50 protein-coding genes and 1 tRNA gene (1 of these 51 running past the window's edge) are annotated in these 55529 nt (G+C 71.2%); 28 read left to right on the forward strand and 23 right to left on the reverse strand.

The window, feature by feature from the left end:
* Positions 1 to 145: 145 nt before the first annotated feature.
* The 6 genes from pknB to ACZ5XZ_RS09965 all read right to left on the reverse strand — a co-directional run bounded on the left by pknB (position 146) and on the right by ACZ5XZ_RS09965 (position 8194).
* The gene (gene pknB, locus ACZ5XZ_RS09940) at positions 146 to 2134 is read right to left on the reverse strand and encodes a Stk1 family PASTA domain-containing Ser/Thr kinase (RefSeq protein WP_468976001.1); all 1989 of its coding nucleotides are present in this window, start codon (positions 2132 to 2134) and stop codon (positions 146 to 148) included.
* Positions 2135 to 2279: 145 nt separating this feature from the next.
* The gene (locus tag ACZ5XZ_RS09945) at positions 2280 to 3749 is read right to left on the reverse strand and encodes a peptidoglycan D,D-transpeptidase FtsI family protein (protein WP_468976003.1); all 1470 of its coding nucleotides are present in this window, start codon (positions 3747 to 3749) and stop codon (positions 2280 to 2282) included.
* Positions 3746 to 5128, reverse strand: a complete 1383-nt coding sequence (locus tag ACZ5XZ_RS09950; RefSeq protein ID WP_468976006.1) for an FtsW/RodA/SpoVE family cell cycle protein — start codon at positions 5126 to 5128, stop codon at positions 3746 to 3748. Before ACZ5XZ_RS09950 ends, ACZ5XZ_RS09945 begins: the two co-directional genes overlap by 4 nt.
* 23 nt (positions 5129 to 5151) lie before the next feature.
* Entirely contained in the window at positions 5152 to 6705 is a 1554-nt protein-coding gene (locus ACZ5XZ_RS09955; protein ID WP_468976008.1) for a PP2C family protein-serine/threonine phosphatase, read from the reverse strand.
* 132 nt (positions 6706 to 6837) lie between these two features.
* Complete coding sequence (locus ACZ5XZ_RS09960; protein WP_468976011.1) at positions 6838 to 7365, reverse strand: FHA domain-containing protein FhaB/FipA; 528 nt, start codon at positions 7363 to 7365, stop codon at positions 6838 to 6840.
* Positions 7366 to 7375: 10 nt separating this feature from the next.
* A complete protein-coding gene (locus ACZ5XZ_RS09965) occupies positions 7376 to 8194 on the reverse strand; it encodes an FhaA domain-containing protein (RefSeq protein ID WP_468976013.1) in 819 nt (272 codons plus the stop codon).
* Positions 8195 to 8719: 525 nt separating this feature from the next.
* Here ACZ5XZ_RS09965 and ACZ5XZ_RS09970 point away from each other — a divergent pair.
* Positions 8720 to 8803 (forward strand) — tRNA-Leu (locus ACZ5XZ_RS09970).
* Positions 8804 to 9177: 374 nt separating this feature from the next.
* On the opposite strand, the gene ACZ5XZ_RS09975 is transcribed toward ACZ5XZ_RS09970, so the two are convergent.
* A complete protein-coding gene (locus ACZ5XZ_RS09975) occupies positions 9178 to 10143 on the reverse strand; it encodes a LysR family transcriptional regulator (protein ID WP_468976016.1) in 966 nt (321 codons plus the stop codon).
* A 153-nt stretch (positions 10144 to 10296) separates the two neighbouring features.
* Between ACZ5XZ_RS09975 and ACZ5XZ_RS09980 the strand changes: the two genes are divergently transcribed.
* A complete protein-coding gene (locus ACZ5XZ_RS09980) occupies positions 10297 to 11523 on the forward strand; it encodes an MFS transporter (protein WP_468976018.1) in 1227 nt (408 codons plus the stop codon).
* Positions 11524 to 11676: 153 nt separating this feature from the next.
* Here ACZ5XZ_RS09980 and ACZ5XZ_RS09985 read toward each other — a convergent pair whose 3' ends face one another.
* The gene (locus ACZ5XZ_RS09985; RefSeq protein WP_468976021.1) at positions 11677 to 12327 is read right to left on the reverse strand and encodes an FMN-dependent NADH-azoreductase; all 651 of its coding nucleotides are present in this window, start codon (positions 12325 to 12327) and stop codon (positions 11677 to 11679) included.
* Between the two features lie 126 nt (positions 12328 to 12453).
* On the opposite strand from ACZ5XZ_RS09985, the gene ACZ5XZ_RS09990 reads away from it, so the two are divergent.
* A complete protein-coding gene (locus tag ACZ5XZ_RS09990; protein WP_468976024.1) occupies positions 12454 to 12816 on the forward strand; it encodes a winged helix-turn-helix transcriptional regulator in 363 nt (120 codons plus the stop codon).
* 65 nt (positions 12817 to 12881) lie between these two features.
* On the opposite strand, the gene ACZ5XZ_RS09995 is transcribed toward ACZ5XZ_RS09990, so the two are convergent.
* On the reverse strand, positions 12882 to 13316 hold the full coding sequence (locus ACZ5XZ_RS09995; RefSeq protein WP_468976027.1) for a MarR family winged helix-turn-helix transcriptional regulator: 435 nt from the start codon (positions 13314 to 13316) through the stop codon (positions 12882 to 12884).
* Between the two features lie 156 nt (positions 13317 to 13472).
* Here ACZ5XZ_RS09995 and ACZ5XZ_RS10000 point away from each other — a divergent pair, with 156 nt between their 5' ends.
* The 4 genes from ACZ5XZ_RS10000 to ACZ5XZ_RS10015 all read left to right on the forward strand — a co-directional run bounded on the left by ACZ5XZ_RS10000 (position 13473) and on the right by ACZ5XZ_RS10015 (position 18582).
* A complete protein-coding gene (locus ACZ5XZ_RS10000; protein ID WP_468976030.1) occupies positions 13473 to 14786 on the forward strand; it encodes an ABC transporter permease in 1314 nt (437 codons plus the stop codon).
* A 305-nt stretch (positions 14787 to 15091) separates the two neighbouring features.
* Entirely contained in the window at positions 15092 to 16561 is a 1470-nt protein-coding gene (locus tag ACZ5XZ_RS10005) for a DUF2252 domain-containing protein (RefSeq protein WP_468976032.1), read from the forward strand.
* 565 nt (positions 16562 to 17126) lie between these two features.
* Positions 17127 to 18227: a J domain-containing protein gene (locus ACZ5XZ_RS10010; protein WP_468976034.1), complete on the forward strand. Its 1101-nt coding sequence runs from the start codon at positions 17127 to 17129 to the stop codon at positions 18225 to 18227.
* Between the two features lie 10 nt (positions 18228 to 18237).
* A complete protein-coding gene (locus tag ACZ5XZ_RS10015) occupies positions 18238 to 18582 on the forward strand; it encodes a rhodanese-like domain-containing protein (protein ID WP_468976036.1) in 345 nt (114 codons plus the stop codon).
* A gap of 163 nt (positions 18583 to 18745) precedes the next feature.
* Here ACZ5XZ_RS10015 and ACZ5XZ_RS10020 read toward each other — a convergent pair whose 3' ends face one another.
* From ACZ5XZ_RS10020 to paaA, 6 genes are all read right to left on the reverse strand, one after another.
* Positions 18746 to 19879 carry an acyl-CoA dehydrogenase family protein gene (locus ACZ5XZ_RS10020; RefSeq protein ID WP_468976039.1) on the reverse strand — a complete coding sequence of 378 codons (1134 nt, stop codon included), beginning with the start codon at positions 19877 to 19879 and terminating at the stop codon, positions 18746 to 18748.
* A gap of 146 nt (positions 19880 to 20025) precedes the next feature.
* Complete coding sequence (locus ACZ5XZ_RS10025) at positions 20026 to 21069, reverse strand: 2Fe-2S iron-sulfur cluster-binding protein (protein WP_468976041.1); 1044 nt, start codon at positions 21067 to 21069, stop codon at positions 20026 to 20028.
* Positions 21069 to 21566: a 1,2-phenylacetyl-CoA epoxidase subunit PaaD gene (gene paaD, locus ACZ5XZ_RS10030; protein WP_468976043.1), complete on the reverse strand. Its 498-nt coding sequence runs from the start codon at positions 21564 to 21566 to the stop codon at positions 21069 to 21071. The genes ACZ5XZ_RS10025 and paaD overlap by 1 nt, the downstream gene beginning before the upstream one ends.
* Complete coding sequence (gene paaC / locus ACZ5XZ_RS10035; RefSeq protein WP_468976045.1) at positions 21560 to 22276, reverse strand: 1,2-phenylacetyl-CoA epoxidase subunit PaaC; 717 nt, start codon at positions 22274 to 22276, stop codon at positions 21560 to 21562. The genes paaD and paaC overlap by 7 nt, the downstream gene beginning before the upstream one ends.
* On the reverse strand, positions 22276 to 22566 hold the full coding sequence (paaB, locus tag ACZ5XZ_RS10040) for a 1,2-phenylacetyl-CoA epoxidase subunit PaaB (protein WP_468976601.1): 291 nt from the start codon (positions 22564 to 22566) through the stop codon (positions 22276 to 22278). The genes paaC and paaB overlap by 1 nt, the downstream gene beginning before the upstream one ends.
* A gap of 44 nt (positions 22567 to 22610) precedes the next feature.
* Entirely contained in the window at positions 22611 to 23561 is a 951-nt protein-coding gene (paaA, locus tag ACZ5XZ_RS10045; protein WP_468976047.1) for a 1,2-phenylacetyl-CoA epoxidase subunit PaaA, read from the reverse strand.
* Positions 23562 to 23728: 167 nt separating this feature from the next.
* On the opposite strand from paaA, the gene ACZ5XZ_RS10050 reads away from it, so the two are divergent.
* Genes ACZ5XZ_RS10050 through ACZ5XZ_RS10060 form a run of 3 tightly spaced genes read left to right on the forward strand, consistent with a single transcriptional unit; the run spans position 23729 to position 26483 of the window.
* The gene (locus tag ACZ5XZ_RS10050) at positions 23729 to 24400 is read left to right on the forward strand and encodes a DUF5819 family protein (protein WP_468976050.1); all 672 of its coding nucleotides are present in this window, start codon (positions 23729 to 23731) and stop codon (positions 24398 to 24400) included.
* A complete protein-coding gene (locus ACZ5XZ_RS10055) occupies positions 24397 to 25812 on the forward strand; it encodes an HTTM domain-containing protein (RefSeq protein WP_468976052.1) in 1416 nt (471 codons plus the stop codon). The genes ACZ5XZ_RS10050 and ACZ5XZ_RS10055 overlap by 4 nt, the downstream gene beginning before the upstream one ends.
* Entirely contained in the window at positions 25809 to 26483 is a 675-nt protein-coding gene (locus ACZ5XZ_RS10060) for a TrmH family RNA methyltransferase (RefSeq protein ID WP_399145894.1), read from the forward strand. Before ACZ5XZ_RS10055 ends, ACZ5XZ_RS10060 begins: the two co-directional genes overlap by 4 nt.
* Positions 26484 to 26537: 54 nt before the next feature.
* Here ACZ5XZ_RS10060 and paaN read toward each other — a convergent pair whose 3' ends face one another.
* Entirely contained in the window at positions 26538 to 28220 is a 1683-nt protein-coding gene (paaN, locus tag ACZ5XZ_RS10065; protein WP_468976054.1) for a phenylacetic acid degradation protein PaaN, read from the reverse strand.
* 147 nt (positions 28221 to 28367) lie between these two features.
* On the opposite strand from paaN, the gene ACZ5XZ_RS10070 reads away from it, so the two are divergent.
* Entirely contained in the window at positions 28368 to 29879 is a 1512-nt protein-coding gene (locus ACZ5XZ_RS10070; RefSeq protein WP_468976056.1) for a 3-hydroxyacyl-CoA dehydrogenase, read from the forward strand.
* An 11-nt stretch (positions 29880 to 29890) separates the two neighbouring features.
* Positions 29891 to 30481, forward strand: coding sequence for a TetR/AcrR family transcriptional regulator (locus tag ACZ5XZ_RS10075; RefSeq protein WP_468976058.1), 591 nt, complete (start codon positions 29891 to 29893; stop codon positions 30479 to 30481).
* A 15-nt stretch (positions 30482 to 30496) separates the two neighbouring features.
* Here ACZ5XZ_RS10075 and ACZ5XZ_RS10080 read toward each other — a convergent pair whose 3' ends face one another.
* Complete coding sequence (locus ACZ5XZ_RS10080) at positions 30497 to 31015, reverse strand: Lrp/AsnC family transcriptional regulator (RefSeq protein ID WP_468976060.1); 519 nt, start codon at positions 31013 to 31015, stop codon at positions 30497 to 30499.
* Between the two features lie 224 nt (positions 31016 to 31239).
* Here ACZ5XZ_RS10080 and pdhA (ACZ5XZ_RS10085) point away from each other — a divergent pair, with 224 nt between their 5' ends.
* From pdhA (ACZ5XZ_RS10085) to ACZ5XZ_RS10125, 9 genes are all read left to right on the forward strand, one after another.
* The gene (gene pdhA / locus ACZ5XZ_RS10085; RefSeq protein ID WP_468976061.1) at positions 31240 to 32433 is read left to right on the forward strand and encodes a pyruvate dehydrogenase (acetyl-transferring) E1 component subunit alpha; all 1194 of its coding nucleotides are present in this window, start codon (positions 31240 to 31242) and stop codon (positions 32431 to 32433) included.
* On the forward strand, positions 32430 to 33464 hold the full coding sequence (locus ACZ5XZ_RS10090; RefSeq protein ID WP_468976063.1) for an alpha-ketoacid dehydrogenase subunit beta: 1035 nt from the start codon (positions 32430 to 32432) through the stop codon (positions 33462 to 33464). Before pdhA (ACZ5XZ_RS10085) ends, ACZ5XZ_RS10090 begins: the two co-directional genes overlap by 4 nt.
* A complete protein-coding gene (locus ACZ5XZ_RS10095) occupies positions 33464 to 34921 on the forward strand; it encodes a dihydrolipoamide acetyltransferase family protein (RefSeq protein WP_468976066.1) in 1458 nt (485 codons plus the stop codon). The genes ACZ5XZ_RS10090 and ACZ5XZ_RS10095 overlap by 1 nt, the downstream gene beginning before the upstream one ends.
* 118 nt (positions 34922 to 35039) lie before the next feature.
* Positions 35040 to 35969, forward strand: a complete 930-nt coding sequence (locus ACZ5XZ_RS10100; RefSeq protein WP_468976068.1) for a DUF6457 domain-containing protein — start codon at positions 35040 to 35042, stop codon at positions 35967 to 35969.
* A complete protein-coding gene (locus ACZ5XZ_RS10105; RefSeq protein ID WP_468976071.1) occupies positions 35966 to 37528 on the forward strand; it encodes a molybdopterin molybdotransferase MoeA in 1563 nt (520 codons plus the stop codon). Before ACZ5XZ_RS10100 ends, ACZ5XZ_RS10105 begins: the two co-directional genes overlap by 4 nt.
* On the forward strand, positions 37525 to 38664 hold the full coding sequence (locus ACZ5XZ_RS10110; protein ID WP_468976072.1) for a potassium channel family protein: 1140 nt from the start codon (positions 37525 to 37527) through the stop codon (positions 38662 to 38664). The genes ACZ5XZ_RS10105 and ACZ5XZ_RS10110 overlap by 4 nt, the downstream gene beginning before the upstream one ends.
* A 94-nt stretch (positions 38665 to 38758) precedes the next feature.
* Positions 38759 to 39736 (forward strand): NAD(P)H-quinone oxidoreductase, encoded by a 978-nt coding sequence (locus ACZ5XZ_RS10115; RefSeq protein WP_384484635.1) that lies wholly within the window; start codon positions 38759 to 38761, stop codon positions 39734 to 39736.
* Between the two features lie 137 nt (positions 39737 to 39873).
* Positions 39874 to 40773 carry a hypothetical protein gene (locus ACZ5XZ_RS10120; protein WP_468976074.1) on the forward strand — a complete coding sequence of 300 codons (900 nt, stop codon included), beginning with the start codon at positions 39874 to 39876 and terminating at the stop codon, positions 40771 to 40773.
* A 171-nt stretch (positions 40774 to 40944) separates the two neighbouring features.
* The gene (locus ACZ5XZ_RS10125; RefSeq protein WP_468976076.1) at positions 40945 to 41496 is read left to right on the forward strand and encodes a bacterial proteasome activator family protein; all 552 of its coding nucleotides are present in this window, start codon (positions 40945 to 40947) and stop codon (positions 41494 to 41496) included.
* 81 nt (positions 41497 to 41577) lie between these two features.
* Here the strand turns inward: ACZ5XZ_RS10125 and ACZ5XZ_RS10130 are convergent, their stop codons facing one another.
* Complete coding sequence (locus ACZ5XZ_RS10130; protein ID WP_468976078.1) at positions 41578 to 43242, reverse strand: protein kinase domain-containing protein; 1665 nt, start codon at positions 43240 to 43242, stop codon at positions 41578 to 41580.
* A gap of 320 nt (positions 43243 to 43562) precedes the next feature.
* On the opposite strand from ACZ5XZ_RS10130, the gene ACZ5XZ_RS10135 reads away from it, so the two are divergent.
* Complete coding sequence (locus ACZ5XZ_RS10135) at positions 43563 to 45179, forward strand: protein kinase domain-containing protein (RefSeq protein ID WP_468976080.1); 1617 nt, start codon at positions 43563 to 43565, stop codon at positions 45177 to 45179.
* A gap of 17 nt (positions 45180 to 45196) precedes the next feature.
* Here the strand turns inward: ACZ5XZ_RS10135 and ACZ5XZ_RS10140 are convergent, their stop codons facing one another.
* The 3 genes from ACZ5XZ_RS10140 to ACZ5XZ_RS10150 all read right to left on the reverse strand — a co-directional run bounded on the left by ACZ5XZ_RS10140 (position 45197) and on the right by ACZ5XZ_RS10150 (position 47490).
* Positions 45197 to 46240, reverse strand: coding sequence for a phosphotransferase (locus ACZ5XZ_RS10140; protein WP_384424171.1), 1044 nt, complete (start codon positions 46238 to 46240; stop codon positions 45197 to 45199).
* A 52-nt stretch (positions 46241 to 46292) separates the two neighbouring features.
* Complete coding sequence (locus tag ACZ5XZ_RS10145) at positions 46293 to 46712, reverse strand: pyridoxamine 5'-phosphate oxidase family protein (protein ID WP_468976083.1); 420 nt, start codon at positions 46710 to 46712, stop codon at positions 46293 to 46295.
* A gap of 118 nt (positions 46713 to 46830) precedes the next feature.
* On the reverse strand, positions 46831 to 47490 hold the full coding sequence (locus tag ACZ5XZ_RS10150) for a response regulator (RefSeq protein ID WP_468976086.1): 660 nt from the start codon (positions 47488 to 47490) through the stop codon (positions 46831 to 46833).
* 327 nt (positions 47491 to 47817) lie between these two features.
* On the opposite strand from ACZ5XZ_RS10150, the gene pdhA (ACZ5XZ_RS10155) reads away from it, so the two are divergent.
* The 3 genes from pdhA (ACZ5XZ_RS10155) to ACZ5XZ_RS10165 are packed head-to-tail and all read left to right on the forward strand — an operon-like array spanning position 47818 to position 51529.
* Positions 47818 to 49032 (forward strand): pyruvate dehydrogenase (acetyl-transferring) E1 component subunit alpha, encoded by a 1215-nt coding sequence (pdhA, locus tag ACZ5XZ_RS10155; protein ID WP_468976089.1) that lies wholly within the window; start codon positions 47818 to 47820, stop codon positions 49030 to 49032.
* 2 nt (positions 49033 to 49034) lie between these two features.
* Positions 49035 to 50018 carry an alpha-ketoacid dehydrogenase subunit beta gene (locus ACZ5XZ_RS10160; RefSeq protein ID WP_468976092.1) on the forward strand — a complete coding sequence of 328 codons (984 nt, stop codon included), beginning with the start codon at positions 49035 to 49037 and terminating at the stop codon, positions 50016 to 50018.
* A 23-nt stretch (positions 50019 to 50041) separates the two neighbouring features.
* Positions 50042 to 51529: a dihydrolipoamide acetyltransferase family protein gene (locus tag ACZ5XZ_RS10165; protein ID WP_468976095.1), complete on the forward strand. Its 1488-nt coding sequence runs from the start codon at positions 50042 to 50044 to the stop codon at positions 51527 to 51529.
* A 121-nt stretch (positions 51530 to 51650) separates the two neighbouring features.
* On the opposite strand, the gene ACZ5XZ_RS10170 is transcribed toward ACZ5XZ_RS10165, so the two are convergent.
* Positions 51651 to 51827, reverse strand: coding sequence for a hypothetical protein (locus ACZ5XZ_RS10170; protein WP_468976098.1), 177 nt, complete (start codon positions 51825 to 51827; stop codon positions 51651 to 51653).
* Between the two features lie 208 nt (positions 51828 to 52035).
* On the opposite strand from ACZ5XZ_RS10170, the gene ACZ5XZ_RS10175 reads away from it, so the two are divergent.
* The 3 genes from ACZ5XZ_RS10175 (at position 52036) to ACZ5XZ_RS10185 (ending at position 55074) form a co-directional block, all read left to right on the forward strand.
* Entirely contained in the window at positions 52036 to 52908 is an 873-nt protein-coding gene (locus ACZ5XZ_RS10175) for a GNAT family N-acetyltransferase (RefSeq protein ID WP_468976100.1), read from the forward strand.
* Positions 52909 to 53044: 136 nt separating this feature from the next.
* On the forward strand, positions 53045 to 53722 hold the full coding sequence (locus ACZ5XZ_RS10180; protein ID WP_468976102.1) for a GntR family transcriptional regulator: 678 nt from the start codon (positions 53045 to 53047) through the stop codon (positions 53720 to 53722).
* A 98-nt stretch (positions 53723 to 53820) separates the two neighbouring features.
* On the forward strand, positions 53821 to 55074 hold the full coding sequence (locus ACZ5XZ_RS10185) for an MFS transporter (protein ID WP_468976603.1): 1254 nt from the start codon (positions 53821 to 53823) through the stop codon (positions 55072 to 55074).
* Between the two features lie 69 nt (positions 55075 to 55143).
* Here ACZ5XZ_RS10185 and ACZ5XZ_RS10190 read toward each other — a convergent pair whose 3' ends face one another.
* Positions 55144 to 55529: the final stretch of a maleylpyruvate isomerase family mycothiol-dependent enzyme gene (locus tag ACZ5XZ_RS10190; RefSeq protein WP_468976104.1), read on the reverse strand. The gene runs 439 nt beyond the window's last position; only the last 386 of its 825 coding nucleotides appear in the window; its start codon lies beyond the right edge, outside the window; its stop codon occupies positions 55144 to 55146.

Below are 55529 nucleotides of genomic sequence, written 5' to 3' on the forward strand. Positions count from 1 at the left end.
CTCTTGGGCCCCTGAGCGACCGTCCGTTTCTGCCGGATCTCGAAGTCCATCGCACCCCTTGTGCTGGGGTGTTGCAACGACCACTAGAACCTAAGCCAAGGGCTGCCGGGGCTCCACTGTGCTGTCACTTCACGGACGCCGGCTGTCAGCCGCCGAACGGTCCGCCGAAGAAGCCGCCACCGTCGTCGCCGCCGTCACCGCCACCACCGACGGTGGTCAGCGTCACGGCGGCGGACTTGGGGTCGGACGGCGTCTGCGGCTGCGGGTCCTGGGAGATCACACGGGCGTTGTCGTCCTGTGAACTGCCCGGAGCGAACTGGATGTTGGTGAATCCGGCCTGCTGCAGCGCCTGCTTGGCTTCCTTGAGCTTCTTGCCCCGAACGTCCGGCATGGGCGTCTGCGCCGCTGCCTTGCCGATCGTGAGGGTGACCGTGGAGCCGTTCTTGGCGTCGGTGCCTCCGTCAGGCGTCTGCGTGAGCACCTTGCCGACCTGGTTCGGGTCGGGGGTCTCCTGCTCGGACTTGCTGACGGTGAAGCCCAGATCGGTCAGCTGCTTCTCGGCCGCCGCGGCGTCCTGCCCCACGACCGGCGGGACCCTCGTCTTCGGGCTCGCCTGGGCGACGAACAGCGTGATCTTCGCGTTCTTGGAGGCCTCGGTCTGAGGATCGGGGTCCTGGTCGATGACGGTGCCCGGCTTACCCTCGTCGGTGACCTTCGTCTCCTGCGTGACGTCCTTGAAGCCCTTGCTGGTGAGCATCGAGCTGGCCTTGGCGAACGTGTAGCCCGTCACGTCGGGAACGGTGACCTTCACACCCCCCGAGCACAAGGTGACCGTGACCGTCTCGCCCTTGCCGATGTCGCCGCCCGCGGTCGGCGACTGCTCGGTGACCTGGCCCTTCTTGACGTTGTCGCAGGCCTTGCGGCCGCCCAGGGCGACCTTGAAGCCGCCGTTGACCCCGAAGTCCTTGGCGTCCGACAGGGACTTCCCGACGAGGTTGGGCACCGTCGTCTGGGTGCTCTGGTTGCCGCTCTTGAACATCGCCTTGCCGATGAAGATCGCACCGACCAGGACGAGCACCGCCGCGAGCACCAGCAGGATCGTCGAGGTGTGGCTCTTCTTCTGGCCGCCGCCGCGTCGCCGGTCGCCACGCTCCTCATAGCCGTAGCCGCCGTCGTCCGGGCTCATCGGCGGGAGCATGGAGGTCTGACCCGCCGGATCCTGCGGACGCAGCATCGTGGTCGGCTGGTCCTGGTCGTAGCCGGCCGCGCCCATGGCGGAGGTCGCCGCGACCGGCTGGCCCTCCAGCGCCGCCTCGATGTCGGCGCGCATCTCGTCGGCCGACTGATAGCGGTAGTCCGGGTCCTTGACCAGCGCCTTCAGGACGATGGCGTCCATCTCCGGCGTGATTTCGGGGTCGAAGTTGCTCGGCTTCTGCGGCTCCTCGCGGACATGCTGGTAGGCCACCGCGACCGGCGAGTCGCCGATGAACGGCGGCCGGACCGTGAGCAGCTCGTAGAGCAGACAGCCGGTGGAGTACAGGTCGGAGCGGGCGTCGACCTGCTCGCCCTTGGCCTGCTCGGGCGAGAGGTACTGCGCGGTGCCGATGACCGCCGCGGTCTGCGTCATCGTCATCCCGGCATCGCCCATCGCACGGGCGATACCGAAGTCCATGACCTTGACCTGGCCGGTGCGCGTCAGCATGACGTTGGCCGGCTTGATGTCGCGGTGGACGATGCCGGCCCGGTGGGAGTACTCCAGCGCCTGGAGGACACCGGTGGTCATCTCCAGCGAACGCTCGGGCAGCAGCTTCCGCCCGGAGTGCAGCAGCTCACGCAGGGTGGAGCCGTCCACGTACTCCATGACGATGTACGGGATCGAGACCCCGTCGACATAGTCCTCGCCGGTGTCGTAGACCGCGACGATCGACGGATGGTTCAGCGAGGCGGCCGACTGGGCCTCACGGCGGAACCGGGCCTGGAAGGACGGGTCACGAGCGAGATCCACCCGCAGCGTCTTCACAGCCACGGTGCGGCCCAGGCGGGTGTCATGCGCGAGGTACACCTCGGCCATGCCACCGCGGCCGAGCACCGAGCCCAGCTCGTACCGGCCGCCGAGGCGACGCGGCTCTTCCATAAGCTTCTCCAGCCCTCTCCGTCAGTCCCGACCGCACCGGTGTGTGGTCCGGCGGTGTGCTGTCCGGGCTACCGTACCCGGCACGCCACTTCGGATCGGGTCAGAGCCGCAACCTGATATATGACCGGTATGGGCATGACCCGAGTCACTTCTCGCCTTCGAGTACCGCCTCCATGACGCGCTTCGCGACCGGCGCGGCGAGCTTGCCACCGGCGATGTCGTCGCGGAGGGTGTCGGATCCCTCGATGACGACGGCGACCGCGACGGGGGTGCCCTTGTCGGTCTTCGCGTAGGAGATGAACCAGGCGTACGGGTTGTCCTTGTTGTTCTCGCCGTGCTGCGCCGTACCGGTCTTACCGCCGACTGTGACGTCCGGGATCTGGGCGTTGGTTCCCGTGCCCTCCTTGACCACGGTCTCCATGATGCTCTGGATCTTCTGCGCGTTCTCCGGCGAGAGCGGCCGGTTCATCTCCTGCGGCGTGTGCTGCTGGACCACGTTGAGGTTCGGCGCGACCAGCTGCTCGACCATGTACGGCTTCATCAGCTTGCCGCCGTTGGCGACCGCCGAGGCGACCATGGCCATCTGCAGCGGGGTGGCGCGGTTGGAGGCCTGGCCGATGCCCGCCATGGCGTTCTGCGGCCGGTTGTCCGTGGGGAAGATGCTCTCCGCGGCGCGGACCGGAGTGTCGATCTTCGCGTTGTTGAAGCCGAACTTCTCCGCCTCGGCCTTCATCTTCTTGTTGCCGAGATCCGCGCTGATCTTGCCGAACACCGTGTTGCAGGACACCCGCAGCGCCTCCCGCAGGCTGGCGTTCTCGCAGGGGATGTTGCCCTCGTTCTTCAGCTGGAGGCCGGCCGTGTCGGGCAGCGTGTAGGGCAGCGGCGAATCGGTCTTGGCGTCGACGTCGGTGTACAGGCCGTTCTCCAGGGCCGCCGCGGCCGTGACGACCTTGAAGGTCGAGCCCGGCGGGTAGGTCTGGCGCAGCGCCCGGTTGAGCATCGGCTCGTCGGCGTTGTTCTTCTTCTGCAGCCCGAGGTAGGCCTTGGCGTCCTTGTCGCTCATCCCGGCGAAGGTGGACGGGTCGTACGACGGGGTGCTGGCCAGCGCCAGGATCGCGCCGGTCTCCGGGTTGATCGCGGCGACCGCGCCCTTCTGGTCGCCCAGGCCGGCGAAGGCCGCCTTCTGCGCCTTGGCGTTCAGGGTGGTCACCACGTCACCGCCCTTCTGCTTGCTGCCGGTGAACATGTCGACCGTGCGGCTGAAGAAGAGCCTGTCGTCGGTGCCGGTGAGGATGCCGTCGTTGAGCTTTTCGAGCTGGTTGGCGTCGAAGGCCTGCGAGGCGTAGCCGGTGACCGGCGCCCACATCTTGCCGTTCTTGTACGTGCGCTTGTACTTGAAGTCACCGCTGTCGGTGGTCGTGGAGCCGGTGACCGCCTTGCCGTCGACGATGATGTTGCCGCGCGGCGTGCTGTAGCGCTCGATGGCCACCCGCCGGTTGTGCGGATCGTTCTTGAGCTCGTCGCCCTTGACGAACTGCACCCAGTTGACGCGGACGAGCAGGGCGAGGACGAGCAGGCCGCAGAAGATCGCGACCCGGCGCAGAGGCTTGTTCACGGGCGGACCACCTGGGTCATCTCGGCGTCGGTGGACGGGGCGGGGGCCGGTGCCGGGCGGCGCGCGGTGTCGCTGATCCGCAGCAGGATCCCCACCAGCGCCCAGTTGGCGATCACGGAGGAGCCACCCTGGGCGAGGAACGGCATCGTCATACCCGTCAGCGGGATCAGGCCCGTCACACCACCGGCGACGACAAAGACCTGCAGCGCGAACGCGCCGGAGAGGCCGACGGCCAGCAGCTTGCCGAACGGGTCGCGGGCGGCCAGCGCGGTACGGATACCGCGCTCGATCAGCAGGCCGTACAGCAGCAGGATGGCCATCAGCCCGGCCAGCCCGACCTCCTCGCCGACGGTGGCGAGGATGTAGTCGCTCTTCGGCGCGATGCCCAGGATCAGGCGGGAGTAGCCCTGCCCCAGGCCGGAGCCCAGGATGCCGCCGGAGCCGAAGGAGTACATGGCCTGTGCGGTCTCGGTGACACCGCCGTTGAGCAGCTCCAGCGGGTTGAGCCAGTTGTGCACACGCGTCTGGACGTGCGACTCGAACGACGCCACCGCGACCGCGCCGCCGGCGCTGAGCAGCAGGCCGAACACGATCCAGCTGGTCCGCTCGGTCGCGACGTACAGCATCACGACGAACAGGCCGAAGAACAGCAGCGAGGTACCCAGGTCGGTCTCGAAGACCAGGATCATCAGGCTCAGCGCCCAGATGACCAGGATCGGGCCGAGGTCGCGGCCGCGCGGGAGGTAGAGCCCCATGAAGCGGCGGCTGGCCAGCGCCAGTGCGTCCCGCTTCACCATCAGGTAGCCGGCGAAGAAGATCGCGATGATGATCTTCGCGAACTCGCCGGGCTGCAGCGAGCCGAGGCCGGGGATCGTGATCCAGATCTTCGCGCCGTTCACGCCGGGGAAGAACATCGGCGCGACCAGCAGCACCAGCGCGACCACCATCGAGATGTAGGTGTAGCGCTGCAGGACGCGGTGGTCCTTGAGGAAGATCAGGATGCCGAGGAACAGCGCCACCCCGAGGGTGGACCACATCAGCTGGTTGGGCGCCATCGCCTTGCCCAGCGAGGGCTCCTGGTCGAGCCGCCAGATGAAGACCAGCCCCAGGCCGTTGAGCAGGGTGGCGATGGGCAGCATCAGCGGGTCGGCGTACGGCGCCCACTTGCGGACGACGAGGTGGGTGACGCCCGCCAGCAGACCGAGGCCCAGGCCGTAGCCCAGCACGCCGGCCGGCACCGTACCGTCCTTCGCCAGTCCGACGTTGATGTACGCGAACACGGGAATCAGCACCGCGAAGACCAGCATGGCCAGCTCGGTGTTGCGGCGGCTCGGGGCTCCGATGGTGCCGATGGTGGTGGTGTTGGTGGTACTGCTCATGAGATGTCCGGCCCCCTACGCCCTCACTGCTGGGTGCTGCAATTCTTTTCCAGCTTCAGCTGCTCCTCGGAGGGGGCCTGGCTGGGAGTGGGTGTGGGAGTCGGGGTCACGGTCGCCGCGAGGGTACCGGCCGCGCCCGCCTTGTCGGTGGAACCGGGCTTGGCCGTCGGCGTCCCCGGCTTGGTGGGCGTCCCGGGCTTGGCGGGCGTGCCCGTCTGACCCTTGCCCTTGTTGCGGGCCGCCTCGCGCTCGGCGGCCTCCCGCTGCTCCTTGCCGCGGCAGGCGTTGGCCTGCTTGCTCAGCTCGGTGACCTTCGCGGCGGCCTGGGAACGGCTGTCGACCGGGATGGTCTCCCTGACCTGGTTGCGCTGGTACAGCGGCAGGTACTTGAGTTCGATCTCGGGGTGGTCCTCGTCCACGTCGTTGAGCTTGATCCACGCGAGGTCCTGGCTGATACCCCGGTAGAGCGCGACGTGGCCGTTCTTGGTGCCGACGAAGTACTGGGTCTGCGTCCAGCGGTAGCCCGCGTACAGACCGCCGCCGACGACGGCCAGGGCGAGCGCGATGAACAGGGACCGCTTGATCCATCTGCCGCGCTTGGGCTTGACGAAGTCCTCGTCCATGAACGCGCCGAAGGAGCCCTGCGGCGGACCGCCGACCTCGGGGCCACCGCTTCCGGGCGGGCCGAAGGCGCCTCCGGGGGCGGCCGGCTGGCCTCCGGGCCGGCCGAGCTCGGCGGCCCGGGCGGCGGGCGTCTGCATCGTGCTGGGGTCGCTCAGCTGGTGCTGGTTCTCCGCGACGGCGCCCACGATCACCGGGGTGTCGTTGAGCTGCCCGGCCATCGACTCGTTGCCGTCCACGTCCAGGACGTCGGCGACGATGCAGGTGATGTTGTCGGGGCCGCCGCCGCGCAGCGCGAGCTGGATCAGCTCCTGCACCGTCTCGTGCGGCCCGTGGTAGCTGGCGAGGGTCTCTTCCAGCGTCTGGTGGCTGACGACGCCGGACAGCCCGTCCGAGCAGATCAGATACCGGTCGCCGGCCCGCACCTCGCGGATCGACAGGTCCGGCTCGACGTGATCGCCGCTGCCCAGCGCCCGCATCAGCAGCGAACGCTGCGGATGGGTGGTGGCCTCTTCCTCGGTGATCCGGCCCTCGTCGACTAGCCGCTGCACCCAGGTGTGGTCCTGGGTGATCTGGGTCAGCACGCCGTCGCGCAGCAGATACGCGCGGGAGTCGCCGACGTGGACGAGCCCGAGCCGCTGCCCGGTCCACAGCAGGGCGGTCAGGGTCGTGCCCATGCCCTCCAGCTGGGGGTCCTCCTCGACCATCACCCGCAGCTGGTCGTTGGCGCGCTGCACGGCGCTGCCGAGCGACGTCAGCAGGTCCGAGCCCGGAACGTCGTCGTCGAGCTGGACGAGCGTGGAGATCACCTCGGAGGAGGCGACCTCGCCGGCGGCCTGGCCGCCCATGCCGTCGGCGATGGCGAGCAGGCGCGGCCCGGCGTAGCCGGAGTCTTCGTTGCCCTCGCGGATCATGCCCTTGTGCGATCCGGCGGCGAAGCGCAGTGACAGACTCATGCGCACCTCACCCGTCGGCTCGGGGTACAGCCGGTCTCGTCGAGCCACACTGCCCACCCTCCGGTCGGGAGCACGCCCGGGTCCGCCGAGTGGACCGCCGCGGCTCGCTCGCTGCGCTCGCTCATTGTCGTACTACTTCCGCAGCTCGATGACGGTCTTGCCGATGCGGATCGGGGCTCCCAGCGGAATCGGTGTCGGGGTCGTCAGTCGGGTCCGGTCCAGGTACGTGCCGTTGGTGGAACCGAGGTCCTCGACGATCCACTGGCCGTCACGGTCCGGGTAGATCCTGGCATGCCTGCTGGACGCGTAGTCGTCGTCCAGCACGATCGTGGAGTCGTGCGCACGGCCCAGGGAGATCGTCTGGCCTTGGAGGGCGACGGTGGTGCCGGTCAGCGAGCCTTCGGAGACCACCAGCTTCGTGGGGGCTCCGCGGCGCTGGCGGTTGTTTCCGCGGCCGCCTTCCTGGCGGCGCGGCTGCTGCGGGGGCGCGGCAGCCTGGCGCTGCGTACGCGCATCCGGCCCGCCGCGCCGGGCGGCACCGCGCTGTGTGACGCGCGTGCCGAACAGATCGCTGCGGATGACCTGTACGGCCACGATGACGAACAGCCACAGTACGGCGAGGAAACCCAACCGCATGACCGTGAGGGTCAGCTCTGACATTGCCCCCGCTTCACCCTTCGGCTTGCCGGTAAACGATGGTGGTACTGCCCACGACAATCCGCGAGCCGTCGCGGAGATTAGCGCGAGTGGTGTGCTGCCCGTCTACCACGATGCCGTTCGTGGAACCCAGATCCTGGATCGTGGGGGGCGTTCCGACCCGGATCTCACAGTGACGCCGGGAGACACCCGGGTCGTCGATCCGTACGTCAGCGTCGGTGCTGCGGCCCAGCACGAGAGTGGGGCGCGAGATCTGGTGGCGGGTGCCGTTGATCTCGATCCAGCGCCTGGTCTGTGCGTAGGGCTGCGGTCCTGCACCGGGCGGTGCCGTACGGGGTACGGGCTGTGCGCCGCCGGGAGGCGGGGACGCGGGCATGGGAGGCGGGCTCACATGGCCGCCGCGGGGCACCGCGGGGGCACGATGGGCCGCCGCCGGGCTCGGCTGGTCCTGGGACGAGCTGGAGGCGAGCGTACGGCTGCGGACGCGGTACAGGCCGGTGTCGAGATCGTCGGCCTTCTCCAGATGGACCTTGATCGGCCCCATGAAGGTGTAGCGCTGCTGCTTGGCGTAGTCGCGGACCATGCCGGCGAGCTCGTCGCCGAGCTGGCCGGAGTAGGGGCTGAGGCGCTCGTAGTCCGGCGCGCTCAGCTCCACGATGAAGTCGTTGGGGACGACGGTGCGGTCGCGGTTCCAGATGGTGGCGTTGTTGTCGCACTCGCGCTGCAGGGCGCCGGCGATCTCAACGGGCTGCACCTCTGACTTGAACACCTTGGCGAAGGTGCCGTTGACGAGACCTTCGAGACGCTGCTCGAAACGCTTCAGTACTCCCACGGGGCACCTCCTTCCTCAGCCTTCGTCGGGGTCGTCCTGATCGGGTCGTCCTGATACTGCTTACTGATCGTATCCACGCGTCGGGAAATCGGCTGGTTCCCCTTTCCCGCCTTGAGGACGAGTGTCGCCCCTCACAGGGTTGCCCGGTGCTTGCTTGCTCCTTGCCCACTGCTTGTGCACTGCGATCGTAGATGTGCCCCGAAGACAGTGTCCCGCAACCGCCGACCACCCCTGCCGGGCGGGGGCCGGAGCCGGACCCCGTGCGGCACGGGCCGTTCCGGCCGCCTCCGGGGTGGCCCGGGTGGGACGCGTTCCGGTTGCGGCTACCGCGAGTGTGACCCCTCGGGGTGGCACTCGGCGAATGCCCGAGGCGAGCAGGGTGCCACCCCGGCCCGGGTGCCCGGAGGAAACGCATGTGAACCCACCCCTGCCAGCGTGCTAATGTTCTGGATGTCGGAAGGCGCTCGCACAAGACCCGGACGGAACACCCCGGATCACGTGAGAGAATCAAACGACAGCACCCATGCGCGGGTGGCGGAATAGGCAGACGCGCTGGATTCAGGTTCCAGTGCCCGAAAGGGCGTGGGGGTTCAACTCCCCCCTCGCGCACAGATGAGACCCCCGGTCTCCGGAGAAATCCGGAGACCGGGGGTTTCTTGTTGTCTTCGTCACGCTGTTGGGTATGTCACGGGCTTTGGCGGGGCGGGGCGGGGCGGGGACGGGCCGAGTCCGGGCAGGGCGCGGGTGGGCGCGGGTGGGCGCGAGCGGGTGTGGGCGGGCTGGGGCGCTCGGGCGGGGCGCTTGAGGGTTACATCGCTTTCGCGGGGTGTTGGCCTTTTTCTGTGCGGTTCCTTCTCTTTGCGTGGTTCATCTTTCTTCTCGCCAGCTGCCTACTTTGTCTAATTCATACCTTTCACTCCTTTCGTTCATTCCTTCTTCCTAGGGGGCCACCCCGTCTTTGTTTCCTCTGTCACCTTCCTTGCCTACGTGGCCTTTGTGATGCTCTCTGCCGGCTTCGCGATCTCGGTTACGGCCGTGCGGAAGGCGCGGACGCGGGCCGTTTCCCGCTCGGTGTGGTGGACGAGCCCCAGGACGGAGTCCGGCAGGCCGGTGACGGGGACGAAGGCGATGTCGCGGCGGCCGTGGTAGTCGGCGGTGGGGCGGCACAGCAGCATCCCGCCGCGGTCGGCCGCGGTGAGGGTGAGGCCCTCCTGCAGGGTGCTGACCCTGGGGCCGGCGGGTATCGGGCGGCCCTGAGGGGTGGCGGCCGGGGCGTGGGCCGCGCGCCAGTAGGAGGGCGCCGGGTCGCTCGGGGAGATCAGGGCGACGCCGGCGAGATCCTCGGCGGTGATCGTGGCGCGGGCCGCCAGCGCGTGGCGTACGGACACCGCGAGGGTCTGCTGCTGGGCGGAGAAGACCGGGCCGAGGGTGAGATCGGGCTCGGCCATGGGCAGCAGCGTGACGGCGACGTCGACGGTGCCGCTGCGCAGCGCGCCGAAGGGGTCGCAGAGCGGGATCTCGACGATCTGGGTGGCGCAGGCCGGGTGACGGCGGTGGAAGGCGTCGATGGCCCGCATGATGCGGTCGTCCGCGGTGCCCTGGAAGCCGATCGTCAGCCGGCCCTCGATCCCGCGGGCGGCGCTGCGGGCACGCTCCACAGTGGCGCGCAGTGCGTCGTAGGCGGGGCGCAGCGACATACGGAACTCCTCGCCGAGCGGAGTCAGGTGGACCCGTCGACTGGTGCGGTCCACCAGGCGGGCGCCGATCCGGGACTCCAGGGCCCGCAGGAGCTGGCTGACGCGGCTCTGCGACACATACAGCCGCTCGGCGGTGCGGCCGAAGTGCAGCTCCTCGGACAGGACGAGGAAGCACTCCAGCTCGCGGAGTTCGAGCCCGGGGGCGGGGCGGTGGGCGGTGGTGGTCGTGGCCGATGGGCCGCTGCCGCGCATGGGGTCCTTCGTGGGTCGTTCGTGAGGTGGTGGCCGGTGGCATGGCCCTAGGGATCGATGCGTCCTGCTCGTAGGCGGATCGATCCGTCCTGCTCATAGAAGGGTGAGGAGTTGGCCGTTGTTCCCCGGCGGGTGCGGGCGTTGGCTGGGGACATGACGAACGGTGAGGGTGGGACGGCGGTCCGCGGACGTGAACCAGGTGGACAGTCGGGGGAGTTGGCGGGAGTACGGGGCGGTGGCTGGCCGGCGGTGGGGGCGCTGGCGGCGGCGACGTTCACCGTGGTGACGTCGGAGATGCTGCCGGTGGGGCTGCTGACACCGATCGGCCGGGAGCTGCGTGTCTCGGACGGCACGGCGGGGCTGACCCTGACCGTGACGGGCCTGGTCGCGGCGGTGGCCGCGCCGGTGCTGACGTTGCTTTTGGGGCGGCGGGACCGGCGGGCGGTGCTGGCCGCCCTGATGGGCACGCTGGCGGTGGCGAACCTGGCCGCGGCGTATGCGCCGAATGCCGTGGTGCTGCTGGCGGCACGGGTGCTGGTGGGGCTGGGGATGGGCGGGGTGTGGGCGATCGCCGCGGGGCTCGCGGTGCGGCTGGTGCGCGGCAGACGGGTCCCGGCGGCCACCTCCCTGATCTTCAGCGGGGTCGCGGCGGCGTCGGTGCTGGGGGTGCCGGCCGGCACGTTCCTGGGTGAACTGGGCGGCTGGCGCAGCGCGTTCGTGGCGATGTCCGTGGTCTGCGGCGCGGTGGCGGTCGCCCTGGCCGTACTGCTGCCGCCGCTGCCGGAGGACCGGGCGGTCCGGCTGGACGGCGTGCTCCGGCTGTTGCGCGGCGCTTCTGTGCGAACCGGGCTGCTGCTGGTGGCGCTCCTGGTGACGGGCCACTTCGCGGCGTACACCTATGTGCGGCCGGTCCTGGAGCAGGTGGCCGGTGCGCAGGCGGACCAGATCGGCACGCTGCTGCTGGCCTTCGGTCTGGCGGGCCTGGCGGGCAACTTCGCCGCCGGCGCCGGTGCGGCGCGCGCACCCCGGGCGGGGCTGCTGGCGATCTGCGGGGTGCTCGCGGGCGCGGTGCTGCTGGTGCCCCTGCTGGGGCGCGGCGCCGGGGTGCCGGGAGCGGCCGTCCTGGTGGCCGTATGGGGTCTGGCCTACGGGGGTGTGTCCGTCAGCACCCAGACCTGGCTGATGGCCGCCGCGCCGGGGGCCCGGGAGGCGGCGTCCGCGCTGTTCGTGGCGGTGTTCAACGGGGCCATCGCGCTGGGCGCCCTCCTCGGGGGCCGGGCCGCGGACGGCTGGGGCGTGGTGGGAGTGATGTGGATGGGCGGTGTGCTGGCGGTGGGGGCGCTGGTGACGGTGGGGTTGGGGAGGGAGCCGGGGAAGTAGGTGGGGCGGGGGGCGGAGGGGAGCGGCTGTTGGGTATCTGCCTCGGGCCCCGTGGGCGGGTGGTGCGGCAGAGGAAGTGGGCGCGGGCCCGAGGGCGTTGGCCAGGTGGGGCGGTGTGGCCGGTGCCCCCGGGGCGGGCGCGGGTGGTGGGTCTCAGGCGGCGAGGCGCTCGGCCAGGGCCTTGGCCTTGGCGGCCGCGTCCTGGTGGGCCTTGTCCCGGGAGGTCTCGTACAGGGGCACCAGGTCGGCCATCGCCGGGTTGCGGGGGGCCATGGTGAGCTCGGGGACGATGAAGTCGACGTCGAGGCCCATGCCGCCGTTCAGGACGGCCTCAAGGTAGTTCTGGACGTACTCGAAGGACTCTCGGGGCGTGCCCGGTGCGTACGAACCGCCGCGGCTGGCCACGACGGTGACCGGGGTGCCCTTGGCGGACGGCGTCTCGCCCGCCGTGCGGCCCATGATGATCACCTGGTCGAGCCACGCCTTGAGCGTCGAGGGGATCGTGAAGTTGTACATCGGTGCGGCGATCACGACCGCGTCGGCCTTCTCCAGCTCCTCGATGAGCTCGACCCGCAGCGCGAAGGCGGCCTGCTGCTCGGGGGTGTGGGTGGCCGGGTCGGAGAAGGCGGCGGAGGCGGCGACGCCGTCGAGGTGCGGCAGCGGGTCGATGGCCAGGTCGCGGTGGATGACCGTGCCGTCGGGGTGCTGCTCCTCCCAGGCCTTGCGGAAGGCCGCGGTGACGGAGCGGGAGGCGGAGCCGCCCTCGGGGAAGAGGGAGGAGTCGATGAGCAGAAGCGTGGCCATGGGAATCGGTCCTTCGGTTCGCGGCCGGACGGGGCGCGGCCGCTGGTTGAATTCCGTACGTCCCTAGTAATAACACAGGAGCTTACTTTTCTGCAGCAGCAAACGGGAAGGCGGTACTCTGGGTGTATGGCGGACCACGGCGAGGCGATGTGCAGGCAGGTCGACGACGGCATGGCGCGCGTCTTCGAGCTGTTCGGGAAGCGCTGGACGGGGCTGATCGTCGCCACTCTGATGCCGGGCCCGGTGCACTTCGCCGACCTGCGGCGGGCCATCCCCGGGATCAGTGAGCGGATGCTCTCCGACCGCCTCATGGAGCTGGCGGCGACCGGTCTGCTGGTTCGCGAGGTGGACGCGGGACCGCCGCTGCGCGTCTCGTACCGGCTGACGGAGGCCGGTCTGGCGATGGAGCCCGCGCTGAAGGAGCTGGGGCGCTGGGCGGAGACGTACCTCGCCGACGGGGGGCGGTGTCCGGAGCGGTTCCGGAAGTAGCCGGACGGAGGGAGCGGGTGGGCGACGCCGCCCCGGGGTGAGAGGGCTGCCCGGCTTCCGGGGTCCTACCCGAGCTGCTCCTGCGCGGCGTTGTAGCGCCGCAGGTACGTCGCGAAGCGGTCGAGGTCGGCCTCGTCCCAGTCGGCCAGCCGCTGATGGAACGCCTGGCGGCGGCTGGCGGTGACGTTGGCGAGCACCTGGGCGCCCTTCTCGGTGGGGTGGAGCACCTGGACGCGCTGGTCGTCCGGGTCGACGCGGCGCTCGACGAAGCCGAGTTTCTCCAGTGCGGCGATCTGCCGGCTGACCGTGGACTTGTCCAGGAAGTAGTGCGCCGCGAGGTCCGTGGCGCGGCATCCGTGCTGGTCGTCGAGGTGTGCCAGCAGGGTGTAGGAGACCAGTGACAGCTCGGGGTGCATCCGGGCGGCGGTCGCGCGGGCTCGTCGGGCGAACGCGGTCATCTCCTGCTGGATGGTCTCGACGGAGTCATCGCGGTGGGGCACGGTTTGCCTTTCCTAGAGGTGGTTGTATAGTACAACGTAATTGAGAGTTGTATTTGCCAACTAGATGGGTCGGTAGCCGGTGACGACGGCGCCACTGGGGGCGACGGCGGACATCTAGTGGCGACAGCCGAGCCGACGAGCTGAGAAGGCCTGCCCATGAGTACGGTCCGACGTCCCGACCACCGAAGCGAACGACACGGCGGCCACCGTTCCGCACGCCCCGCCCACTCCACCGGGCTGCGCCATGTCCTGACGCACCTGATCACCCCGCTGCTGATGTGCATCGGCATGGGGCTGGCGTACCTGGGCGCGTTCGCGAACCCCGCGCCGCACGACCTGCCCGTGGCGGTCGTCGGATCGAGCCGGAGCGCTCAGCTGCTCGCTCAGTCGATCAACGACAGGGCGCATGGCGAGCTGGAGGTGCGGACCGTCGGCAACCGGTCGGCGGCGGTCGAGCAGCTCAAGCACCAGGACATCTTCGGCGCGTACGTGATCGACGCGACGGCGCAGGGCGCGAAGGCGCGGGATGCGAGGTCGCAGGGCGCGAGTTCGCATGGTGCCAAGGCGCATGGTGCTAGGGACGCTTCGACGGATGCCGTAGGGGGTGCGGCGGCGGCAGCGGCGGGCCCGGCCGGGCCGGCGCCCGAGTTGCTGGTGGCGACCGCCGGGTCCGACACCAGCGCCTCCGTGGTGCAGAAGATCTTCACTCCCCTTGCCGCGCAGCAGGGCGCCCCGCTGAAGGTCACCGACGTGGCGCCGACCGCCGAGGACGACCCCACCGGCCAGGGCGTCTTCTTCCTCCTGGTCGCGATCAGCATCGGCTCGTACGCCTCGGTCGCGGTGATCGGCGGCGCCGGAGCCGTGCTGCCGCTCCGACTCCGGGCGGCGCTGGCGATCGGCACGTCCTTCGTGGTCAGCCTCATCGGCGCGGCGTTCGCGGGCCCCGTGTTCCACCTCGTCGACCACGGCCTGTGGGGTGTGTGGGGCATGGCGTGGCTCTACTCCGCCGGCATCCTGCTGATCGGCACCGGCCTGCACACCTTCCTCAAGCGCTGGACGACGCTCGGGGTGATGGCCCTCTTCGTGATGCTCAACTTCACCTCCTCCGGCGGGATTTTCCGCCCCGAGATGCAGAACGGCTTCTTTGCGGCCCTGCACTCCTTCTGGAACGGCGCGGGCTTCGTGGAGGGCACCCGCAGCCATGTCTACTTCGACGGCTACGGCCTGTCCGGACACCTCTGGACGCTGGTGTGGTGGCTGGTCGTCGGCGTGCTGATGGTCGGTGCGGCGGCGCTGGCCGAGAAGCGGCGGCGCGCAGCGGAGGCGGAGACGGCCGCCAATGCGGCGGCGGTGGCGGCCGCCGCGGTGGCCGCCACCGTGCCGCCGCGGCAGCCGAAGGGGGCTGAGGGGGCTAAGGGGGCTGGGGACGAGGATCTGGAGGAGGAACTGGAGGAGGCGGTGGGGGTTTAGCGGGTGGTGGTTGGTGGTCGGTGGTCTGCGGCCGGTGGTCGGTGTGGTGACTGGCGCTGCGATTGCCATGGCGGTTGCTGCCGTTGCGACTGCGGCTTGGCTGGAACTGCGGCTTGGGCTGGAACTGCGGCCGGGGTGCTGGGAGTCCTGGTCCCTGGCGCCGCCGGATAGTTATCCACAGGCTGTGCGGGCTTCGACGAAGTGTCGGTAACGTCGTTGCTCGTCGGCACGCCGGAACCACTCGGCGGGCCGACAAGTACGCAAGACACGAAAGACGCAGGTCGTGAAGGGGGAGGTGGCCCGCCATGTCGCGTGTGCCGTACGTACCGGGGTTCGCGAGGGCGGACACGCAGGGGCCTTCGGGGCCGTCGCCCAAGGCCGCCGGCCGGGCGCTGCGGGAGCGCCTGCCCCGTTCCGAGCAGGGCGCGCTCTCGATCGCGGCCGGGCGGCCGGATCCGGTCATGGCCGTCGAGGCGTCCAACGCCGGGCGACTGCCCGAGCTGACGCCGATAAGGGTCGGCCGGATGGCTGCCAGTCCCCTCGCCTTCCTCCGCGGCTCTGCGGGCCTGATGGCGTACGACCTGACGAATGGTCCCGTGACCGGCATCGGCGCACAGATCTGCGGGGACGCGCACGCAGCCAACTTCGGTCTCTACGGCGATGCCCGCGGCGGTCTCGTCATCGACCTCAACGACTTCGACGAGACCGTGTACGGGCCGTGGGAGTGGGACGTGAAACGGCTGGCGACGTCAGTGGTGTTGGCAGGCCGCGAGGCGGGCGCCAGCGAGGACGACTGCCGTAAGGCGGCGCAGGACACGGTGGGTGCGTATCGGCGCACCATGCGGCTGCTGGCCAAGCTGCCGGTGACCGAGGCGTGGAACGCCATCGCCGACGAGGAGTTGGTCTCGCACACCGACGCCCGGGATCTGCTGGGGACGTTGGAGCGGGTGTCGGCCAAGGCCCGCAAGAACACCAGCGCGCGGTTCGCGGCGAAGGCCACGGAGCGGACGGCGGACGGTGGACGGCGGTTCGTGGACGCGCCGCCGGTGCTGCGGCGGGTGCCGGATGCGGAAGCCGCCGCGGTGGCCGCGTCCCTCACCGCCTATCTGGAGACGCTGCCCGATGACCGGCTGCCGCTGCTGTCCCGGTACGCGGTGCACGATGTGGCCTTCCGCGTGGTCGGCACGGGCAGTGTGGGCCTGCGGTCGTATGTGGTGCTGCTGCTGGATCACCGGGGCGAGCCGCTGGTGCTGCAGGTGAAGGAGGCGCGCGCCTCGGTGCTGGCACCGTATGTGGAGAAGGCCGGTTTCCCCATGCCGTCGGCGATACACGAGGGGCGCCGGGTGGTGCTCGGGCAGCGCAGGATGCAGGTCGTCAGCGACATCCTGCTGGGCTGGACGACGGTGCAGGACATAGCGGCGACGCCCGGCCGGGGCGGGGCGGCGGCCGGCACCGGTCGCCCGGAAGAAGGGTTCCTGGACGGACTCCCCTTCCAGGTCCGGCAGTTCAGAAACCGCAAGGGCAGCGTGGACCCGGCGCAGCTGTCCGGCGACCAGATGGACGACTACGCCCGGATGACCGGCGCCCTCCTGGCCCGAGCCCACGCGCACAGTGCCGACCCGCGTCTGTTGGCCGGCTACTGCGGCAAGAGCGAGGAGCTGGACGAGGCGGTGGCACGGTTCGCCGTCTCCTACGCGGACCGTACGGAAGCGGACCATGCAGCCTTGACCGCCGCGGTGAAGACCGGCCGGATCGCGGCTGAGCTGGGGGTGTGAGGCCCGGAGGCCGTCAGCAGACGTGCCTGAGACGCCGGCAGGCCTGTCGTGACTGTCGTGTCTGTCATGCACGTCGTGTCTGTCTTGCCTGTCGTGCGTGCCGGGCTGGTTCGGCCGGGGGGCGGGCGGGCTCGGGCGGTTGACCGGCTGGCGGGGTTGGCCAGCTGGCGCGGTTGGCCGGCTGGGGAGGCTGGCTGGGCTGGGGAGGTTGGCGGCGGCGGTGGTGGTGGGTGGGGGGAGGGGCCCTGGGGCCCCGGGGGGGGGGGAGGGCAGGGGGAAGGTCCAGAAGCAGCGAAGCGGACCGGCGGTCGTGAGGGCGTCGGAGGTACCCCCGGCATGGTGTGGAGGTGCCAGCCCCAGCGCGGGGGTGGAGGTGCTGGCCCAGCGTGGGGGTGGAGGTGCCGGCCCCGGCGTGGGGGTGGAGGTGCCAGCCCGTGCCAGCCCCAGCGTGGGGGGGGAGGCGCCTGCCCGTGCCAGCCCCGGCATGAGGGTGAGGTGCCAAGCCTGTGCCAGCCCCGGCATGGGGTGGAGGTGCCAGCCCCGGCATGGGCCGTACGCTGACCGGGTGACGAACTCGCACGCGGAGAACGCGCAGGACGGCCAGCCCCAAGCGGACGCCCCGGGCACATCGGGCGCCCAGGGTGGTTCGCAGGCACCCGACGCCCGCGGCGGTGGGCAGGATGCCCAGGTCGGGTACGGCGGCGGCTCGGAAGATCAGGTCGCGGGCTCGGGTGAGCCAGGGGCGGCCCAGGACGCTGAGGCCGCTTCGCCCGCCGGGCCGGCCGGGGCCGGCGACGAGCCCGCCGTTGAGGTGGGTACCGCACCGGGTGCCGCATCGGGTGCCGCACCGAGCGGCGAGCCGGGCGTCGACGCCGGTCGGCAGGCCGCTCAGGACGAGGCGACCCGGCGGCTGGCGAAGGCGGTGCTGGCCGCGGAACAGGCGCTGATCGAGTTCGAGATCGCCGTGGAGACCTTCCGGGTCGAGGTGGAGAACTTCTCCCGCCTGCACCACCAGCGGCTCGGCCCCATGTACGCGCGGCTGGACGAGCTGGACGCGCAGATCGCCGAGGCCGTGGCAGCGCGTACGGGCGACCCCGAGGACATCCGTAAGGCGCGGGAGGCACGGGCCTCGGTGCTGCCGATGCCGGAGGTGGAGGAGCTGTTCCACGGCTGGATGGGGTCGGAGGGACTGTTCCCGGAGGCGCAGGCGATGCTCACCGAGCGTTCGGTGCGGCCGCCGGAGAAGGTGCGGCCCAGCGAGGGGGCTCGCAAGGTCTACCGCGACCTGGTGCGCAAGGCCCACCCGGACCTGGCACGGAACGAGGCGGAGCGGGCACGCCGCGACGCGTTCATCGCGCGCGTCAACCTGGCGTACGGCCAGGGCGACGAGGCGGCGCTGCGGGAACTCGCGCGGGAGTGGGAGGCCGGTCCCGCACCGGTCGAGGAGCGGCTCAGCGAGAGCGAGGAGCTCTACGCCCGGCTGGAGTGGCTGGCCGAGCGCAAGGAACTGCTGGCCGCCCTCGCCGCCGAGCTGGAGGACAGTGCGATCGGCTCGATGATCAAGATGGCGCCGGAGGACCCGGACGCGCTCCTGGACGAGATCGCCGAGAAGCTGCTCGCCGATGTCGCAGAACGCGAGGCGTACCTCGCGCAGCTCGTCGGGTAGCGTCGTGACCATGCAATTTGGTTCTGTACCCACGGTCGCTGTCGACACGCTTTCGTCCGGCGACTTCCTCCTGGACGTGCGTGAGGACGACGAGTGGGCGGCCGGGCACGCCGAGGGCGCGCTGCACATCCCGATGAGCGAGTTCGTCGCCCGCTACGGGGAACTGACCGAGGCGGCGCCCGAGGGCGGCAAGGTGTATGTCCTGTGCCGGGTCGGCGGGCGTTCCGCGCAGGTGGCGCAGTATCTGCTCCAGCAGGGCATTGACGCGGTGAATGTCGCGGGCGGTATGCAGGCCTGGGAAGCCGCCGGCCGTCCGGTGTCGGACGGCAAGGGTGGCTCGGGGACGGTCATCTAGCCCGCCTTTCTAGCGCGCTTTGTAGTCGGGTCTTGTGGCCGGGTCTTGCGAGGGCAGTCGCCGGGTCCACTGGTCCGCCGGTTCGACGGCCTGCCCGTCGCTGACTTCCGTCTGCCGGTTTCCCGGGGGGCCTGCCCGTCGGTACTTCAAGGCATGCTCCGCCTCAGCCCAGCGGATGCGATGCCAGCAGGTTGCCGAGGGCTTCCTCGTGGGCGGCGGCCGGGCCTAGGGAGAGTTCGAGCTGTTTGGCCCAGGCGTGGTAGCGGTGCAGGGGGTAGTCGGTGTCCGCGCCGAAGCCGCCGTGCAGATGCTGGGCGGTCTGGACGACGCGGCGCACGCCTTCGGAGGCCCAGATCTTGGCGACCGCGACGTCTCCGGCGACCGGTAGCGGGCCGGGGGCGTCGGTGGTGATGCGCCAGGCGGCCTGCCAGAGTGTGGCCTCCATGGCGCGCAGGTCGATGAAGCGGTCGGCGGCCTGCACGGCGACGGCCTGGAAGGTGGCCACCGGGAACCCGAACTGTTCGCGCTTGCCGGTGTAGTCGCCGGTCATCGCCAGTACGCGTTCGCCGAGGCCCAGGGCGAGTGCGCAGGTGCCGGTGGTCAGGACGTGGCGCAGCGACTTCCAGGCGGCGGGGTCGCTGATCATCTCGTGGGCGCTGATACGCACGGAATCCAGCCGGACCTCGGCATGGCGCTCTCCGCTGGTGGAGATCTGGTCGTCGAGTGTGACGCCGGGGCGGGTGCGGGCGACGAGGGCGAGGACGGCGTGGCCGTCGGTGGTGTGGGCGGGGAGCAGGATCCGGTCCGCGGTGTGCCCCCAGGGGACGGCGGTCTGGGTGCCGTCGAGGATCCAGTCGGCTCCCTCCCGGCGGGCGGTCACGGCGAGCTCGGCCGGCTCGTGGCCGGTGCGCCCGGCGGAGGCGACGGTCACGACCAGGTCCCCGGCGGCGATGGGGGGCAGCACCTCGGTACGCAGCTCGTCGGTGGCGTAGTGCTGGAGGGTGAGTGCCGCGGCGCTGGACTCCAGCAGTGGGACCCGTGCCAGGACCTTGGCCGACTCGCGCAGGACGAGGCAGAGTGCGATCGCGTCGAGGCCCGCCCCGCCGTGCTCGGGCGCGATCGGCAGGCTCAGCAGGTCGGCGTCGGCGAGCTGGCGCCACAGGGTGCGGTCGAAATCGTCGGCGACCGCACCCGCGGTGAGCGCGGGGCTGGGCACGCCGTCGGGTGCGACCCCCGAGAAGACGGCCGTCGCCGCTTCGACGGCGGCCTGCTGCTCCTCGGTGAAGGTGAAGTCCACTGGTCTGTCCTCCCGCGCGGCGCCTCGATCTGACGAAGCGTCAAGGTAGAACAGGTTGCAGGAATTGGGAATGGCGAGAGCGGTCAAAGGCGCGGGGCTACGAGCGGGTTGGGGTGTGGCGTGCGCTCGGGACACCGCGTCGGGCGCTACCGGTCGAAGTCCAGCTCGACCTTCTCCGTGACCGGATGGGACTGGCAGGCCAGAACGTAACCGGCGTCGACCTCGTCCGATTCCAGGGCGAAGTTGCGGTCCATGCGGATCTCGCCCGAGACCAGAAAGGCCCGGCAGGTGCCGCAGACCCCGCCCTTGCAGGCGTAGGGGGCGTCCGCGCGGTTGCGGAGCACCGCGTCGAGCAGGGGCTCGCCGTCGTGGACCGGCCAGGTGCCGGAGCGGCCGTCGAGGGTGGCGGTGACGGTGCTGTGCGCGGGGGTGGCGGCGGCCGGGCCGGCCGGGGCGCCGTTGTCTATGTGGAAGATCTCCTCGTGGATGCGGGATCGGGGCACATCGAGGGAGCGCAGGGCGCGCTCGGCCCCTTGGACCAGGCCGTACGGGCCGCAGAGGTACCAGCCGTCGACGGAGTCGATCTTCAGGAGGGCGGGCAGGAGGGAGCGCAGCCGGGCCTCGTCCAGGCGACCGGACGGCAGGCCGGCCTGTTGCTCTTCGCGGGAGAGGGTGTGGATGAGCTGGAAGCGCTGGGGATAGCGGTCCTTGAGGTCGGCCACTTCCTCCAGGAACATCGTCGAGGCCGCCGTGCGGTCGCTGCGCAGCAGACAGAAGCGGGCGTCCGGCTGCTGGGCCAGCAGTGTCGCGGCGATGGAGAGCACGGGCGTGATGCCGCTGCCGCCGACGATTCCGACGAAGTGGCCGGGGCGTGGTGCGAGGGTGAACCGCCCGGCCGGGGCCATGACGTCCACCGTGTCGCCGACCGCCAGCTCCTTGAGGGCGTAGGTCGAGAAGGCGCCGTCCTCGACGAGGCGGATGCCCACGCGCAGCACGGGCTCGTCGGTGGCGGGGGTGCAGATGGAGTACGTACGGCGGATCTCCTGGCCGTCGACCGTTCTGCGCAGCGCGATGTGCTGCCCGGGGGTGTGCCGGAACGTCGTGCGCAGCTCGGGCGGGACCGCGAAGGTGACGGCCACCGCGTCGTCCGTGAGCCGCTCGATCTCCCGGACCTGGAGCGGGTGGAACATCACAACTCCTTGAAGTGGTCGAAGGGTTCACGGCAGGACTCGCAGCGGCGCAGTGCCTTGCACGCCGTGGAGGAGAACCGGCTCAGCAGGGTGGTGTCGGTCGATCCGCAGTGCGGACAGCGGATCGTGAGGTCGACGCTGACCGGTCCGCCGGCCGGGCCCGTGGGGCGCGGTGGGGCGATGCCGAATTCGGCCAGCTTCCGGCGGCCCTCGGCGGTGATCGCGTCGGTGGTCCACGGTGGGCTGAGGACCGTGCGGACCTCGACCTCGGGTATGCCGTGGTCGTGCAGTACGCGTTCTATGTCGGCGGACATCGCCTCGATGGCGGGGCAGCCGGTGTAGGTGGGCGTGAGCCGCACCTCGACGCGGTCGGGGGCCGTCAGCCGTACGTCGCGCAGTACGCCGAGCTCGGCGAGGGTGAGGACGGGCAGCTCGGGGTCGGGAACGGAGCCGGCGAGCGCCAGCAGTTCCTCTTCGAGGGCGGTGGTGGTCACCATGTCGCTCCCGGGTGGCTGCGGTGGAGGTGCTGCATCTCGGCGAGCAGTCGTCCGAACGGCTCGGTGTGCAGGCCCTGGCGGCCCGCGCCGGCCGTCCAGGCGCCGCGCTGGGGGCCTTCGGGGACGGCGAGGGTGGCCTGCCCGAGGGTGGTGGTGATGCGGGTCGTCCAGGCGTCATGGAGGGTCGGCCAGGGCACCGACTCCAGCCCTTCCACCGGTTCGAACATCTCGCCGGTGAACCGCCAGAGGGCGTCCAGGGCATTCTTCATCCGGGTGTGGCTCTCGTCGGTGCCGTCGCCCAGGCGCAGCGTCCACTGCTCGGCGTGGTCGCGGTGGTAGGCGACCTCCTTGACGGCCTTTGCGGCCAGCGGAGCCAACTCGCTTACGCCCTCGGCGAGTCGCTCGTACAGCAGCTCCTGGTAGGTGGAGAAGTAGAGCTGACGGGCGATGGTGTGGGCGAAGTCGCCGTTGGGCTGCTCGACCAGCTGGAGGTTGCGGAACTGCCGCTCCTCGCGCAGATACGCCAGCTCGTCCTCGTCGCCGGCCAGGGAGAGCAGCACCCGGGCCTGGCCGAGCAGGTCCAGCGCGATGTTGGCCAGTGCGACCTCCTCTTCCAGGACCGGGGCGTTGCCGGCCCACTCGCCCAGGCGGTGGGAGAGGATCAGGGCGTCGTCCCCGAGGGGCAGGGCCGGGGTGGCCGTGACGTTCATCAAAGGTGATGCACCCCGTCCGGGATCTCGTAGAAGGTCGGGTGGCGGTAGGGCTTGTCGCCGGCCGGTTCGAAGAAGGCGTCCTTCTCGTCCGGAGAGGAGGCGGTGATCTGCGCGGAAGGCACCACCCACAGGGAGACGCCCTCGGAGCGGCGGGTGTAGAGGTCGCGGGCGTTGCGCAGGGCCATTTCGGCGTCCGGCGCGTGGAGGCTGCCGGCGTGGGTGTGGGAGAGTCCGCGGCGGCTGCGTACGAAGACCTCCCACAGGGGCCAGTCCACCGGCGGGGCCATCGCTTGCCCGTCGGCTGCCGGGGTCTCGGTGGGGCGGTGTGTCGTCATCGGTCGGCCTTCCCGTGCTTGGCCGCGTGTGCGGCGGCGGCGTCGCGCACCCAGGCGCCTTCCTCATGAGCCTGTCGGCGGCGGGTTATCCGCTGTTCGTTGCAGGGGCCGTTGCCCTTGAGGACCTCCCGGAACTCGGCCCAGTCGATCGGGCCGAAGTCCCAGTGGCCGCGCTCTTCGTTCCACGTCAGGTCCGGGTCGGGGAGGGTGAGTCCGAGGGCCTCGGCCTGGGGGACGCAGATGTCGACGAAGCGCTGCCGCAGCTCGTCGTTGGAGTGCCGCTTGATCTTCCAGGCCATGGACTGCGCGGAGTGCGACGACTCGTCGTCCGGCGGGCCGAACATCATCAGGGACGGCCACCACCAGCGGTTCACCGCGTCCTGCGCCATGGCGTGCTGGGCCGGTGTGCCGCGGCTGAGGGCCAGCAGGAGTTCGTAGCCCTGTCGCTGATGGAAGGACTCCTCCTTGCAGATGCGGACCATCGCGCGGGCGTAGGGGCCGTAGGAGCATCGGCACAGCGGGACCTGGTTCGTGATCGCCGCGCCGTCCACCAGCCAGCCGATGGCTCCGACGTCGGCCCAGGTCAGGGTCGGGTAGTTGAAGATCGAGGAGTACTTCTGGCGGCCGGAGTGCAACTTGTCGAGCAGCTCGTCGCGGCCTGTGCCGAGGGTTTCGGCGGCGCTGTAGAGATATAGGCCGTGGCCGGCCTCGTCCTGCACCTTCGCCATCAGGATCGCCTTGCGGCGCAGCGACGGCGCCCGGGTGATCCAGTTGGCCTCCGGCTGCATGCCGATGATCTCGGAGTGGGCGTGTTGCGCAATCTGCCGCACGAGTGTCGAGCGGTAGGCGTCCGGCATCCAGTCCCGCGGCTCGATGCGCTCGTCCGCGGCCACGGTGGCCTCGAATGCGGCCTCGCGGGCCGTCTCCTCCGGCGCGATCGTCGTCATGTGGTGCCCCCTCGCTCCCGACCGACCGATCGTTCGGTTCAATGGTGAGTGGGCGGGCCGCGGGTGTCAAGCCTGTGGATAACCCAGGGGAGGGTGTGCCCGGTGCGGCCGCGTAGGTACGGTTCCGAGGCGGAGTCGACCGCATGGGATCTGGGAACGGGGCGGGAATGCAGTCATACGGGGACGAAACGCGGTCGGTGGCCGCGCTCTCGCTGCCCTCGCGGATCGTCATAGGCGTGGCGGCCTGCGCCGTCGCCGTCGCGGTTGCGATCCATCTCGCGATGATGTTTCTGCACGTCGCGCCATCGAACACGCTCAGCAAACAGCAGGGCGCCCTGATCAGCGACTACGTCTATCCCGAGTACGAGCAGAACTGGAAGCTGTTCGCGCCCAACCCCCTCCAGCAGAACATCGCGGTCCAGGTCCGCGCGCAGCTGCGCACTGAGGGCGGCGCCGCGCGGACCACCGGCTGGACCGATCTGACTGCCCGCGACGGCCAGGCCATCCGCCATAACCTGGTTCCCAGCCACACCCAGCAGAACCAGCTGCGCCGCGGCTGGGAACTCCTCGTCAACAGCCACGACGCGCAGAACCGCGCGGTCGGCCCGCGGGGCGTGCTGGCCGAGCGCTACATCCGGCGGATCGTGATGCTCCGGATGTCTCAGGAATGGACCGGCGGGGGCGCGCGCGTGGTGCAGATCCAGGTCCGTTCGCAGACGACGCCGGTCAGCCCGCCGCCGTGGAGCACCGAGAAGATCAGCGCCAAGCCCGTGTACCGCGTGCTGCCCTGGTGGCAGGTCACCGCAAAGGACCTGCCCGAGGGGGCGACGAACCAGTGACGTCACCTACGCCGCAGCAACCGCACAGCGCATCGCACGCACCACTGCCCCCGCACCTCACGGAGTCGACCGACGTGCCGCAGCAGGCGCAACAAGCCCAGCACGAGCAGCAGGCATCCCGGGGGCCCCAGGCGCCCCAGGAGACGCCCGCTCCCTACGAGGAGACCCGCATCGAGCGCGTGATCGGCCGTGGCTTCACGCGTGTCACCGGCCGGGCGATGGCCCCGTACCAGACCGCTGTGATCCGGATCGGCTTCGCGGCGACCTGGCTGCTGTTCCTGCTGCGCGAGTGGCCGCACCGCCAGACCCTCTACGGGCCCGACGGCCCCTGGAGCCTGGACATGGCGCGCCGCCTCCTGGACGCCAATCACGCCTTCTCCGCGCTGCTGTGGTCCGACGGGCGCGGCTGGTTCGAGGTCGTCTACTTCCTGGCCATCGCCGCCAGCGCGGCGCTGATGCTCGGCTGGCGCACCCGCACCATGTCGGTGCTCTTCATGGTGGGTGTGCTCTCGCTGCAGAACCGCAGCATCTTCATAGGGGACGGCGGCGACAACGTCATCCACCTGATGTCGATGTACCTCGTGTTGACCCGGTGCGGGCAGGTCTGGTCGCTGGACGCGCGCCGCGCGAAGCGGGCGGAGTCCGTCGACGGCGAGCGGCCGACCCGCGATCTGCCCGGCGTCGTGCTGTGGGCCGTGCTGGGCCTCGGCCTGGCCGTCGCCCAGCTGTCCGGCGGACACGGCCTGAACTGGTTCGAAAACGGCCCGTTCCCGCACGTCGGCTGGAGCCTGGTCCTGTGGGGTCTGTGGGTGACGCACGGCCTGTGGTGGGCGGTGCGGCGCTACGCCCCAGGGGAGCCGCGCATCGTCCTCGACACGCTCGCCAAGCTCGCCCACAACGGCGCAGTGCTGGTGATCATGGTCGAGGTCTGCCTGATCTACGCCACGGCCGGCTGGTACAAGATCCAGGGCACGCGCTGGCAGGACGGCACCGCGGTCTTCTACCCGATGCACCTGGACTACTTCTCGCCCTGGCCGGGGCTGTCCGACCTGCTCGGCAGCAACGGCCTGATGGTCATGGTGCTCACCTACGGCACCGTGATCGTCCAGGTCGCCTTCCCGTTCACGCTGTTCAACCGGCGTCTGAAGAACGTGCTGCTGGTCGTGATGATCTGCGAGCACCTCTCGATCGCGTTCCTGCTGGGGCTGCCGTTCTTCTCGCTCGCCATGATCGCGGCGGATGCGGTCTTCCTGCCGACGAACTTCCTGACCTGGCTCTCCGCACGCGTCGTGGGCCTGCGCAAACGGCTGTTCTCGCGCGGCGGCTCCCCCGGGGCGGGCACCGGATCCGGGGGCGGTGTGCCGCCGGCCCGTACCGAGCACGGCGGCGGTGGCCATACGCTCGTGGGGTGAGCAGTGAGAAAACCGCCCCCGCCGAGCCCCTCCAGTACGACGAGGGCTACGGGACGCAGATCGGCGTCGGTCCGCACCCGGAGCCCTGGCCGCAGGACGCCCGCTACGACCCCGAGCTGCTCGCGCACGGCGACCGCCGCAACGTCGTCGACCAGTACCGCTACTGGACGCGCGAGGCGATCGTCGCCGACCTGGACACCCGCCGCCATGACTTCCATGTGGCAGTGGAGAACTGGGGCCACGACTTCAACATCGGTTCGGTCGTCCGGACCGCGAACGCGTTCCTGGCCAAGGAGATCCATATCGTCGGGCAGCGCCGCTGGAACCGCCGCGGCGCGATGGTGACCGACCGCTACCAGCATGTCCGCCACCACCCGGACACGGCGGATCTCACCGCCTGGGCGGCGGCCGAGGAGCTGCCGATCATCGGGATCGACAATCTCCCCGGGTCCGTGCCGCTGGAGACGACCGAGCTGCCGCGCCGCTGTGTGCTGCTGTTCGGCCAGGAGGGGCCGGGGCTGACCGAGGAGGCGCGCCGGCACGCCTCGCAGGTCTGCTCGATCGCGCAGTTCGGCTCGACCCGCTCGATCAATGCGGGGGCGGCGGCCGCCATCGCGATGCACGCCTGGATCGGCCGCCATGCGCGGATCGAGGGCCCGGGAGCCGTCTGACGGGGACACGGGTCCTCCTGGGGCCCGGCGGAACGGACCGGGCCCCAAGGCCTGTCACGCCTGCCGCCGCACCTCCACCGTCCGGAAGCGGTTCGCCACGAACGCGCCGTCGCAGAGCGCCGCATTGGCCGCCGGGTTGCCCCCGGAGCCATGGAAGTCCGAGAACGCCGCGGTCTGGTTCACATAGACCCCGCCGGTCAGGTTCAGCGACAGCTGGGCGCACTCCTCCAGACAGGCCTGCTCCACCAGCTGCTCCACCTCGGCAGAGGTGGTGTACGCCCCGACCGTCATGGCTCCCTGGTCGCGGACCGTGCGCCGCAGCAGGTCCACCGCGTCGGCCGCGGAGTCGACGGCCACCGCGAAGGACACCGGGCCGAAGCACTCCGACAGATATGCCGCCTCGGAGTCCGGCTTGGCGCCGTCCAGCTTGACGATCACCGGTGTCCGTACCGTCGCCCCGGGGAACTCGGGGTTGGTCACCTCGCGGGAGGCCAGCGCCACCTCGCCCAGCCCGGAAGCGGCCTCGATCCGCTCCTTGACCTGCGGATTGACGATCGCGCCCAGCAGGGCGTTGGCGCGTGCGTCGTCGCCCAGCAGGCCGCTGACCGCGCCCGCGAGATCGCTGACCACCTCGTCGTACGACTTCGGTCCGGCGTCCGTGGTGATGCCGTCCCGGGGGATCAGCAGATTCTGCGGGGTGGTGCACATCTGGCCGCTGTAGAGCGACAGCGAGAAGGCCAGGTTGCTGAGCATGCCCTTGTAGTCGTCGGTGGACTCGATGACGACGGTGTTGACGCCGGCCTTCTCCGTGAAGACCTGCGCCTGCCGGGCGTGCGTCTCCAGCCAGTCGCCGAAGGCGGTCGAGCCGGTGTAGTCGATGATGCGGACCTCGGGGCGGACGGCCAGCGCCTTGGCCAGGCCCTCGCCCGGCTTGTCCACGGCCAGGCACACCAGGTCGGCGGGGAACCCGGCCTCGGTGAGCACCTCACGGGCCACCTCGACGGTCAGCGCCAGCGGCAGCACGGCCCGCGGATGCGGCTTGACCAGCACCGGGTTGCCGGTGGCCAGAGAGGCGAACAGGCCCGGATAGCCGTTCCAGGTCGGGAAGGTGTTGCAGCCGATCACCAGGGCGACACCACGCGGCACCGCCGTGAAGGACTTGGCCAGCTCCAGCGGCTCGCGCTTGCCCTGCGGCTTGGACCACGGCGCCTGCTCCGGGGTGCGGACCTGCTCGGCGTACGCATAGGCCACCGCCTCCAGGCCGCGATCCTGGGCGTGCGGCCCGCCGGCCTGGAACGCCATCATGAAGGCCTGGCCGCTGGTGTGCATCACGGCCTGCGCGAACTCATGGGTGCGCGCGCTGATCCGGGACAGGATCTCCAGACACACCGCCGCACGGGCCTCCGGGCCCGCGTCCCGCCAAGCCGGGATCGCGGCACGCATCGCCGGCAGCAGCACCTCCACATCCGGATGCGGATAGCTGATGCCCAACTCCGGGCCGTACGGTGAGACTTCCTGACCCGTCCAGTCGTCGGTTCCGGGCTGGTCGAGCTCGAACCGCTTGCCGCGCAGGGCCTCGAAAGCGGCCAGCCCGTCGCCGGCGGCGTTCTCGCCGTACGCCTTCGGGTGCTCGGGGTGCGGGGACCAGTAGGCGCGGGTGCGGATCGCTTCCAGCGTCTGGTCGAGGGTCGGGCGGTGCTTCTCGATCAACTGCGCTGCGGTCACTTCGGCGGTCATCGATGACCAACTCCTCGTCGAGCTGGGCGGAGAGTGGATGGGGACTGGGAGCGGACAAGGCAACAGAGTTAGAGTAACCGAACGATCGGTCGGGGCAAGAGGGTCCGGCCGGCCTGTGGAAAAGTCGGTCGGGGAGGATCAACTGGCATGACGGCAATCGCGACCAGCAGCACCGTGGCAGTAGTGGGGACCGGCACGATGGGGCAGGGCATCGCGCAGGTGGCGCTGGTCGCCGGCCATCGCGTACGCCTCTACGACGCCGCCCCCGGCCGTGCGGAGCAGGCCGCCGAGGCGATCGGGGGAAGGCTCGACCGGCTCGTCGAAAAGGGCCGGATTTCGGCGGACGAGCGGGACGCGGCCCGCGCGCGCCTCTCCCCCGCGGCCGCCCTTGCGGAGCTGGCCGACGCCGCGCTGGTCATCGAGGCGATCCTGGAGCAACTCCCCGCCAAACAGGAGCTGTTCACCGCTCTGGAGGACGTCGTGGCAGCGGACTGTCTGCTGGCCACCAACACGTCCTCGCTGTCCGTGACCGCGGTCGCGGGCCGGCTGCGGCACCCCGGCCGCTGTGTGGGCCTGCACTTCTTCAACCCCGCGCCGCTGCTCCCCCTGGTCGAGGTGATCAGCGGGTTCGCCACCGACGAGGCCGCCGCCACGGCCGCGTACGACACCGCCGCCGCCTGGGGCAAGAAGCCGGTGCGCTGCGCCGACACCCCCGGCTTCATCGTCAACCGCATCGCCCGCCCGTTCTACGCCGAGGCCCTGCGCGCCTACGAGGAGCGCGTCGCCGACCCCGCCACCATCGACGCCCTGCTGCGCGAGGGCGCCGGCTTCAAGATGGGCCCCTTCGAACTGACCGACCTCATCGGGCAGGACGTGAACGAGGCGGTCACCCACTCCGTGTGGACCGCCTTCTTCCAGGACCCGAAGTTCACCCCCTCGCTGGCGCAGCGCCGACTGGTGGAGTCCGGGCTGCACGGCCGCAAATCGGGGCGTGGATGGTTCGACTACGCCGAGGGGGCCCGCCGGCCCGAGCCGCAGACCGCCGCGCCCGCTCCCGCCCCGGCGGCCGTCGCGGTGCACGCCAAGCTGCCTGGCCCCGCCGCGGTGCTGCGGGAGCTGATCGAGGAGGCGGGCATCACCGTCACCCGCGACCGCACGCCGGGGGAGTCGGAGGGTTTCATCCGGCTGCCCGGTGGGGCGTGCCTGGCGCTGACCAACGGCTATCCGGCGACGAGCATCGTCTACGGCAAGTACATCCGCTTCGACCTCGCGCTCGACTACCGGTCCGCGACCCGGATCGCCCTCGCCGCCTCCCACGCCTGCTCCGAGGCGGATCTCGCGGAGGCCGTCGGGCTCTTCCAGGCGCTGGGCAAGCAGGTCAGCGTGATCGAGGACGTGCCCGGCATGATCGTCGCCCGGACGATCGCGATGATCGTCGACTTCGCCGTGGACGCCGCGGCCCGCGAGGTGGCGACCCCTGAGGACATCGACACGGCCATGCGGCTGGGCGTGAACTACCCCGGCGGCCCCATGGAGTGGGTCGAGCTGCTGGGCGCCCGATGGGTGTGGGATCTGCTGGACTCGATGCACCACCAGAACGCCGGCGGACGCTACGTACCGTCCTGGGCGCTGCGGCGCCGTGCGGACCTCGAGGAATAGGTGCTCTAATCATGACCATGGCCAAGCGCGACACCTACACGCCCGATTCGCTGCTCGCGGTCGCCGTCGAGGTGTTCATCGAGCGCGGCTACGACGGCACGTCCATGGAGCACCTCTCCAAGGCGGCCGGCATCTCGAAGTCCTCGATCTACCACCACGTGCGCAGCAAGGAAGAGCTGCTGCGCCGCGCCATAAGCCGCGCCCTGGACGGACTGTTCGGCGTGCTGGAGGAGCCGGGCGCCGGTCAGGGCCGTGCGATCGAGCGGCTGGAGTACGTCACCCGGCGCGTGGCCGAGGTGCTGATGGACGAACTCCCCTATGTGACGCTGCTGCTGAGGGTGCGCGGCAATACGGACACCGAGCGGTGGGCCATGGAGCGCCGCCGGGAGTTCGACCACGAGGTCGCCGACCTGCTCCAGCAGGCTGCGTCCGACGGTGACCTGCGGGACGACGTGGATATCCGGCTGGCGACCCGGCTGCTCTTCGGCATGATCAACTCGATTGTGGAGTGGTACCGGCCGGGGCGCCGGGGCGCGGTGAGCCGTGACGAGGTCGCCGAGGCCGTGGTGCGCACGGCGTTCGCAGGGCTGCGCAAGCCCTGACGGCGGCGGGCCTACCTACTCCTCTTCCGGCCCCAGGTCGGTCTCCTCGAAGACCAGCAGGGTGCGGGTGCTGAGCACCTCCGGTATCGACTGGATACGGGTGAGGACGAGCTCCCGCAGCTCGCGGTTGTCCTTCGTGTGCACCAGTAGAAGCACATCGAAATCGCCGCTGACCAGCGCGATGTGGGTGGCGCCCGGCAGCGCCGTGAGCTGCTTGCGCACGGTCCGCCAGGAATTCTGGACGATCTTCAGGGTGATATACGCCGAGGCGCCCTGGCCTGCCCTCTCCTGGTCGACGAGGGCGCTGAAGCCGCGGATCACCCCGTCGTCGATCAGCCGGTTGATCCGCGCGTAGGCGTTGGCGCGCGAGACGTGCACGCGCTCGGCGACGGAGCGTATCGAGGCCCGGCCGTCGTTCTGCAGCATGCGCAGGATCGAGCGGTCGATGGTGTCCAGCGGGCGTGCGGCCGGCGATGACGGGGCGGGTGCCGCCGGCGGCAGCCCGCCGGTGTGGGCCATCTGTTCGTCCGGCATATGGTCCCGCCTCCCCTTTGTGGACGCCCTGTCTTCATCTCAAGCTGTGGAGAACCGTTTGTCCACAGGCTTGACCCGCCTGTAGCCAAATTGCACTGGCGACCGAACAATCGGTAGGGAAGGGCGCACCCGCCCCGACCAGTTCCATCCTGCCCATCAGCCGTCCGCCCACCACCCACATGAGGCGCATCGCGCCACCCCTTCGATCCGAGGAGGTGCTCGACATGACGGTCCTCGAGCAGCCCGGCAGCAGCAGGAACAAAAGCAGCCTGGCCGGCCCGCCGCCCGCCTGGCGCCCCCGCGTCGATCCCGCGCCCCTCCTGCCCGACGAGGAGCCGTACCGCATCCTGGGGACGGACGCGGCGGCCCGGCTCGACTCCGGACTTCTCACCCGGCTGTACGCCCAGCTGGTGCGCGGCCGCCGCTACAACGCCCAGGCCACGGCCCTGACCCGGCAGGGACGCCTGGCGGTCTACCCGTCCTCCACCGGACAGGAGGCCTGCGAGGTCGCCGCCGCGCTGGCGCTCGAAGACCGCGACTGGCTCTTCCCCAGCTACCGCGACACCCTGGCGGCGGTGGCTCGCGGCCTGGACCCCGTACAGGCGCTCACGCTGCTGCGCGGCGACTGGCACAACGGCTACGACCCGCATGAACACCGCATCGCCCCGCTGTGCACCCCCCTGGCCACCCAGCTCCCGCACGCCGTCGGCCTGGCGCACGCCGCCCGCCTCAAGGGCGACGACGTGGTGGCACTGGCGATGGTCGGCGACGGCGGTACGAGCGAGGGCGACTTCCACGAGGCGCTGAACTTCGCGGCGATCTGGCAGGCGCCGGTCGTCTTCCTCGTCCAGAACAACGGCTTCGCGATCTCCGTGCCGCTCGCCAAGCAGACCGCCGCGCCGTCGCTCGCCCACAAGGCGGTCGGATACGGCATGCCGGGCCGCCTGGTCGACGGCAACGACGCGCCCGCGATGCACGAGGTGCTCACCGAGGCCGTGCAGCGCGCCCGCCGGGGCGGCGGCCCCACCCTGGTCGAGGCCGTCACCTACCGCATCGAGGCCCACACCAACGCCGACGACGCCACCCGCTACCGCACCGACGCCGAGGTCGAGACCTGGAAGGCGCACGACCCGATAGCCCTTCTGGAGCACGAGTTGGCGGCTCGCGATCTGCTGACCGACGCCTTCGTCGGCACCACCCGGGAGAGCGCCGAGCAGATGGCGGCCGATCTGCGCGACGGGATGAACGCCGACCCGGAGCTGGACCCGATGGACCTGTTCCACCACGTATTCGCCGAGCAGACCAGCCAACTGCGCGCGCAGGCGGCACAGTTGCGTGCCGAGCTGGATGCCGAGGCCGCCGGAGAAACCGAGGACGCAGCGGGCACCGAAGGGTCCGCCAAGGAGGCCAGGCCATGACGACCACCGCTCCGGCGACCGCGCGCAAGCCCGCCACCATGGCGCAGGCGCTGACCCGTGCGCTGCACGACGCCATGGCCGAGGACCCGTCCGTCCATGTCATGGGCGAGGACGTCGGCGCCCTGGGCGGAGTTTTCCGGGTCACCGACGGCCTGGCCAAGGAGTTCGGCGAGGACCGCTGCACGGACACCGCGCTCGCCGAGGCCGGCATCCTGGGCACCGCCGTCGGCATGGCGATGTACGGCCTGCGACCGGTCGTCGAGATGCAGTTCGACGCGTTCGCCTACCCGGCGTTCGAGCAGCTGATCAGCCATGTCGCCCGGATGCGCAACCGCACCCGCGGCGCGCTGCCGATGCCGCTGACCATCCGCGTCCCCTACGGCGGCGGGATCGGCGGCGTCGAGCACCACAGCGACTCCTCCGAGGCGTACTACCTCGCCACCCCCGGACTCCAGGTCGTCACCCCGGCGACCGTCGAGGACGCCTACGGGCTGCTGCGCGCCGCCATCGCCTCCGACGACCCGGTCGTCTTCCTGGAGCCCAAGCGGCTCTACTGGTCCAAGGCCGACTGGTCGCCCGACGCCCCCGCCCCGGTCGCCCCGCTGGGACGGGCCGAGGTCCGGCGCCGCGGCAGCAGCGCCACCCTGATCACCTACGGCCCGTCGCTCCCGGTCTGCCTGGAGGCCGCCGAGGCCGCGCGCGCCGAGGGCTGGGACCTGGAAGTGGTCGATCTGCGCTCGCTGATGCCGTTCGACGACGACACGGTCTGCGCGTCGGTGCGGCGCACCGGACGGGCCGTGATCGTCCATGAGTCCAACGGGTTCGGCGGTCCCGGAGGGGAGATCGCCGCACGGATCACCGAACGCTGCTTCCACCACCTGGAGGCGCCGGTGCTGCGCGTCGCCGGCTTCGACATCCCCTATCCGCCGCCGATGCTGGAGCGGCATCACCTGCCGGGCGTGGACCGGATTCTGGACACCGTCGCCCGCCTCCAGTGGGAGTCGGAGTGGACCGAGGGACGTGGTGAGTGATGGCCGTGGTCCGCGAATTCACCCTGCCCGACCTGGGGGAGGGCCTCACCGAGGCGACGATCGTGCAATGGCTGGTCGAGGTCGGTGAGGTGGTGGCCATCGACCAGCCGGTGGTGGAGGTCGAGACCGCCAAGGCGATGGTGGAGGTGCCCTGCCCGTATGGCGGCGTGGTGACCGCCCGCTTCGGTGAGGAGGGCGCCGAAGTCCCGGTGGGCGCGGCGCTGGTGACGGTCGCGGTGGGCGCGGTGCCGGACGATCTGGCCGGCAGCGGTCCCAAGGAGGCACCATCGGCTTCCGGTGCGCCCGCGGGCGGGACCGGCGCTCCCCCGGCGGATCCGGCGGATGCGGGGTCGGGGAACGTGCTCGTCGGATACGGCACGAGCGCGGCGGCGGCGCGGCGGCGCCGTATCCGGCCAGGGGGCGAAGCGGGCCCCGCGGCCGGAGTGCCGCAGCCGCCGCGAGAGGCCGCGGCCGGGGCGGAGGCCTTCGGCGGGCAGACTGCCGGGCAAGCCCGGGTCGCTGGTGCGCACGGCCCGGCCGAGGCCGGTGCGGTGGCTGCCGGGAGCGGCTCGGTGGCCGTCATCTCTCCGCTGGTGCGCCGGATGGCGCGGGAGAACGGCGTGGATCTGCGGGAGGTGACGGGATCCGGGCGGGACGGCCTGATTCTCCGTACCGACGTCGAGTGCGCGATCCGGGCGCGGGAGACGGCCGCTGCCGAGGTGACGGGCGTGACGGCGGGCGCGAGGGCCGCCGGGCCCGCCACGGCCGGCGAGGAGCGGATCCCGCTGCGGGGGATGCTCGGTGCGGCCGCCGAGAAGTTCAGCCGCAGCCGCCGGGAGATCCCGGAGGCGACCTGCTGGGTGGACGCCGATGCCACCGAACTCCTCACCGCCCGCAGGGCGATGAATGTTCCGGGCGCTCCCAAGGTGTCGCTGCTCGCCCTGCTGGCCCGGATCACCACGGCCGCGCTCGCACGGTTCCCCCAGCTCAACGCCACCGTCGACACCAGGACCCAGGAGATCGTCCGGCTGCCCGCGGTCCATCTGGGTTTCGCGGCGCAGACCGACCGCGGTCTGGTGGTGCCGGTCGTGCGGGACGCCCAGGCCCGTACGGTCGAGGAGCTGTCCGCCGAGATCGCCCGGCTCACGGAAACGGCCAGGTCCGGCGGGCTGACCCTGGCCGAGCTGACACACGGCACGTTCACCCTCAACAACTACGGCGTCTTCGGCGTCGACGGCTCCACGCCGATCATCAACCACCCGGAGGCGGCGATGCTCGGCATCGGCCGGATAGTCGCCAAACCCTGGGTGCACGAAGGCGAGTTGGCCGTCCGGCAGGTCGTCCAGCTCTCGCTCACCTTCGATCACCGGGTGTGCGACGGCGGCACGGCCGGCGGCTTCCTGCGCTTCGTGGCCGACTGCGTCGAGCAGCCCGCCGTGCTGCTGCGGGGTCTGTGACCAGGGCTCGCACAGCGGTGGCCGGGGCGGGGACGGCCGCGGCCGCCGCGGCGGAGCCGACAGCCGTGAGACGTACGACACCGGTGTGATCGTGGTGCCCCTTGGCGATACTCAGGGGGTGAGCGACCACACCGACCACGACGCCATCGTCCTGGCCGGAGGCGCGGCCCGGCGGCTCGGCGGGGCGGACAAACCCGCCCTGTCCGTCGGCGGCCGCCCCCTCCTGGACCGGGTGATCGCCGCCTGCCCCGATGCGGCGATCACGGTCGTCGTCGGCCCCGGCCGCCCGACCGCCCGCGCCGTGGTCCGGGCCCTGGAGGACCCGCCGGGCGGCGGCCCGCTCGCCGCGCTGGACGCCGGCCTGCGGCACACCACCGCTCCGACGGTGGTCGTCCTCTCCGCCGATCTGCCGTTCCTGACCGCCGCGACCGTACGCGGCCTCCTGGCGGCGGCGACGCGCACGGCGGGCGGCGGCGGGCCGGACGGCGCCGTCGCGCCCCCTGACGGAGCGATGCTCAAGGACACCACCGGGCGGGACCAGCCGCTGGTGGCCGCCTACCGGGCCGCGTCGCTGCGCCGTGAGCTGGCGCGGGTACGGGCCGAGCACGGCACCCTGGCCGGTCTGCCGCTGCGCGCCGTGGTCGGCCGGCTGACGCTGGCGCGGGTCCCCGACGCCACCTCCACGGCCTCCTTCGACTGCGACACCTGGGAAGACGTCAGCGCGGCACGCGCCCGCATCAGGGAGCATGGACACGTGTTGGACGAATGGATCACCGCAGTCAAGGCCGAACTGGGCATCGAGCTCGATGTCGACACGGCGGCGCTTCTCGACCTCGCTCGGGACGCCGCACATGGCGTGGCCCGCCCGGCTGCGCCGCTGACGACCTTCCTGATCGGTTATGCCGCGGGCCGGCAGGGCCGGGATGTGAAGGAGCTGTCCGACCGGGCCGCCGCGCTGGCCGGCCGCTGGGCGGCGGAGACCGAGCGGTCCGGAGGCGCTGCCGGGTCCGGCGGCGCCGCGGGGAGCGAAGCGAAGCCCGCCGAATGACCGACGTGGAGGGCGGCGCGGAGCCCGGCGGCGTGCTGCGCGCGCAGGCCGGAGGCGGGCACGGCGACCCGTTCGACGATGCGCTCGCGCTGGTCAACGGCGTCCGCGCAGCGGGGGCGGCGAACGCACGGGCCACCGGCGACGGCGCGGGCACCCCGCCCGACGACGCCCGCGCATCCGCCGCCAAGGGGCGCGGCACCGGCGGAGACCACCACCGCGGTCCGGCCGGCCCCGAGGAGCCGGCACCCCGACGTACACCGGGCGACCTGCCCTGGGACACCGCCCGCCGGATCGCCGCGCACGCCGTGTCCGGCCCGCTCCCGCCCACCACGACGGCGCTCGGCGCCGCGCTGGGCCGTACGCTCGCCGCGCCGCTGGCCGCGCTCACCGATCTGCCGTCGTTCGACACCTCGGCGATGGACGGCTGGGCGGTCTCCGGCCCCGGGCCCTGGCGCGTCGACCACCCCGCCGACGAGGCCTCAACCGGCTCGCATCACGGAATCCTCGCAGGTCATGCCCCCATCGAGGCGCTTCCCGACGGCCATGCCATCCCGATCGCGACCGGCGCGCGCATCCCGGCCGGCGCCACCGCGGTGCTGCGCAGCGAGCACGGCGAGGTCCGCCGGCTGGGCGACGGCGGGCTGCGGCTGTACGCGCCCCGGCCCGCGCCGCCCGGCCAGGACATCCGCCCCCGAGGCCAGGAGTGCCGCCGCGGCGACCAACTCCTGCCCGCCGGGGCCCTGGTCACCCCGGCCGTCCTCGGCCTGGCCGCGGCCGCCGGCTACGACGAACTGACCACCTACCCCCGGCCCCGGGCCGAAGTCCTCGTCCTGGGTGATGAGTTGCTGGAGAGCGGACTGCCCCGGGAGGGCCGGATCCGGGACGCGCTCGGCCCGATGCTCGCCCCCTGGCTGCGTGCGCTGGGCGTCGAGGCGGCCGCGCCGCGCCATCTCGCCGATGACGCCGACGCGCTGTCCGCGGCCATCGCCGAGTCCACCGCCGATGTGGTGATCACCACCGGCGGCACCGCGTCCGGCCCGGTCGACCATCTGCACCCCGCGCTGCGCGGCCTGGGCGCCGAGCTGCTGGTGGACGGCGTGGCGGTACGCCCCGGCCACCCCATGCTGCTCGCCCGGCTCGCCCCGCGGCGGCACCTCGTCGGCCTGCCCGGCAACCCCCTGGCCGCCGTCTCCGGTCTGTGCACGCTCGCCGAGCCGCTGCTGCGGACGCTCTCCGGCCGCCGGCCGGCGGCCACGTACCGTACGCCGGTGAGCGCCGCCGTCCAGGGGCATCCGCGGGACACCCGCCTCGTTCCGGTCGTCTACCGCGACGACGCACACCGGGGCCTGCTGGTGGAGCCGCTGCGTTTCCACGGCCCCGCCATGCTGCGCGGGATCGCCGCCGCCGAGGCGCTGGCCGTCGTCCCACCCGGTGGCGCGGAGTCCGGCAGCGAACTCGGACTGCTGGAACTTCCCTGGTCGACGGACTGGTCGGCCGACTCGACGACGGACCGGACCGACCTCGGCGCCCCGCACGAACCCACTGGAGGCACCGCGTGAAGCTGCCGTCCCACGACGCCGCGGCGCGCGAGGTGCCCGAGGACCGCTCCCATCGGGTGGTGCTGCCGCGCCGCGCCCCCAAGGCGCCGCTGCGGCAGGTCGCCCGCCGTCTGCTGATGGCGCTGGTCGTCCTGCTCGCGACGGTCTTCATCGTCTGGATGGACCGCGCGGAGTACCACGACAACGCCAACGGCACGGTCGATCTGCTCGACTGCTTCTACTACGCGACCGTCACGCTCTCCACCACGGGCTACGGCGACATCGTCCCGTACGGCGACAGCGCGCGGCTGCTGAACATCCTGCTCATCACGCCGCTGCGGGTGATCTTCCTGATCATCCTCGTCGGCACCACACTGGAGGTGCTGACCGAGCGCACCCGCGAGCAGTGGCAATTGAAACGCTGGAGAAACACCTTGCGCGACCACACCGTCATCGTCGGCTTCGGGACCAAGGGCCGCTCCGCCGTCCAGACCCTCCGTGCGACGGGGCTGAGCCGCGACCGCATCGTCATCGTCGACCCCAGCTCCAAGGTGATCGAGGCGGCGGTGGCCGAGGGCTTCGCCGGGGTGGTCGGCGACGCGACCCGCAGCGATGTGCTGATGCGGGCCGAGATCCAGCGCGCGCACCAGGTCGTCATCGCCACCCAGCGCGATGACACCGCCGTGCTGGTGTCCTTGACCGCGCGTCAGCTCAACAAGAAGGCCAATATCGTCGCGGCGGTGCGGGAGGAGGAGAACGCCCCGCTGCTGCGCCAGTCCGGCGCCGACGCCGTGATCACCTCGGCCAGCGCGGCCGGCCGGCTGCTGGGCCTGTCCGTCCACAGCCCCAGCGCGGGCACCGTCATGGAGGACCTGATCCAGCAGGGCAGCGGCCTGGACCTGGTCGAACGCCCCGTGGTGAAGGCCGAGGTCGGCAAGTCGGTACGGGAGACCGACGACCTGGTCGTGTCCGTGCTGCGCGGCCACCGGCTCCTGGGATACGACGATCCGGAGGCGAGCCCGCTGCAGAGCACGGACCGCCTGATCACCATCGTCCGCGCGGCGCCGACGGAGGAGCCGGACCTGCCCGGCAAGCAGACCATGAAGCCGACGCTCCCCGGTACCAGCGTCTCCCCGATGCGCCGGGTGGATGAATAACCGGACTCCGTGGGCGGGTGGGAGGCCGCCCCGGCGGTAGCCGGCGGCCCCCGCACCGTCGCTCCGCGCGCGGACGGCGAGTAGCCTCGCGCCCATGCGAGCGATCACTATCCCGGAGCCCGGTGGCCCCGAAGCACTTGTCTGGGCGGAAGTGCCCGATCCGCTGCCCGCCGAGGGCGAGGTCCTGATCGAGGTCGCGGCCAGCGCCGTGAACCGCGCCGATCTGCTGCAGCGTCAGGGCTTCTACGACCCGCCACCCGGCTCCTCCCCGTACCCCGGGCTGGAGTGCTCGGGGCGGATCGTCGCGATCGGCCCCGGCGTGCACGGCTGGGCCGTCGGCGACGAGGTGTGCGCGCTGCTGGCGGGCGGCGGCTACGCGGAGAAGGTCGCCGTACCGGCCGGCCAGGTACTGCCGCTGCCGACCGGCCTGGACCTGGTCACCGCCGCCGCGCTGCCCGAGGTGACCTGCACGGTCTGGTCGAACGTCTTCATGATCGCCCACCTGCGGCCCGGTGAGACGCTGCTGGTCCATGGCGGCGCCAGCGGCATCGGCACGATGGCGATCCAGCTCGCCAAGGCGGTCGGCGCGCGGGTGGCGGTCACCGCCGGCGGCCCCGAGAAGCTCGCCCGCTGCGCCGAGCTGGGCGCGGACATCCTCATCGACTACCGCGAGCAGGACTTCGTCCAGGAGATCCGCAAGGCCACCGACGGCAAGGGCGCGGACGTCATCCTCGACATCATCGGCGCGAAGTATCTGCAGCGGAACGTCAAGGCGCTGGCCGTCAGCGGACGACTGGCGATCATCGGGCTGCAGGGCGGGGTGAAGGCGGAGCTGAATCTCGCCGCACTGATGGCCAAGCGCGCCGCGATCACCGGCGCCGGACTGCGGGCCCGCCCGCTGAACGAGAAGGCGGCCATCGTCGCCGCCGTGCGGGAGCATGTCTGGCCGCTGATCGGCAATGGCCAGGTCCGCGCGATCGTGGACCGGACGCTTCCGATGGCGGAGGCCGCCGAGGCGCACCGCGTCGTGGACGCGAGCGTGCACGTGGGGAAGGTCGTGCTGACGGTCTGAGCCGTCGCCGCCCGCCGCCTGCGCCCGCCCCTCCCGCACGGCGGCGGCTCCCCCCGCAGACAGTCTCGAGATGCCGTGAATCTGATCACATGTGACGCTGGGCAGGTCACCCGACGGCTCGGCACGGGAGGGGCACTGTGGTCGCTCCAGGTTTCCGATCGCGCATCGCCACCGGTCTGTTGGTCGCCGCCGTCGTCCTGCCCGTCCCGGCGGGGACCACCCCCGCGGCGGCCTCGGACCGGCAGGCCACACCGGCCGACCACCCCCCGAAGCTCGCCCACCCGGGCGATCTGCCCGACGACTACGTATCCGAAATGCTCGGCCCCGAGGACTTCGGACCCGAGGATTTCGCGCCCGGCGACCACCTGAGCGATCTCTCGTTGTCCCACGGGAGAAGCGGAGCGAGCCGTGGCCACGCCGGGCACCCGGGGGCCGCGATGCGCTTTCCCGAGCTGCCGGACGACTTCCCCCGTCTGCCGGACTTCCTGGCGGCGATCCCGCACCTGCCGTCGCACCACCACTTCGGGTACGGACGGTGGCGACACTACCTGCATCACCCGTTCGGGCCCGGTTTCGCGGTACCGGACCTGCCGCGCTTCGCCCCCTTCCGCGGCGACGAAGAGTCCCCGCGCTCCGGCGGCCACCGGTCCGCCCGACCGGCGGGCCCGCGGAGCAGTGACCGAGCCCACGCCCGCCCCGGCCGGCACGCTCCGTCGCCGAAGCGCCGTACGCGTGCGGCGTCCGAACCCCGTGCCGGCTCCCCCTCGGCCCGGCCCTCGCCCCCGCGGCACAAGGCCCCGGAGCGGCCGAGCGAGCGCCGTTACGAGGCGTTCTCGCCGCACCCCAAGCCGACCGCCCGGCAGAAGAACGGGACCCCCATGCCGGGAAGTACGGATGACGAGTCGGGCGCGACGGCGAGCCCGTACGCGCTGGAGGCCCCGCAGGCACCGGTCGAGCGGGTTCTCCCGATGGGCGCCGGCCTTGCGCTGACCGGCCTGGGCCTGGCCTTTCTCGGCCTGCGCCTGCGCCGGCGCTGATCTTGCTCCGTTTCACGTGAAACAGAGCGCTCCTTCGGAACGTTTCACGTGAAACGGCGGGAAATCCGTGGTTTCACGTGAAACAGCGGCTGCCGGAATCGTTCGGAGTGGTGGATCACCTTCTCCCGGGGGCACCACCGTTCATAAGCCTCCGTACGAGAGAATGGCGGCATGGATATGCCGATGAACGAACGGTCGCAGGAGAACCCGCACGTCCTGGTTGTCGGCCCGGACGGCATGGCCCTCGGCGCTGCCGGCTCCGACGGCGAGGAGCCCCGCGAGGTCCCGGTGACGGACATGGTCGAACAGCCGGCGAAGGTCATGCGCATCGGCAGCATGATCAAGCAGCTGCTGGAGGAGGTGAAGGCCGCTCCTCTGGACGAGGCCAGCCGGGTCCGGCTCAAGGAGATCCACGCCAGCTCGGTCAAGGAGCTGGAGGACGGGCTGGCGCCCGAGCTGGTCGAGGAGCTGGAGCGGCTGTCGCTGCCGTTCACCGATGAGTCGGTGCCGACGGAGGCGGAGCTGCGCATCGCCCAGGCTCAGCTGGTGGGTTGGCTGGAGGGCCTCTTCCACGGCATTCAGACCGCACTGTTCGCCCAGCAGATGGCGGCCCGTGCGCAGCTGGAGCAGATGCGCCGTGCGCTGCCGCCCGGTGTCGCTCCTCTGGAGGGCGAGGACGGCAAGCCTGGTCACGGCGGCGCCCGCTCGGGCCCGTACCTCTGATCAACGGCCGAAGGGGCCGGCACGCAGTCCGCGTGCCGGCCCCTTCGGTGTGTCTGTCCGCGGGCCGTGAGCCCCGTGGCGTCAGCCGCTGCGACCGGTCGAGATGGTCAGCTCGATGGTGTCGTCCTTGCTGGGGTACCACCAGCTGATGGCGTCCGGCTTCTGCTGCGTGACGGTGTTCTTGCCCCAGATCGAGCTGTCCTCCTGCCCGACGATCTTCCACTTCCAGCCGGCGGCCTCGATGCACTTCTTCACCGAGTCCAGGTTCTTGAAGCGGAACGAGGGGATGAGGATCTTGTTCTTGTCCGAGTAGCTCTTGGTCGGGCTGGTGCACTGGGACGTCAGGATCGTCGCCGTCTTGTCCTCGGGCCGGACGCTCTCGCTGGGCGAGGGGGTGTACGAGTACGGCGTGTAGGTCGACGTCGGGGAGTCACCGCCGTTGTCGTCGCTGGAGCCGGCGCTCAGACCGATGCCGATCGCTATCGCGGTGACCACGATCACACCGACGATCGCCGAGACCACGATCACCGGGGTGTTGTTCTTCCGGTTGGCGGGGTTGCCGGCCGTCGGCATCGAGGCCGTCACGGGCGGCGGGGTGTAGGGCGGCGGGGCCTGGAAGCCGCCGGCGTTGAACGGTGCCGGGGCGGGGCCGGGCGCCGGGGTCGGGTAGGCGTTGTTCGGCGCCGGCGGGGGCGTCGACGGTCCGAAGCCGGCCGCCTGCGTCGGCTGGTAGGGCTGCTGGACGCTCGGCGGCACCGGGGTGTGGGGATTGCCGGACGCCGTGGGGAACACCGCGGAGGACACCGACGAGCCGCTGGTGCGCGCCCGCGGGCCCTCGCCGATGATCAGCGGCGTCGCGCCGGACTGCCCGGACCCGGCGATCCGCAAGCACTCGTCCCGCATCGCCTCGGCGGTGGGGAAGCGTTCGTTGGGGTTCTTCTTCAGCGCCCGGGCGACCAGCGCGTCCACGGCCGGCGGCAGCGAGCGGTTGATGCTCGACGGGACCGGCGGCTCTTCCTGGACATGGGCGTAGGCGATGGCCAGCGGGGAGTCCGCGTCGAACGGCAGCTGGCCGGTCAGCAGCTCGAAGAGCATGATGCCGACGGAGTAGAGGTCGGAGCGGGCGTCCACGCCGCGGCCCAGGGCCTGCTCGGGCGACAGGTACTGCGGGGTGCCGACGACCATGCCGGTCTGCGTCATGGACGTCACGCCGGACTGCATGGCGCGGGCGATGCCGAAGTCCATGACCTTGACGACGCCCCGCTTGTTCAGCATCACGTTGCCGGGCTTGATGTCGCGGTGGACCAGGCCCATCTCGTGGCTGACCTCGAGCGCCGCCAGCACATCGGCAGTGATCTTCAGGGCTTTTTCCGTCGGCATCGCGCCATGCTGGGCGATGTCGGAGTCCAGATCGGAGCGCAGCGGCTGGCCCGCGACGTACTCCATGACGATGTACGGCACCATGGCGCCGTCGAGCTCGTCCTCACCGGAGTCGAAGACCGAGACGATATTGGTGTGCGTGAGCTTCGCCACGGACTGCGCCTCGCGGCGGAAGCGCTCGCGGAAGGCCTGCTCGCGACCGAGCTCGGTGTGCAGGGTCTTGATCGCGACGTCGCGGTCGAGCACCGTGTCATGTGCGAGGTGCACGGATGCCATTCCGCCGGCCCCGAGAAGATCACGAAGCTGGTAACGTCCTCCGCCGACCGAACGGCCCTCGAATTGGCCCTGAGCGCCGTCCTGGCTCATCGTTCCGCTTCCCCCTAGGCGCACGGCCCACTACCCGCACGTGTAGCGATCAAAATCTGGAATTCCGCAGCCAAGTCTGCCCCAGGCCCCGGACACGTCAAGCCGTGTGCCCGTTCCGTGACCAGATGTGCAAGATCCCGTCACGGCGGTGAGACGTTTGCACCCTCGGTGACCTCGGGTGAACTTGCGATTTCAGGCATTCGGCAGGTTTGATGGCCGGTCCACGGCGGACCGGCGGGTGCCGCGGAGCCTGTAGCGTGCTCTAGCGAAGACCGATGACCTTACCGCTCTCATGCGGATCGATTCGACGGCGAGGACCGATGGCACCGACGCAGAGCCCCCAGGGCCCGTCCGACCCTGAGGCCACCGGCTCCAATATCCCCGACGCACCGGAGATGTGGGGCAACGGCGGGCTGGTCGGCGACGGCCGCTACCGGCTCACGCGACGGCTGGGTCGCGGCGGCATGGCAGAGGTGTTCGCGGCCGAGGACGTACGTCTCGGCCGGACCGTCGCCGTGAAGCTGCTGCGCGCCGACCTCGCAGAGGACCCGGTGTCCAAGGCCCGTTTCACGCGTGAGGCACAGTCCGTGGCCGGGCTGAACCACCACGCGGTGGTGGCGGTCTACGACTCCGGCGAGGACCTGGTCGGCGGCAACACCGTGCCGTACATCGTGATGGAGCTGGTCGAGGGCCGCACCATCCGCGATCTGCTGCTCAACGCCGACGCCCCGCCGCCGGACCAGGCGCTGATCATCGTCTCCGGGGTGCTGGAGGCGCTGGCCTACAGCCACCAGCACGGCATCGTGCACCGTGACATCAAGCCCGCCAACGTGATCATCACGAACAGCGGCGCCGTGAAGGTCATGGACTTCGGCATCGCCCGGGCCCTGCACGGCGCCCAGTCCACGATGACCCAGACCGGCATGGTCATGGGTACGCCCCAGTACCTCTCCCCGGAGCAGGCCCTCGGCAAGACCGTCGACACCCGCTCCGACCTCTACGCCACCGGCTGCCTGCTCTACGAACTCCTCACGCTGCGGCCGCCGTTCACCGGCGAGACCCCGCTTTCGGTGGTCTACCAGCACGTCCAGGACATGCCGGTACCGGCCTCCGAGGTGGCCGACGCGGTGCCGCCGGAGCTGGACGGCCTGGTCATGCGCTCGCTGGCCAAGGACCCCGACGACCGGTTCCAGACCGCCGAGGAGATGCGCGGCCTGGTCCAGTACTCGCTGCAGATGCTGCAGGAGCAGGGCGGGCACACCGGTACCTGGAACACCGGCCCGGTCGCGCTGCACGAGGGCGGTCACAGCCCGTCCATGGGCACCGCCGCCACCACCGCGCTGCCGCACCCCGACGCCGGGCAGACCACGGCCCAGCCGATCCTGTCGTCCCGTATGCGCGAGGACGACGGCGGTTTCGAGGGCGGGCACCGGCCGGCCAAGGGCGGCCGCGGCAAGGTCTGGCTGATCGCGGCGCTCGCGGTGATCGCCATCGCGGTGGGCGTGGCCTTCGCGCTGCAGAACACCAAGGAGCCGGACTCCAAGCACCACACCCCCACCACGCAGTCGCCGTCGCCGTCGAAGGACGAGGAGACGACCGAGCCGCCGACGGACGAGCCGTCCACCCCGCAGACCGAGCCCGGTGGCACCGGCGGCGACGGCGGTACGTACACCCAGCCGGAGACGCAGGAGCCGACCACGGCCCCGACGACGGAGGAGCCCACCACGGCGCCGCCGACGACCGACGAGCCCACGACCGAGCCGCCCACCGACACCACCGGCGGGACCACGGACGGCGGGACCGCGGACGGTGGCACCACCGACGGCGGCACCGCGGACGGTGGCACCACCGACGGGGGGACGACCACCGGCACGGACAGCGGGACCACCGCCGGCAGCGGCACGGACGGCGGCGCCACGCTCGGTACGACCGGCTGACCTGCCCCGTCGCCCGCTCAGCGGGTGAACGCGTCCCGTACGGCGCGGTATTCGCGGGTCCACCACACGGCCAGTGCGGCCGCCGCCGGGAACTGTGGGTCGGTGCGGCGGTCGCCGAGCTGGTAGCGCCAGGTGAGCATCCAGAAGTCGTTCAGCCGCTCCCACCACACCCGGTGGACGGCCGCGGCCAGCTCGTCGGCGTCGGCCCCGCAGGCGCTGCGGTATGCGCCCGCGTACGCCGCGACCTTGGCCAGGTCCAGCGTGCCGCAGGGGCGTACGAAGAAGATCGCGGCGGCGCGTACCGCCTCCTCGGCGCGCGGCTGGACGCTCAGCCGGTCCCAGTCGACGATCGCGGTCGGTTCCGGGCCGCGGTAGAGCACATTGAGCGGGTGGAAGTCGCCGTGCACCCAGCCGGCGGCGGGTTCCGCGCCGGGGGCCGGGCGGCGGTGCGCCTGCCGCTCCAGCAGCGCCCGGCGTTCCAACAGGCGGTGCTCGGCGAGTTCGTCGAAGCTGGTGCGCGGGCGGGCGCCGCGGGCCAGGGCCAGCAGTTCGTCGATCATCTCGAAGGTCCGCGCGGGGTCGGCCCCGGCGTCCGCGCAGGGCGGCCGCGCGGGGTGCGGTTCGTCCGCCATGACCTGCTCCAGCGCGGTGTGGACGAGCCCGAGCAGGGCGCCGAGCCGGCGGGACTGGCCGCAGGTCAGCGCGGCGCCGTCGAGGTGCCGGCCCTCGACCCAGGGGTGCAGGGCGTAGCAGCGGCCGTCGAGGACGGTGACCGTGCGGCCGTCCGCGTCGGCGACGGGCGGGGCGACCGGCAGGCCGAGCGCGGCGAGCCGGCGGGTGGCGCGGTGCTGGCGGTTGATGGCGGCCTGGTCGCCGTCGAGGTGGTGCTTGAGGAAGTAGCGGCCGCCGGTGGTGGCGAGGAAGTAGCCGTGGTTGAGCAGGCCTTCGGCGACGGGCTCGCAGGACAGCGGCGCGCCGGCGCCGGTGTAGTGGCGGAGCAGGGATCCGAGGGTGTCTCTGGCGGGCGTCGCCGCCGGCCGGACTACAGATGAGCGCAGCACGCGCCAGATGTTAGATCAAGTGCACCCGTCTGAGTGGCTGTGCGGGAAAGCCTTACGCAGAGTGCGCGTGCCGGAAGGCGGGCACATCGGTGAGGTGGTGCAGGGTCACGAACTCCGGCTCGATGCGCAGGAAGACCGGGTCGAAGGGCACGCCGTCGGCCAGTCGGGGCGTGGGGCCGAAGAGCGCGCGTTCGGCGGGGGTGGGGTCGACGACTCGGGCGGTGCCGGTGAACTGGACCGACCAGGTGTCCGGCGCACCGCTGTTGATGTTGTCGGCCTCGTACGCGACCACGCTGCCGTCCAGCGCCTGGTGGTAGTCGTAGCCGCGGTGCAGCCGCAGCATCAGGCGTCCGTCGTCGAGGACGAGATGCCGGGTGACGGTGGTGAAGGGCAGCGCCCGCCGACTGGCCGAGACCCGCCCGTAGGGGGTGCGGCCCAGCAGCTCGATGGCACGGAAGGTGTCGGTGGGCATGTCACCACCTTGCCGTTCGGGCCGGGCCGGCCAGTAGGGCCCAGCAGCCCGAGGAAACGGGACGATGGTCCCGAACCGCCATGAGCCGGGCGGGTGCCGGCGGGGCGCCCCCGCCGGGTCAGTGCCGCTCCGCCTGCCTCCGCGCGACATAGGCGGCAGCCTGGGAGCGGCGCTCCATGCCGAGCTTGGACAGCAGGCTGGAGACATAGTTCTTGATCGTCTTCTCGGCGAGATGGAGCCGCTCGCCGATCGCGCGGTTGGTCAGCCCCTCGCCGATCAGGTCGAGGATCCTGCGCTCCTGTTCGGTGAGGTTCGCCAGCCTGTCGTCGCCCTTGGCGGCGCCGCCGTCGCGCAGCCGCTCCAGGACACGGGCGGTGGCCACGGGGTCGAGCAGCGACTTGCCGGCCGCCACGTCGCGTACCGCGGAGAGCAGTTCATTGCCCCGAATGGCCTTGAGGACATATCCGGCCGCACCGGCCATGATCGCATCGAAAAGGGCCTCGTCATCAGCGAACGAGGTGAGCATCAGGCATTTGATGTCCTCGTTCTGCGAGCGGATCTCGCGGCAGACCTCGACACCGCTTCCGTCCGGCAGCCGGACGTCGAGCACCGCCACGTCGGGACGCGTCGCAGGGATCCTGACCAGGGCGTCTGCGGCGGTGCCGGCCTCGCCGACCACCTCGATGTCCGCCTCGGTCGCGAGCATTTCGTGGACACCGCGCCGGACGACCTCATGGTCGTCGAGCAGGAATACCGTGATTTTTCCGTCTTCGCTCACCGAGCCAGTCTCACACATCAAGTCTTCCCGTGCTCCAGGTCACCGATATAACGTGCCGTTGTCCCGGCGGCCTGCAACGCTGTGACCAGGAGTTGTTCCAAGCCTTCGCGATTTACTTGGAAATCCAAGCAAAATCGCAGGTCAGCGCCGTTTCCACTTCGGCTTTGACAATGGGTAACGTGCAATGAGCAGGCCACCTTCCGGGAGCTTTGTTCCACCCGGATCCGGCCGCGATCGCACACACCCCGTGCGCCGTATCGGATACCGGGTGAGCCGCAATACGGCCACCGGCGGACCCCGGGGGCCGGACAGACGGAGGAGCAGCACGTGACCGTGGAAGGCACTGCGCAGCGGAAAAACGCCCGCAGCAGCAAGCGCACCACCGCCAAGAAGGCGGCGCCGGCGAAGAAGGCGTCCCCGGCCAAGGCCCGCACGACCGGCCGGCCCGAGCAGGCGGAGCAGGATCAGCTCGTACAACTGCTGACCCCCGAAGGGGAGCGGGTCGAGCACCCGGACTACGCCATCGACCTGTCCCCCGAGGAACTGCGCGGCCTGTACCGCGACATGGTGCTGACGCGGAAGTTCGACGCCGAGGCGACCACCCTCCAGCGCCAGGGCGAACTGGGCCTGTGGGCCTCGCTGCTGGGCCAGGAGGCCGCCCAGATCGGCTCCGGCCGCGCGCTGCGCGACGACGACTACGTCTTCCCGACCTACCGCGAGCACGGTGTGGCGTGGTGCCGTGGGGTCGACCCGACGAACCTGCTGGGCATGTTCCGCGGCGTCAACCACGGCGGCTGGGACCCCAACGGCAACAACTTCCACCTCTACACCATCGTCATCGGTTCGCAGACGCTGCATGCGACCGGCTATGCGATGGGTGTGCAGAAGGACGGCGCGGATTCCGCGGTCATCGCGTATTTCGGCGACGGCGCCTCCAGCCAGGGAGATGTCGCGGAATCCTTCACCTTCTCCGCGGTCTACAACGCCCCGGTCGTGTTCTTCTGCCAGAACAACCAGTGGGCGATTTCCGAGCCCACCGAGAGGCAGACCCGGGTGCCGCTCTACCAGCGCGCCCGCGGCTTCGGATTCCCCGGCGTACGGGTCGACGGCAATGACGTACTGGCGTGTCTGGCGGTGACCAAGGCGGCGCTGGAGCGGGCCCGCACCGGCCAGGGGCCGATGCTCATCGAGGCCTTCACCTACCGCATGGGCGCGCACACCACGTCCGACGACCCGACGCGCTACCGGGCCGACGAGGAGCGGGCGGCCTGGGAGGCCAAGGACCCGATCCGCCGGCTGAAGACGTATCTCCAGGCCGAGGGCATGGTCGACGACGCCTACCTCGCGTCGATCGAGGAGGAGAGCGAGGCCCTGGGCAAGCGGGTCCGCGATGCCGTACGCGCCATGCCGGATCCGGGCCACATGGCGATCTTTGAGAACGTCTATGCCGACGGGCACGCGCTCGTCGATGAGGAGCGCGCGCAGTTCGCCGCGTACCAGGCGTCGTTCGCCGACGCCGATGCCGTCGCGGAGGGGAACTGACCATGGCCGTCTTCGAGAAGATCACCATCGCCAAGGCGATCAACGAATCGCTCCGGGCCTCCATGGAGGCCGACCCCAAGGTCCTCGTCATGGGCGAGGACGTCGGCAAGCTCGGCGGCGTCTTCCGCGTCACCGACGGCCTGCAGAAGGACTTCGGTGAGGACCGGGTCATCGACACCCCGCTCGCCGAGTCCGGCATCGTGGGAACCGCGATCGGCCTGGCGCTGCGCGGCTACCGCCCGGTCGTCGAGATCCAGTTCGACGGCTTCGTCTTCCCCGCCTACGACCAGATCGTCACCCAGCTCGCGAAGATGCACGCCCGCGCGCTGGGCAAGGTCAAGGTGCCGGTCGTCATCCGCATCCCGTACGCGGGCGGAATCGGCGCGGTCGAGCACCACTCCGAGTCCCCCGAGGCGCTGTTCGCGCATGTCGCGGGCCTCAAGATCGTCTCTCCCTCGAACTCCTCCGATGCCTACTGGATGCTCCAGCAGGCCATCGCCGGCGACGACCCGGTCATCTACTTCGAGCCCAAGCGCCGCTACCACGACAAGTCGCGGCTGGACACCGAGTCGATCCCCGATCCGCTGCACAAGGCCCGGATCGTCCAGAGCGGCTCGGACCTCACCCTGGCCGCCTACGGCCCGATGGTGAAGGTCTGCCTGGACGTGGCGAAGGTCGCGGCCGAGGAGGGCAAGTCCGTCGAGGTGGTCGACCTGCGCTCGCTCTCCCCGATCGACTTCGACACCGTGCAGTCGTCGGTGGAGAAGACCGGCCGGCTGGTCGTCGTCCACGAGGCACCGGTCTTCTTCGGCTCCGGCGCGGAGATCGCCGCCCGGATCACCGAGCGGTGCTTCTACCACCTGGAGGCGCCGGTCCTGCGGGTCGGCGGCTTCCACTCCCCGTACCCGCCCTCCCGGCTGGAGGACGAGTACCTGCCGGGGCTGGACCGGGTGCTCGACGCCGTCGATCGCGCGTTGGCGTACTGAGGGTTTGAGGAGAGTTCGTGACCATGACTGCAGGTACCGCCAACGCACAGCGCTTCCGCGAGTTCAAGATGCCCGACGTGGGCGAGGGGCTCACCGAGGCCGAGATCCTCAAGTGGTACGTCCAGGTGGGCGACACCGTCACCGACGGCCAGGTCGTCTGTGAGGTCGAGACCGCCAAGGCCGCCGTCGAACTGCCCATCCCCTACGACGGCGTGGTGCACGAGCTGCGCTTCGGCGAGGGCGTCACCGTCGACGTCGGCACCGTCATCATCTCCGTGGACACCGACCCCGGAGCCGGACCCGCCGAGGTGCCGGCCGCGGGCGGCGCCGCGCAGGCCGCCGCGGGGCCCGACGAGGAGGACGCCGAGCCGCAGGGCCGCCAGGCCGTGCTGGTCGGCTACGGCGCCGCGCCGTCCTCGACCAAGCGCCGGGCCCGCAAGCCGCAGCCCGGCGTGCCGGCCCAGCCGGCGGCCGCGACCGCCGGGCTCCAGGCGGAGCTGAACGGGCGGTCCGCTCCGGTACCGCTGGCCGCCCCGGTGGCTCCGGCCGCTCCCGCCGTTCCGGCCGCGAGTGCCGCGCCCGCGGTCTCCGCCGGGCGGCCGCTGGCCAAGCCGCCGGTGCGCAAGCTCGCCAAGGATCTCGGCATCGACCTGGCGACCGTCGCACCGACCGGGCCGGACGGCATCATCACCCGCGAGGACGTGCACGCGGCCGCCGCCCCGGCAGCGGCCCCGGCGCCGGCGGTACCCGCCGAGGTCCCCGCGCCGACGGCGGTCGCCCCGGCCGCGCCCGGCATCGTCGACGCCGCCGCCCGCGAGCGGCGGGTACCGGTCAAGGGCGTACGCAAGGCCACCGCACAGGCGATGGTCGCCAGCGCCTTCACCGCGCCGCACGTCACGGAGTTCATCACCGTCGACGTGACCCGCACGATGAAGCTCGTCCAGGAGCTGAAGCAGGACCCGGACATGGCGGGGCTGCGGGTCAACCCCCTGCTGCTCGTCGCCAAGGCCTTCCTGGTCGCCATCAAGCGCCACCCGGAGGTCAACGCGTCCTGGGACGAGGCGAATCAGGAGATCGTCTACAAGGACTACGTCAACCTCGGCATCGCGGCGGCCACGCCGCGCGGGCTGATCGTCCCGAACATCAAGGACGCCGGAGTCAAGACGCTTCCCCAACTCGCCGCGGAACTCGGCGATCTGGTCGCCACCGCCCGCGAGGGCAAGACCTCCCCGGCGGCGATGACCGGTGGCACGGTCACCATCACCAACGTCGGCGTCTTCGGCGTCGACACCGGTACGCCGATCCTCAACCCGGGGGAGTCGGCGATCCTCGCCTTCGGCGCGGTCAAGCTCCAGCCGTGGGTCCACAAGGGCAAGGTGACGGCGCGCCAGGTCACCACGCTCGCGCTGTCCTTCGACCACCGGCTGATCGACGGCGAACTGGGCTCCAAGCTGCTCGCGGATGTCGCGGCGGTGCTGGAGCGGCCGAAGCGGCTGATCACCTGGGGGTGATCCGGGAGCAGGATCGGCTGGGCCGGGCGTCGTTTCACGTGAAACGACGCCCGGCCCAAGTTTCACGTGAAACGGTGCCAGAGGCCGGCTCGGCGGCTCGCTCCGGCGTTGTCCGGGGTGGTCAGCCCCGGATGAGCTCCACGGCGCGGCTGAAGTGCGCCACCGGACCGGTGGGGCCGGACTCGTCGGCGTGCGCGGCGCCCCGGCTCAGCGTGAAGCCCGCCCACAGGCTGGCGACGATCAATGCCAGTACGACGGTGTTCCGCGTCCGGCGGCCGGCGTTCGTCCTGGGCTGCATGGTCAACTCCCCTTGAGTGTCGGAGCCTCCCCGGCTCCATGCCTCCATTCACCCATGGGATTCGGGCCGATCCGTACGCGCCAGGTACGGACTCGCGTCAGACTTTAGGTGGACCCTACGTCCCCCTCCGGTCCCCCTTCCGAGGCGGGCGGGCCGCGGCGCCGGAATGGGTTTGCCGCTGCCGACCGGGCTGTCTACGGTCGGAGAAATGACCAACGACATGATCATCCGGCGCTATCAGGCCTCCGACCAGGACGTGGCCACCGATCTGTGGTCGCGGGCCGCACGGCAGGCGCACCCCTTCATCGAGGGGGAGGGCGCGGGCGAACGGGCCCGGGTCCTCCGCGAGGTGTACCTCGTCCAGGCGGAGAACTGGGTGGCTGAGCGTGACGGCACCGTCATCGGCCTGCTCGGACTCCTGCCGGACGGGTGCGGGGAGCGCACGGAGGAGGGGCCCGGCGCCGAGGTCGGCGGGTTGTTCGTGGCTCCGGAGGCCCAAGGTGGCGGCACCGGGCGGCAGTTGATCGAGCATGCGGCGGCCCGGCACGGTGCGCTGACCCTGGAGGTCTTCGAGGGCAACGCCCGCGCCCGCCGCTTCTACGCGCACCTCGGTTTCACCGAGCGAGGGCGGCGGGTGGACGAGGAGACCGGCCATCCGCTGATCGTCCTGGAGCGGGTCGCGCCGCTGCGGTCGGTGGGCTGGCTGCATCTGCGCGAGGGGCGGCTGCTGAGCGTGCGGACGCGGGGGAACGACACGTTCTACCTCCCGGGCGGCAAGTACGAACCCGGGGAGACGGCCCGTGAGGCGCTGTCGCGTGAGCTCTCCGAGGAGCTCGGTCTGGTGGTGCCCGTCGAGGAGCTGTCGGAGGCGTTCGTCATCCACGACGTGGCGCACGGCAAGAACGGCCGCCGGCTGCACATGACCTGTTTCACCGGAGGGCCCCAGGACATCGCACCGGTCCCGGGCCGGGAGATCGCTGAGTACGCCTGGTTCGACCGCCGGGAGGCGCGGGAGCGCTGTGCTCCCGCCCACTCGCAGGTGGTGGACCGGCTGGTCGCGCAGGGGCGGATGCCGGGCTGACGGACGCGGGCTCACCCCGGCCGGCCAGCTGTCGAGCAGGGCTCAATAGGTCCGCTACCTGGACAAATGGCCTTGTGATCGTCCGCATCGCGGAACCGGGTGCCGGACGCATACCTGTTGTATCTATCCTGTGCGCATGTCCTCCGCGTCCGCACCCACCGCCCCCGAGCCCGCCGTCAAGCAGCCGCCCGCCGCCGAGCGGGTCTATGCGCACATCAAGGACGCCGTCCTGGACCGCCGCTACGAGGGCGGGATGCTGCTCACCGAAGGTGAGCTGGCCGACGCGGTGGGGGTCTCGCGCACACCGGTGCGCGAGGCGCTGCTGCGGCTGGAGGTCGAGGGGCTGATCAAGCTCTATCCGAAGAAGGGCGCGCTGGTGCTTCCGGTCTCCGCGCAGGAGATCGCCGACGTCGTCGAGACCCGGCTGCTGGTGGAGAAGCACGCCGCGGCCAAGGCGGTGCCCGCCGGCGCGCCGCTGCTCGGTGAGCTGACCGAGCTGCTGGAGACGATGCGGGAGCAGGCCGCGGCCGGCGATCTGGCCGCCGTCTCCGTCACCGACCGCGCCTTCCACGCCGCCATCGTGCGCAGCGCCGGCAACCAGATCCTGGACCGGCTCTACGAGCAGCTGCGCGACCGCCAACTGCGGATGGGCGTCGCGGTGATGCACGCCCACCCCGACCGGATCGCCAAGAACATCGCCGAGCACGCGGAGATCCTCCAGGCGCTGCGCGCCGGTGACGCGGCCGCCGCGACCGACGCCGTGCACCGCCACGTCAGCTGGGTCCGCAACCTCGCACAGGGAGACGTGCGATGAGCGGCGGCACCGGCGGACCGGAGAGCGCCGGCGGCTCCGGCATAGGCGGCGGCCCCGTCCGTCCGGTGCCCCCGGACCCGCCCGGCGGCCGTAAGGCCATGGCGGTCTGGGGCATCGGCGTCGCGGTCTACTTCGTCGCGATCACCTACCGCACGAGCCTCGGCGTGGCCGGCCTGGACGCCGCCGAGCGCTTCCACATCAACGCCTCGGCGCTGTCGACGTTCTCCATCCTCCAGCTGCTGGTGTACGCGGGGATGCAGATTCCCGTCGGCCTGATGGTCGACCGGCTCGGCGCCAAGAAGGTGCTGACCCTCGGCGTCGTGCTCTACACCGTCGGCCAGTTCGGCTTCGCGCTCTCCGCGTCGTATCCCATGGCGCTGGGCTCGCGTGCGCTGCTCGGCTGCGGTGACGCGATGACCTTCATCAGTGTGCTGCGGCTGGGCGCCCGCTGGTTCCCGGCCCGCCGGGGCCCGATGATTGCGCAGATCGCCGCGCTGGTCGGGATGGCGGGCAACCTGGTCTCCACGCTTGTCCTCGCCCGCTTCCTGCACACCTTCGGTTGGACCCCGACGTTCGCCGCCAGTGCGGCCGGCGGTGTCCTCGTGCTGATCCTGCTGCTGCTCTTCCTCAAGGACCACCCGGAGGGCTTCGAACCGCCGCCGGCGCCCGCCGAGCACACCGGCGCCGGGTTCGTGCGCCGGCAGATCGCGGACGCCTGGCGGGAGCCGGGCACCCGGCTGGGCATGTGGGTGCACTTCACCACCCAGTTCCCCGCGATGGTGTTTCTGCTGCTGTGGGGTCTGCCGTTCCTCGTCGAGGCGCAGGGCCTGTCCCGTGGCACCGCCGGTGAGCTGCTCACCCTCGTGGTGCTCTCCAACATGGCGGTGGGACTGGTCTACGGCCAGGTCATCGCCCGTCACCACGCCGCACGCATGCCGCTCGCCCTGGGCACCGTCGGTGCCACCGCCCTGATGTGGGCGATCGTGCTGTCCTGGCCGGCCGATCATGCGCCGATGTGGCTGCTGATGGTGCTGTGCGCGGTGCTGGGGGCCTGCGGTCCGGCTTCGATGATCGGTTTCGACTTCGCCCGGCCCGCCAACCCGCCCGAGCGCCAGGGCACCGCCTCCGGCATCGTCAACATGGGCGGCTTCACCGCGTCGATGACGACGCTGCTGGCCGTCGGTGTCCTGCTGGACGCGACCGGTGACAACTACCGGATCGCCCTCGCCTCGATCTTCGTCCTGGAGGCGGTGGGCGTCTGCCAGATCCTCCGGCTGCGCGGCAGCGCGGCGCGGCGCGAGCGCGAAAGGCTGGTCGTCAGCCGGGTCGAGGCGGTCCACGTCCCGGCGTGAGGTGGTGGCGGGGGCTGTTTCACGTGAAACGTCACCGCCGTCACGCCCCCGCCCGTCTCCCGGTCCGCGCTATGGCGTGACCGCGAGGTTGTTCAGGATCGCCTCGGCCAGCTCATCGTCACCGTCGATCTTCACCTGCTCGGCAACGTCCGCCGACCGGACCCGGCCGCAGGCCAGCTGGTGGAAGGTGTCCCAGTCCAGGGCGAACGTCACGGTCGGGCCGAGGGAGACGCTGCCGTCGATGGTGGCCTTGCCCTCGGCGTCGACGCGGACCGTGCGCAGGAACTCCAGCGGTCCGCTGACGTCGAAGACCACCGCCGAATCGGCGGGCGCCTGGGCCCTCTTGGCGACGACGCCGGGCAGCACCTTCACCAGCAGATCGCGCGTGACATGCGCGCCGGGGGAGTCGAGGTTGCCGGGCTTGCCGAGCGCCCGGCGCAGGTCCTGCTCATGGA

This window comes from Streptomyces sp. NPDC033270 (genome assembly GCF_055576575.1).

What these genes read in the sequence shown, in the direction of transcription:
- ACZ5XZ_RS10160 (WP_468976092.1), top strand. Translation starts at nt 49,035, where the DNA reads ATGGCCGTCTTCGAGAAGATCACCATCGCCAAGGCGATCAACGAATCG.
- ACZ5XZ_RS10145 (WP_468976083.1), bottom strand. Translation starts at nt 46,712, where the DNA reads ATGCCCACCGACACCTTCCGTGCCATCGAGCTGCTGGGCCGCACCCCC.
- ACZ5XZ_RS09955 (WP_468976008.1), bottom strand. Translation starts at nt 6,705, where the DNA reads ATGAGTCTGTCACTGCGCTTCGCCGCCGGATCGCACAAGGGCATGATC.
- ACZ5XZ_RS09980 (WP_468976018.1), top strand. Translation starts at nt 10,297, where the DNA reads ATGACGAACGGTGAGGGTGGGACGGCGGTCCGCGGACGTGAACCAGGT.
- pdhA (WP_468976061.1), top strand. Translation starts at nt 31,240, where the DNA reads ATGACGGTCCTCGAGCAGCCCGGCAGCAGCAGGAACAAAAGCAGCCTG.
- paaN (WP_468976054.1), bottom strand. Translation starts at nt 28,220, where the DNA reads ATGACCGCCGAAGTGACCGCAGCGCAGTTGATCGAGAAGCACCGCCCG.
- ACZ5XZ_RS10050 (WP_468976050.1), top strand. Translation starts at nt 23,729, where the DNA reads ATGCAGTCATACGGGGACGAAACGCGGTCGGTGGCCGCGCTCTCGCTG.
- ACZ5XZ_RS10130 (WP_468976078.1), bottom strand. Translation starts at nt 43,242, where the DNA reads ATGAGCCAGGACGGCGCTCAGGGCCAATTCGAGGGCCGTTCGGTCGGC.
- ACZ5XZ_RS10080 (WP_468976060.1), bottom strand. Translation starts at nt 31,015, where the DNA reads ATGCCGGACGAACAGATGGCCCACACCGGCGGGCTGCCGCCGGCGGCA.
- ACZ5XZ_RS09960 (WP_468976011.1), bottom strand. Translation starts at nt 7,365, where the DNA reads ATGTCAGAGCTGACCCTCACGGTCATGCGGTTGGGTTTCCTCGCCGTA.
- ACZ5XZ_RS10005 (WP_468976032.1), top strand. Translation starts at nt 15,092, where the DNA reads ATGTCGCGTGTGCCGTACGTACCGGGGTTCGCGAGGGCGGACACGCAG.
- ACZ5XZ_RS10090 (WP_468976063.1), top strand. Translation starts at nt 32,430, where the DNA reads ATGACGACCACCGCTCCGGCGACCGCGCGCAAGCCCGCCACCATGGCG.
- ACZ5XZ_RS10185 (WP_468976603.1), top strand. Translation starts at nt 53,821, where the DNA reads ATGGCGGTCTGGGGCATCGGCGTCGCGGTCTACTTCGTCGCGATCACC.
- ACZ5XZ_RS09985 (WP_468976021.1), bottom strand. Translation starts at nt 12,327, where the DNA reads ATGGCCACGCTTCTGCTCATCGACTCCTCCCTCTTCCCCGAGGGCGGC.
- ACZ5XZ_RS10135 (WP_468976080.1), top strand. Translation starts at nt 43,563, where the DNA reads ATGGCACCGACGCAGAGCCCCCAGGGCCCGTCCGACCCTGAGGCCACC.
- paaD (WP_468976043.1), bottom strand. Translation starts at nt 21,566, where the DNA reads ATGGTGACCACCACCGCCCTCGAAGAGGAACTGCTGGCGCTCGCCGGC.
- paaB (WP_468976601.1), bottom strand. Translation starts at nt 22,566, where the DNA reads ATGGCCCCGCCGGTGGACTGGCCCCTGTGGGAGGTCTTCGTACGCAGC.
- ACZ5XZ_RS09975 (WP_468976016.1), bottom strand. Translation starts at nt 10,143, where the DNA reads ATGCGCGGCAGCGGCCCATCGGCCACGACCACCACCGCCCACCGCCCC.
- paaC (WP_468976045.1), bottom strand. Translation starts at nt 22,276, where the DNA reads ATGAACGTCACGGCCACCCCGGCCCTGCCCCTCGGGGACGACGCCCTG.
- ACZ5XZ_RS10000 (WP_468976030.1), top strand. Translation starts at nt 13,473, where the DNA reads ATGAGTACGGTCCGACGTCCCGACCACCGAAGCGAACGACACGGCGGC.
- ACZ5XZ_RS10025 (WP_468976041.1), bottom strand. Translation starts at nt 21,069, where the DNA reads ATGTTCCACCCGCTCCAGGTCCGGGAGATCGAGCGGCTCACGGACGAC.
- ACZ5XZ_RS10070 (WP_468976056.1), top strand. Translation starts at nt 28,368, where the DNA reads ATGACGGCAATCGCGACCAGCAGCACCGTGGCAGTAGTGGGGACCGGC.
- ACZ5XZ_RS10165 (WP_468976095.1), top strand. Translation starts at nt 50,042, where the DNA reads ATGACTGCAGGTACCGCCAACGCACAGCGCTTCCGCGAGTTCAAGATG.
- pknB (WP_468976001.1), bottom strand. Translation starts at nt 2,134, where the DNA reads ATGGAAGAGCCGCGTCGCCTCGGCGGCCGGTACGAGCTGGGCTCGGTG.
- ACZ5XZ_RS10180 (WP_468976102.1), top strand. Translation starts at nt 53,045, where the DNA reads ATGTCCTCCGCGTCCGCACCCACCGCCCCCGAGCCCGCCGTCAAGCAG.
- ACZ5XZ_RS10105 (WP_468976071.1), top strand. Translation starts at nt 35,966, where the DNA reads ATGACCGACGTGGAGGGCGGCGCGGAGCCCGGCGGCGTGCTGCGCGCG.
- ACZ5XZ_RS10095 (WP_468976066.1), top strand. Translation starts at nt 33,464, where the DNA reads ATGGCCGTGGTCCGCGAATTCACCCTGCCCGACCTGGGGGAGGGCCTC.
- ACZ5XZ_RS09990 (WP_468976024.1), top strand. Translation starts at nt 12,454, where the DNA reads ATGGCGGACCACGGCGAGGCGATGTGCAGGCAGGTCGACGACGGCATG.
- ACZ5XZ_RS09950 (WP_468976006.1), bottom strand. Translation starts at nt 5,128, where the DNA reads ATGAGCAGTACCACCAACACCACCACCATCGGCACCATCGGAGCCCCG.
- ACZ5XZ_RS10115 (WP_384484635.1), top strand. Translation starts at nt 38,759, where the DNA reads ATGCGAGCGATCACTATCCCGGAGCCCGGTGGCCCCGAAGCACTTGTC.
- ACZ5XZ_RS10075 (WP_468976058.1), top strand. Translation starts at nt 29,891, where the DNA reads ATGACCATGGCCAAGCGCGACACCTACACGCCCGATTCGCTGCTCGCG.
- ACZ5XZ_RS10015 (WP_468976036.1), top strand. Translation starts at nt 18,238, where the DNA reads ATGCAATTTGGTTCTGTACCCACGGTCGCTGTCGACACGCTTTCGTCC.
- paaA (WP_468976047.1), bottom strand. Translation starts at nt 23,561, where the DNA reads ATGACGACGATCGCGCCGGAGGAGACGGCCCGCGAGGCCGCATTCGAG.
- ACZ5XZ_RS10170 (WP_468976098.1), bottom strand. Translation starts at nt 51,827, where the DNA reads ATGCAGCCCAGGACGAACGCCGGCCGCCGGACGCGGAACACCGTCGTA.
- ACZ5XZ_RS10175 (WP_468976100.1), top strand. Translation starts at nt 52,036, where the DNA reads ATGACCAACGACATGATCATCCGGCGCTATCAGGCCTCCGACCAGGAC.
- ACZ5XZ_RS10125 (WP_468976076.1), top strand. Translation starts at nt 40,945, where the DNA reads ATGGATATGCCGATGAACGAACGGTCGCAGGAGAACCCGCACGTCCTG.